Annotated in this window: 41 protein-coding genes (1 of these 41 cut by a window edge); 22 read left to right on the top strand and 19 right to left on the bottom strand. The window is 69.1% G+C overall.

What is annotated here, in order from left to right; translation table 11 throughout:
• The first annotated feature begins 3,009 nt into the window (after positions 1–3,009).
• Together ASC66_RS06115 and ASC66_RS06110 are read left to right on the top strand one after the other, a co-directional pair.
• Positions 3,010–5,160 (top strand): ATP-dependent Clp protease ATP-binding subunit, encoded by a 2,151-nt coding sequence (locus ASC66_RS06115; protein ID WP_082492046.1) that lies wholly within the window; start codon positions 3,010–3,012, stop codon positions 5,158–5,160.
• Between the two features lie 370 nt (positions 5,161–5,530).
• A complete protein-coding gene (locus ASC66_RS06110; RefSeq protein ID WP_055835962.1) occupies positions 5,531–6,580 on the top strand; it encodes a zinc-dependent alcohol dehydrogenase family protein in 1,050 nt (349 codons plus the stop codon).
• 3 nt (positions 6,581–6,583) lie between these two features.
• Here ASC66_RS06110 and ASC66_RS06105 read toward each other — a convergent pair whose 3' ends face one another.
• From ASC66_RS06105 to ASC66_RS06085, 5 genes are read right to left on the bottom strand one after another with little or no spacing between them, the layout of a single operon-like run.
• A complete protein-coding gene (locus ASC66_RS06105; protein ID WP_055835959.1) occupies positions 6,584–7,120 on the bottom strand; it encodes a phage tail protein in 537 nt (178 codons plus the stop codon).
• A gap of 41 nt (positions 7,121–7,161) precedes the next feature.
• Complete coding sequence (locus ASC66_RS06100) at positions 7,162–7,668, bottom strand: phage tail protein (protein ID WP_055835956.1); 507 nt, start codon at positions 7,666–7,668, stop codon at positions 7,162–7,164.
• Between the two features lie 27 nt (positions 7,669–7,695).
• A complete protein-coding gene (locus ASC66_RS06095; RefSeq protein ID WP_055835955.1) occupies positions 7,696–8,214 on the bottom strand; it encodes a phage tail protein in 519 nt (172 codons plus the stop codon).
• Positions 8,207–9,067, bottom strand: a complete 861-nt coding sequence (locus ASC66_RS06090) for a GNAT family N-acetyltransferase (RefSeq protein WP_055835952.1) — start codon at positions 9,065–9,067, stop codon at positions 8,207–8,209. The genes ASC66_RS06095 and ASC66_RS06090 overlap by 8 nt, the downstream gene beginning before the upstream one ends.
• Positions 9,064–9,504, bottom strand: a complete 441-nt coding sequence (locus tag ASC66_RS06085; protein ID WP_157509662.1) for a DUF6916 family protein — start codon at positions 9,502–9,504, stop codon at positions 9,064–9,066. The genes ASC66_RS06090 and ASC66_RS06085 overlap by 4 nt, the downstream gene beginning before the upstream one ends.
• Positions 9,505–9,824: 320 nt before the next feature.
• Here ASC66_RS06085 and ASC66_RS06080 point away from each other — a divergent pair, with 320 nt between their 5' ends.
• Positions 9,825–15,359, top strand: coding sequence for a beta strand repeat-containing protein (locus ASC66_RS06080; RefSeq protein WP_157509661.1), 5,535 nt, complete (start codon positions 9,825–9,827; stop codon positions 15,357–15,359).
• Between the two features lie 271 nt (positions 15,360–15,630).
• Here the strand turns inward: ASC66_RS06080 and ASC66_RS06075 are convergent, their stop codons facing one another.
• From ASC66_RS06075 to ASC66_RS06055, 5 genes are all read right to left on the bottom strand, one after another.
• Positions 15,631–16,221 carry a nitroreductase family protein gene (locus tag ASC66_RS06075; RefSeq protein WP_055835943.1) on the bottom strand — a complete coding sequence of 197 codons (591 nt, stop codon included), beginning with the start codon at positions 16,219–16,221 and terminating at the stop codon, positions 15,631–15,633.
• A 143-nt stretch (positions 16,222–16,364) separates the two neighbouring features.
• A complete protein-coding gene (locus tag ASC66_RS06070) occupies positions 16,365–17,438 on the bottom strand; it encodes a threonine aldolase family protein (RefSeq protein ID WP_055835941.1) in 1,074 nt (357 codons plus the stop codon).
• A 171-nt stretch (positions 17,439–17,609) separates the two neighbouring features.
• Positions 17,610–18,752: an ABC transporter permease gene (locus tag ASC66_RS06065; RefSeq protein WP_055835931.1), complete on the bottom strand. Its 1,143-nt coding sequence runs from the start codon at positions 18,750–18,752 to the stop codon at positions 17,610–17,612.
• Complete coding sequence (locus tag ASC66_RS06060) at positions 18,752–19,660, bottom strand: ABC transporter ATP-binding protein (protein ID WP_055835928.1); 909 nt, start codon at positions 19,658–19,660, stop codon at positions 18,752–18,754. The genes ASC66_RS06065 and ASC66_RS06060 overlap by 1 nt, the downstream gene beginning before the upstream one ends.
• A 276-nt stretch (positions 19,661–19,936) precedes the next feature.
• Positions 19,937–21,691 (bottom strand): long-chain-fatty-acid--CoA ligase, encoded by a 1,755-nt coding sequence (locus ASC66_RS06055; RefSeq protein WP_055835925.1) that lies wholly within the window; start codon positions 21,689–21,691, stop codon positions 19,937–19,939.
• Between the two features lie 140 nt (positions 21,692–21,831).
• Between ASC66_RS06055 and ASC66_RS06050 the strand changes: the two genes are divergently transcribed.
• A complete protein-coding gene (locus tag ASC66_RS06050; protein ID WP_157509660.1) occupies positions 21,832–23,163 on the top strand; it encodes an MFS transporter in 1,332 nt (443 codons plus the stop codon).
• Here the strand turns inward: ASC66_RS06050 and ASC66_RS06045 are convergent.
• Both ASC66_RS06045 and ASC66_RS06040 read right to left on the bottom strand, forming a co-directional pair.
• The gene (locus tag ASC66_RS06045) at positions 23,141–23,893 is read right to left on the bottom strand and encodes a response regulator (RefSeq protein WP_055835922.1); all 753 of its coding nucleotides are present in this window, start codon (positions 23,891–23,893) and stop codon (positions 23,141–23,143) included. The two genes, ASC66_RS06050 and ASC66_RS06045, sit on opposite strands and share 23 nt — an antisense overlap.
• Positions 23,886–25,367, bottom strand: coding sequence for a sensor histidine kinase (locus ASC66_RS06040; RefSeq protein WP_082492045.1), 1,482 nt, complete (start codon positions 25,365–25,367; stop codon positions 23,886–23,888). Before ASC66_RS06040 ends, ASC66_RS06045 begins: the two co-directional genes overlap by 8 nt.
• A gap of 123 nt (positions 25,368–25,490) precedes the next feature.
• On the opposite strand from ASC66_RS06040, the gene ASC66_RS17775 reads away from it, so the two are divergent.
• Entirely contained in the window at positions 25,491–26,174 is a 684-nt protein-coding gene (locus ASC66_RS17775) for a DUF4232 domain-containing protein (RefSeq protein ID WP_162243477.1), read from the top strand.
• A gap of 121 nt (positions 26,175–26,295) precedes the next feature.
• On the opposite strand, the gene ASC66_RS06030 is transcribed toward ASC66_RS17775, so the two are convergent.
• The 4 genes from ASC66_RS06030 to ASC66_RS06015 all read right to left on the bottom strand — a co-directional run bounded on the left by ASC66_RS06030 (position 26,296) and on the right by ASC66_RS06015 (position 33,922).
• A complete protein-coding gene (locus ASC66_RS06030; RefSeq protein ID WP_157509659.1) occupies positions 26,296–27,678 on the bottom strand; it encodes a hypothetical protein in 1,383 nt (460 codons plus the stop codon).
• 220 nt (positions 27,679–27,898) lie between these two features.
• Positions 27,899–28,606 carry an SDR family NAD(P)-dependent oxidoreductase gene (locus ASC66_RS06025; RefSeq protein ID WP_157509658.1) on the bottom strand — a complete coding sequence of 236 codons (708 nt, stop codon included), beginning with the start codon at positions 28,604–28,606 and terminating at the stop codon, positions 27,899–27,901.
• A gap of 143 nt (positions 28,607–28,749) precedes the next feature.
• Positions 28,750–30,198: a DUF6421 family protein gene (locus tag ASC66_RS06020; RefSeq protein WP_055835913.1), complete on the bottom strand. Its 1,449-nt coding sequence runs from the start codon at positions 30,196–30,198 to the stop codon at positions 28,750–28,752.
• A 193-nt stretch (positions 30,199–30,391) separates the two neighbouring features.
• Positions 30,392–33,922, bottom strand: coding sequence for a DEAD/DEAH box helicase (locus tag ASC66_RS06015; RefSeq protein WP_055835910.1), 3,531 nt, complete (start codon positions 33,920–33,922; stop codon positions 30,392–30,394).
• A 152-nt stretch (positions 33,923–34,074) separates the two neighbouring features.
• Here ASC66_RS06015 and ASC66_RS06010 point away from each other — a divergent pair, with 152 nt between their 5' ends.
• From ASC66_RS06010 to ASC66_RS06000, 3 genes are all read left to right on the top strand, one after another.
• On the top strand, positions 34,075–34,698 hold the full coding sequence (locus tag ASC66_RS06010; protein ID WP_055835906.1) for a LysE family transporter: 624 nt from the start codon (positions 34,075–34,077) through the stop codon (positions 34,696–34,698).
• A 256-nt stretch (positions 34,699–34,954) separates the two neighbouring features.
• The gene (locus tag ASC66_RS06005; RefSeq protein ID WP_055835905.1) at positions 34,955–35,503 is read left to right on the top strand and encodes a hypothetical protein; all 549 of its coding nucleotides are present in this window, start codon (positions 34,955–34,957) and stop codon (positions 35,501–35,503) included.
• A gap of 130 nt (positions 35,504–35,633) precedes the next feature.
• Complete coding sequence (locus tag ASC66_RS06000) at positions 35,634–36,455, top strand: DNA alkylation repair protein (protein WP_200944741.1); 822 nt, start codon at positions 35,634–35,636, stop codon at positions 36,453–36,455.
• Positions 36,456–36,565: 110 nt separating this feature from the next.
• On the opposite strand, the gene ASC66_RS05995 is transcribed toward ASC66_RS06000, so the two are convergent.
• Positions 36,566–37,870 (bottom strand): methyltransferase, encoded by a 1,305-nt coding sequence (locus ASC66_RS05995; protein WP_082492043.1) that lies wholly within the window; start codon positions 37,868–37,870, stop codon positions 36,566–36,568.
• A gap of 289 nt (positions 37,871–38,159) precedes the next feature.
• Here ASC66_RS05995 and ASC66_RS05990 point away from each other — a divergent pair, with 289 nt between their 5' ends.
• From ASC66_RS05990 to ASC66_RS05980, 3 genes are all read left to right on the top strand, one after another.
• Positions 38,160–38,438, top strand: coding sequence for a DUF4190 domain-containing protein (locus ASC66_RS05990; protein ID WP_055835902.1), 279 nt, complete (start codon positions 38,160–38,162; stop codon positions 38,436–38,438).
• Positions 38,439–38,581: 143 nt separating this feature from the next.
• Entirely contained in the window at positions 38,582–39,418 is an 837-nt protein-coding gene (locus tag ASC66_RS05985; RefSeq protein ID WP_055835899.1) for an SDR family oxidoreductase, read from the top strand.
• A 19-nt stretch (positions 39,419–39,437) separates the two neighbouring features.
• On the top strand, positions 39,438–40,451 hold the full coding sequence (locus ASC66_RS05980) for a serine hydrolase domain-containing protein (protein ID WP_055835897.1): 1,014 nt from the start codon (positions 39,438–39,440) through the stop codon (positions 40,449–40,451).
• A 14-nt stretch (positions 40,452–40,465) separates the two neighbouring features.
• Here ASC66_RS05980 and ASC66_RS05975 read toward each other — a convergent pair whose 3' ends face one another.
• The gene (locus tag ASC66_RS05975; RefSeq protein WP_055836466.1) at positions 40,466–41,230 is read right to left on the bottom strand and encodes a FadR/GntR family transcriptional regulator; all 765 of its coding nucleotides are present in this window, start codon (positions 41,228–41,230) and stop codon (positions 40,466–40,468) included.
• 134 nt (positions 41,231–41,364) lie between these two features.
• Here ASC66_RS05975 and ASC66_RS05970 point away from each other — a divergent pair, with 134 nt between their 5' ends.
• The 11 genes from ASC66_RS05970 to ASC66_RS05920 all read left to right on the top strand — a co-directional run bounded on the left by ASC66_RS05970 (position 41,365) and on the right by ASC66_RS05920 (position 53,783).
• On the top strand, positions 41,365–42,732 hold the full coding sequence (locus ASC66_RS05970) for an ABC transporter substrate-binding protein (protein WP_055835894.1): 1,368 nt from the start codon (positions 41,365–41,367) through the stop codon (positions 42,730–42,732).
• Between the two features lies 1 nt (position 42,733).
• Positions 42,734–43,678: a carbohydrate ABC transporter permease gene (locus ASC66_RS05965; RefSeq protein ID WP_055835891.1), complete on the top strand. Its 945-nt coding sequence runs from the start codon at positions 42,734–42,736 to the stop codon at positions 43,676–43,678.
• Positions 43,671–44,573 (top strand): carbohydrate ABC transporter permease, encoded by a 903-nt coding sequence (locus tag ASC66_RS05960; RefSeq protein ID WP_055835888.1) that lies wholly within the window; start codon positions 43,671–43,673, stop codon positions 44,571–44,573. The genes ASC66_RS05965 and ASC66_RS05960 overlap by 8 nt, the downstream gene beginning before the upstream one ends.
• A complete protein-coding gene (locus tag ASC66_RS05955; protein ID WP_055835886.1) occupies positions 44,570–45,721 on the top strand; it encodes a mandelate racemase/muconate lactonizing enzyme family protein in 1,152 nt (383 codons plus the stop codon). The genes ASC66_RS05960 and ASC66_RS05955 overlap by 4 nt, the downstream gene beginning before the upstream one ends.
• A gap of 4 nt (positions 45,722–45,725) precedes the next feature.
• Positions 45,726–46,691, top strand: a complete 966-nt coding sequence (locus ASC66_RS05950; protein ID WP_055835883.1) for an MBL fold metallo-hydrolase — start codon at positions 45,726–45,728, stop codon at positions 46,689–46,691.
• Positions 46,688–47,794 carry a Gfo/Idh/MocA family protein gene (locus ASC66_RS05945; RefSeq protein ID WP_055835880.1) on the top strand — a complete coding sequence of 369 codons (1,107 nt, stop codon included), beginning with the start codon at positions 46,688–46,690 and terminating at the stop codon, positions 47,792–47,794. The genes ASC66_RS05950 and ASC66_RS05945 overlap by 4 nt, the downstream gene beginning before the upstream one ends.
• Positions 47,791–49,047, top strand: a complete 1,257-nt coding sequence (locus tag ASC66_RS05940) for a CaiB/BaiF CoA transferase family protein (RefSeq protein ID WP_055835877.1) — start codon at positions 47,791–47,793, stop codon at positions 49,045–49,047. The genes ASC66_RS05945 and ASC66_RS05940 overlap by 4 nt, the downstream gene beginning before the upstream one ends.
• Positions 49,047–50,213, top strand: a complete 1,167-nt coding sequence (locus ASC66_RS05935; RefSeq protein ID WP_055835875.1) for a type 2 periplasmic-binding domain-containing protein — start codon at positions 49,047–49,049, stop codon at positions 50,211–50,213. Before ASC66_RS05940 ends, ASC66_RS05935 begins: the two co-directional genes overlap by 1 nt.
• Entirely contained in the window at positions 50,210–50,992 is a 783-nt protein-coding gene (locus ASC66_RS05930) for an enoyl-CoA hydratase/isomerase family protein (protein WP_055835871.1), read from the top strand. Before ASC66_RS05935 ends, ASC66_RS05930 begins: the two co-directional genes overlap by 4 nt.
• 78 nt (positions 50,993–51,070) lie before the next feature.
• Complete coding sequence (locus ASC66_RS05925) at positions 51,071–52,258, top strand: fumarylacetoacetate hydrolase family protein (RefSeq protein ID WP_055835868.1); 1,188 nt, start codon at positions 51,071–51,073, stop codon at positions 52,256–52,258.
• A gap of 13 nt (positions 52,259–52,271) precedes the next feature.
• Complete coding sequence (locus ASC66_RS05920; RefSeq protein ID WP_055835865.1) at positions 52,272–53,783, top strand: aldehyde dehydrogenase (NADP(+)); 1,512 nt, start codon at positions 52,272–52,274, stop codon at positions 53,781–53,783.
• A gap of 84 nt (positions 53,784–53,867) precedes the next feature.
• Here the strand turns inward: ASC66_RS05920 and ASC66_RS05915 are convergent, their stop codons facing one another.
• Positions 53,868–54,351: the 3' portion of a GNAT family N-acetyltransferase gene (locus ASC66_RS05915; RefSeq protein ID WP_055835862.1), read on the bottom strand. 77 nt of this gene lie beyond the right edge of the window; only the last 484 of its 561 coding nucleotides appear in the window; the start codon falls outside the window, past its right edge; the stop codon is at positions 53,868–53,870.

Raw genomic sequence — 54,351 nt, 5'->3', positions numbered from 1 at the left:
ACGTTCGGTCAGATCGTTCGTGGCCCGTTCCCGTTCATCGAGTCGAATCGCTCGATCGACGTCGACCCCGTGCGCGGCCTCGTGTATGGCGCGGTGCCGTCGCGCGGTGTCGAGGTGCTGGACGCCGTCACGGGTGAGTCGATCGGCGTCATCGGTGGAACGGCCGACGCCTACTACGTGGCGGCAGACCCCGCCAACGGCCGCGTCGCAGCCGTCTACTTCAGCGATGTCGCCGATGCCGTGAACATCGAAGCCTTCGATGTCGAGAAGAACTACGCCTCGATCTGGGAGAAGACGAGCCGCGCGAACCCGCGTCAGCTCGACTTCGACAGCAGCAACGGGCTACTCTACGTCGGCTACACCGGAACGGCCGTCGGTTCCGGCGGCTTCAGCGTGCACGATCCGAAGACGGGAACGGTGCTCGGCGACTTCGCCGATCCGAAGTATGGCAAGGATGGCTACGGCATCTCGGTCGACGAGGAGCACCAGCGGGTGTTCGTCTCCAACCGTGACTTCCGCCTCAACCCGCCCGGCTCCGAGATGACCTCGGCCGCCGTCACGATCAGCGAGCGCGTGCTCGACCCGAGCTTCGACTACGAGCAGATATCCTCGCTCTCCTCGGTGAGCAAGGCGAACGCGAAGCTGCCGGCTGGCAGTGCGTACTCGGAGAAGAAGGATCTGCTGTACCTGGGTGACCAGAACTCGCAGAAGATCTCCTCGGTGAGCAAGGCGAACGCGAAGCTGCCGGCTGGCAGTGCGTACTCGGAGAAGAAGGATCTGCTGTACCTGGGTGACCAGAACTCGCAGAAGATCTTCGAGGTCGATCCGGCGACGGATGCGGTCAAGCGGGAGATCACGCTGCCGGAGAATATCCGGGACCTGGGCATCGATGATGAGGGTGAGCTGCTCTATGTCGGGCAGCAGAACCGGAACTGGGTCGTGGTGTCGATCGCGGATGCGACGTTCGGTCAGATCGTTCGTGGCCCGTTCCCGTTCATCGAGTCGAATCGCTCGATCGACGTCGACCCCGTGCGCGGCCTCGTGTATGGCGCGGTGCCGTCGCGCGGTGTCGAGGTGCTGGACGCCGTCACGGGTGAGTCGATCGGCGTCATCGGTGGAACGGCCGACGCCTACTACGTGGCGGCAGACCCCGCCAACGGCCGCGTCGCAGCCGTCTACTTCAGCGATGTCGCCGATGCCGCGAGGGCGAGCCAGACGAGGAAACGCACCCAGGTGAGCGTCGTCAGGTTGAGCATNGACGTTCGGTCAGATCGTTCGTGGCCCGTTCCCGTTCATCGAGTCGAATCGCTCGATCGACGTCGACCCCGTGCGCGGCCTCGTGTATGGCGCGGTGCCATCGCGCGGTGTCGAGGTGCTGGACGCCGTCACCGGTGAATCCATCGGCGTGGTCGGTGGAACGGCCGACGCGTACTACGTGGCGGCAGACCCCACCAACGGCATCGTCACGACGGCGTACTTCAGCGACGTCCCAGACGCCGTGAACATCGCCGCCTTCGACGTGGACAAGAGCTACGCGGCCCTGTGGTCGATGACGAGCAGGGCCAACCCCCGTCAGCTCGATGTCGACTCGACCCACGGGCTCGTCTACGTCGGCTACACCGGAACGGCGGCCGGCACAGGCGGATTCTCGGTGCACGATGTCAAGACCGGTGCGCTGCTGGCCGATCTGGCCGATCCGAAGTATGGCAAGGACGGCTACGGCATCTCGGTCGACGAGGAGCACCAGCGGGTGTTCGTCTCCAACCGTGACTTCCGCCTCAATCCGCCCGGCTCCGAGATGACCGCCGTGTCTGTCACGGTGAGCCAGCGTGTCGGAGCGGCCGGCCCGGTTGACCCGGTCGACCCGGTTGATCCCGTCGACCCGGTTGATCCCGTCGACCCAGTCGACCCCGTTGACCCCGTTGACCCCGTCGATCCGGCGACTCCGCCCGTCGGGCTGAGCTACACCGCCAAGGCGCTGAGCGCAATCGCCTCCTCAGCGGCGAACGCAGATCTCGATGTGCGCCCCGTCGGCTCGGTCGTCGACGAGAAGACCGGCCACGTCTTCGTCGGCAACGAGATGCGCCCGGCGCGGGTGTTGGAGATCGACCCGGTCACCGACACGCTCATCGCAACGCACCTCGTCCCGGGCGGTGCCGATGAGGGTGTCCGCGACGTCGCCCTCGACGCCGAGAAGGGCGAGCTTTACGTTGCGTACGGCGCATCGTGGGCCGTGCTCAAGCTGAGCGACGACACCGTGCTGCGCGGCCCGTTCACCTTCCCCTCCGGCAACGTGCGGGGCATGGACGTCGACCTGGCCGGCGGCCGGGTGTTCGGAGCAAGCCGAGCCAGCGGCTTCGACGTGATGAACGCCGTGACGGGCGAGCTGATCACGACGGTCGCGACGGATGGCGCCAACTGGCGCTCCCACGGCATCGCCTACGACGCGACGGCGAAGCGCATCTACGTGAGCAACTCCGATGCCACGGGCGCCACGGCATCCGTGCGAGCCTACGACGACGCGAGCTATGAGGTGGTGGCTGAGGCGGCGACCTCGGCTACCCCGGACCTGCGCTCGATCGCGGTCGACCCGCTCGCCGGGCGGCTGTACCTCGGCCACCAGAGCGACGCCTTCGAAGCGAGCGGCGTGCTCGTGCTGAAGGCGGCCGACCTGAGCACGATCCAGGACTACACGGCGACCGCGTACGGCAATAGGGTCTACGGCGTCTCGGTGAATCCGCTCAAGGGAACGGTCTACGTCTCGGCGCGAGATCGCTTCCCGACGGGCCTGATCGAGCTGCAGCGCGCGGCCGAGTAGCGCGGCCGGTGAAGGGCGCCTCGTCATCCGACGGGGCGCCCTGTCGCTGTGCTCAGCCGACTCCCAGCCGCGCGCCTTTCGCCGGCCTCCACAGTTTGGTAAACTTGAGTCACATCGACTCAAGTTTTGTCGACCGTCTGCCGCCGATCGCGGCATCCGACGGTCGAGCGCGGCACGGAAAGGAACACACAATGCAGCCAGGCCAGCAGCCACCCCAGGAAGACGCCAAGAGCGCCCTCGAACAGTACGGCGTGGACCTGACCGCGATCGCGGCGAGCGGCAAGCTCGACCCCGTGATCGGGCGGGACGCCGAGATCCGCCGGCTCAGCCAGGTGCTGACCCGGCGCACCAAGAACAACCCGGTACTCATCGGTGAGCCAGGCGTCGGCAAGACCGCCGTCGTCGAGGGCCTCGCCCAGCGCATCGTCGCCGGCGACGTCGCCGACTCGCTCAAGGGCAAGCGGCTCGTATCGCTCGACCTCAGCGCCCTCGTGGCCGGTGCGATGTACCGCGGCCAGTTCGAAGAGCGGCTGAAGAGCGTCCTCAAGGAGATCAACGAATCCGACGGCGAGATCATCACCTTCGTCGACGAGCTGCACACCCTGATGGGTGCGGGCGGCGGCGAGGGCTCGGTCGCGGCATCCAACATGCTGAAGCCCATGCTCGCCCGCGGCGAGCTGCGCCTGATCGGCGCCACCACCCTCAACGAGTACCGCGAGTACATCGAGAAGGATGCCGCCCTGGAGCGCCGCTTCCAGCAGGTGTTCGTGGGTGAGCCGAGCGTCGAAGACACCGTGGCGATTCTGCGCGGGCTGAAGGGCGCGTATGAGGCGCACCACGGAGTGACGATCAGCGACGGCGCGCTCGTGGCCGCGGCATCCCTCAGTAACCGCTACATCACCGCGCGCCAGCTGCCCGACAAGGCGATCGACCTCGTCGACGAGGCGATGAGCCGGCTCAAGATGGAGATCGACTCCTCTCCGGTGGAGATCGACCAGCTGAAGCGCCAGGTCGCGCGGATGAAGGTGGAGGAGCTCGCCCTCAAGAAGGAGAAGGACGACGCCTCCAAGGAGCGCCTGGAGAAGCTCCGTGAGGAGCTCGCGGAGAAGAGCGAGGAGCTCGGTGGTCTCGAGGCCCGCTGGGCGCGCGAGAAGGCATCGCTCACGGCCGTCGGTGATCTGAAGAAGCAGCTCGACGAGGCCACCCGCGCGCGCGACCGCGCCATGCGGGAGGCCGACTACACCGAGGCGTCCAAGCTCGAATACACGACGATCAAGCAGCTGCAGGAGCAGCTCGAGGCGGCGGAGCAGGCCGAGAACGACCCGATCGAAGACCGTATGGTCAACGAGCAGGTCACCGAGGAGGACATCGCCGCGGTCATTGCCGCGTGGACGGGAATCCCCGTCGGCCGGCTGCTGCAGGGTGAGACCGAGAAGCTGCTGCACCTCGAGAACGAGCTCGGCAAGCGCCTGATCGGTCAGAAGAAGGCCGTCGCCTCGGTCTCGGATGCCGTGCGCCGCACGCGTGCCGGAATCTCGGACCCCGACCGCCCGACCGGATCGTTCCTGTTCCTCGGACCGACCGGCGTCGGTAAGACGGAGCTCGCCAAGGCGCTGGCCGAGTTCCTCTTCGACGACGAGAAGGCGATGATCCGCATCGACATGTCGGAGTACGGCGAGAAGCACACCGTGTCGCGTCTCGTCGGCGCCCCTCCCGGCTACGTCGGCTACGAGCAGGGCGGTCAACTGACCGAAGCCGTGCGGCGTCGCCCGTACTCGGTGATTCTGCTCGACGAGGTCGAGAAGGCGCACCCGGAGGTCTTCGACGTGCTGCTGCAGGTGCTCGACGACGGCCGCCTCACCGACGGTCAGGGCCGCACGGTCGACTTCCGCAACGTCATCCTGATTCTCACCTCGAACCTCGGTTCGCACTTCCTCGTCGACCAGTCGTTGACGTGGAACGAGAAGGAGACCGCGGTGCAGCAGTTGGTGCGCCAGGCTTTCAAGCCCGAGTTCGTCAACCGACTCGACGACATCGTCGTGTTCTCCGCGCTCTCGCAGGAGGAGCTCGGTGAGATCGTCGAGCTCTACATCGAACGGCTGTCGAAGCGCCTCGCCAACCGCCGGCTCTCGCTGGCGGTGACGCCGGACGCCAGGCGCTGGCTGGCCGAACGCGGCTACGACCCGATCTACGGGGCCCGGCCACTGCGCCGTCTGATGCAGCACGAGATCGATGACCGGCTCGCGAATGCGTTGCTCAGCGGCGCCGTGCGTGACGGCGACCTCGTGCGGGTCGACCTCGCGGCCGACGGTGACAGCCTCACGGTCGGCGCGAGCGAGTAACAGCGCACCACGTCGGCTGAGTGATCCCTCTCCACGTCGGCTGAGGGAGGAACGACCGAAGCCCTGATGCCCGACCCGAAACGGCCGCCCCGAATACTGGGGCGGCCGTTTCGTGTACTCGCCCGCCCGCTGGTTCAGCCTGTCGAAACCCTGTTGGTCGAGTGGGCCCGCCAGGGCCGTATCGACACCCTGCCGCGTGCGAAACCCGCACCAGCATCGGTGGCGGTTCTCGAGGTTGCCTTGGAGAGGGCTGCCGCCTTTCGCGACGCTGCGCATCGCGATACTCGACCGGCAGAGTGTGCCGCTGGTTGAGCTTGTCGAAACCCGATTTCGACAAGCTCAATCAACGGGATCCGCGTAGGCTCGCAGCATGCGCGCAACTGTGATCCACGGTGAACGAGACATCCGCCTCGACGAGGTGGCCGACCCGGTGCTGGCCCTGCCCACCGACGCCATCGTGCGGGTCGTCGCCGCCTGCGTCTGCGGCTCCGACCTCTGGCCGTACCGCGGCGTCACTCCCACTCACGAACCGCACCGGATCGGTCACGAGTTCGTCGGCATCGTCGAGCAGCTCGGCGCCGCCGTCACGGCTGTGAAGCCGGGCGACTTCGTGATCGCACCGTTCTACCACTGCGACTTCACCTGCGTGAACTGCCGAAACGGCGTCAGCACCTCCTGTCTGCACGGCGGATGGTGGGGTTCGAACGACGAGTCCGGCCACTTCGTCGACGGTGCGCAGGGTGAGTTCGTGCGTGTGCCCAACGCCAACGGCACGTTGGTCGCAACGCCGTCTGTCCCGGATGCCGCCCTCGTGCCGAGCCTGCTGACCCTGGCCGACGTCATGGGCACCGGGCACCACGCCGCCGTCTCTGCCGGCGTCACCCCTGGCAGCACCGTCGCCGTCGTCGGTGATGGCGCCGTCGGCCTCTGCGCCGTGATCGCCGCGAACCGCCTCGGCGCCGCCCGCGTGATCGCGATGTCGCGGCATCCGGAGCGGCAGGCTCTTGCCCGCGAGTTCGGAGCGACCGACATCGTCGAGGAGCGCGGCGACGAGGGTGTCGCACGCATTCAGGAACTGACCGGCGGCATCGGCGCCGACTACGTGCTCGAGTGCGTCGGCACCAAGGAGTCGATGGACCAGGCGATCCGCTCGACCCGCCCCGGCGGCATGGTCGGCTACGTCGGTGCGCCCAACGGCGGCCCGGAGCTGCCGGTGCGCCCGCTCTTCAACCGCAACGTCGGTGTCAACGGCGGCGTCGCCCCCGTGCGCAACTACATCGAGGAGCTGCTGCCTGAGGTGCTTGCCGGCGTGATCGAGCCCGGCCGCGTCTTCGACGTCGAGTTGCCGCTCAGCGCGGTCGCCGAGGCATACGCCGCCATGGACGAGCGCCGGGCGACGAAGGTGCTGCTGCGGCCGTAGGGCTCAGGGGCGCGGCGGATAATTGCCGTACAGGCAGATGGCGAAGTGCAGTCCCAGGAATGGCGGCATGTTGTCATGGGGCTGACCGCCGCCAGCAGGCTGCAACGCCTGGGGGTGGAGCGGGACGAGATCGGCCGCAGCGCCCTGCCCGTAACGCTTCACCGGGGCGCGGCCCTGACGCGGAACGGCGAACACGTTGCCTGCCGGTGAGTTCGCCTGTCCCGGGATGTTGAGCGCCTGAAGCGCGTGCACGTGGGCGGGCATCTCGTCGAGGGTCAGGGTGACCGTCTTGCTTCCGCCGGATTGTCCCACCGTGTACGGGCTGAGACCGGGGCCCTGCCCCTGGCCGACGGCAAAGCGATCTGTGAGATTCGGAAGCCCGAAGGTCGACGTGCCGTTGCCGCCGTACTGCACGCCAAGAATCGAGTAGAGCGCAGTATTCTGCTGGATCGGGAGCAGGGAGCCGTCGCACCAGGCCCAGTCGATGGGGGCAAAGTTGAAGGGGAGGAGGCGGATCTCTCCGGTGTATGGGTCGGCCATGTCGTTTTTCCGTCGTTTGGAGGGTCAGGGAGCGGCGCAGGTCACGGGCGGCTGGGGTAGATGCCGGCCGTCGCGATGCAGAAATTGAGTGTGAGGAAGGGCGGTCGATTCTCGTGCGGCTGGCCTGTTCCGACCGATGTGACCGCCTGTGCGGCCATCGGGGCCGCCCCACCGGAACCCGTTGCGGCGAAGGCGGGCTTCCCGGGACTGGCCAGTAGGCCGTCGGCCGGTGTGAGTTGGGAGGCCTGCTGAATGGCGGACGCGCGATGGCTGTGCGCGGGCATCTCGCCGATCCACAGCGAGTGGGCGGCCTCACCCCCGGAATCACCCTGACGCAAATCGCTCGAACGCTGCGCACCGAGAGGCGACCGGCCCCGTAGGTCCGGCAGTGCGAAGGTGTTACGGCCGTCGCCGCCGAACTGCGTGCCGAGCAAACTGAACAGCGCCGAATTCGTTGAAATGGCCAGGAGGGTTCCGTCGCAACGCAGCCAGCCTTTCGGGGCCCAGTCGAAGCTGAACAGGCGGATCTCGCCGAGGAAGGGTTCCATGGTGTCCTCTCAGGGAATTGACGGCGGCTATGGCCGTGACGGGAAGATGCCCTGGAGGCAGATCATGTAACCGACGGCGAGGGAAGGGGGGATGTTGTTGTGGGGCTGGTTGCCGCCAGCGGCGTCGCCGGGGCTGGCCTCCAGCGGTTGCGGCGTTCCTGCCGACGCAGGTGCATAGGGAGTATCGGCCCAGCTCGCCGGGACCATGTTCTGAACGCCGGCGGTCGTCGCCGAGGCGGCCGCGGCGTGGAGGGGGTGCGTGTGCGGCGGCAGATTGCCCGCGCCGAGGGTCACCGTTTCTGCACCGCCGGTCTGACCGGTCGTGTACGAGCTCCCGGCGCCGGTGCCCTGGTGCACCGGGATTCTGCTGCGCAGATCGGGCAGCGCAAAGGTGGTCACCCCATCGCCGCCGTAGGTGGTGCCGATCAGCGCAAAGAGGACCTGGTCGTTGGCGATGCTGAGCTGCCGTCCGTCACAGGGCTCCCAGCCGGGTGGAGCGTAACTGCCGCCGAAATAGCGGATCTCACCGACGAATCCTTCAGACATGGTCGACCTCCAGCAGGTTGATGGTCGCGGTGTACGCGGTTTCGCTCTCGTAGAGCTGGGTTGGCACGAGGAAGAGTGCCATTTCGCTCATCCCGGGGCCGGCGAGGGTGAAGATCCCCTGCCCTCGAGCCGTGCCACGGCCGTGGAAGGTGAGGACGTAGCTCGCCGCGCCTGTAGCGGGTCGGCGCAGTTCACTGCACGCGCCGAGCGTGAGCGAGATGGCGTGCCCGCTCTCGTCGACGGCGGCGAAGGTGCTACCGACCAGTCGCAGGAACTCCGCGTGCTCCGGCAGCTGCGGGATGTGCTGCGCGTGCGTGGCGGCCTGTGTGGCGCGCGCACGTGGTGTGGCCCGCCAGAGCGCCCGGTGCGCACCCGTCTCGCCCTCAGCGGGCGTGATGTCAACGAAGCCGAAGCCAGCGTAGAAGGCGCGGGCCGGGCCATTGCCGCTCGCAACGGTGAGGGTGATGGGCGCCCCGGTGGCGTCGGCTCGGTCCAGCACTGCAAGCATCACAGCGGAGCCGTGACCGCGCCGCTGCGATGCGCTGAGCACAGCAATGTCGACCACGTGGATGCCCGCGGCCGTCACCTCCAGGACGAGCCGGCCGATCGCGGTGCCGGCAGAATCCCTGATGATCAGCCTCTCGGCCGAGGGGAAACTCTGCTCGAGGTGGTGCTGCCAGAGGCCGAATTGCTGGTCGAGGAAGGTCGCTCGGAATTCGTCCGGGAGGGCTCCAAGCTCAAGCGTGCGGGCCTCCGCGAAGAGCGAGTGCAGTAGTTCCTCATCGCCGGGCTGCTCGAGATGCAGCGACGTGCGGGGCGGCATCGTCTGCGTCGTTCCTGTGGATCCGATCATTGGGGGCGGTTGACGAGCGCCTGCAATTCGCGCAGCTCCGGATCGCCGATCGGGCTCAGGTAGAGCGATGCGGCGGGAGCCACCGGGTGGGTGATCGTATAGATCGCCGCCGTGCGCTCGGCTCCTGCCGGCGCTGTGAAGACGAGACTGAAGCGATTCTCGTCGTTGGCTGCCGCGTGGGTCAGGTCGAGGACGTCGGCCAGAATCAGCGGAGTGCTGCCTGCGTCGGTTGTGGCCAGGAAGGTCTCGCCGATGTGACCGATGAAGTGCGAGCGCACCGGTGGGCCGGCGGCGGGCGACGGCGTGAAAGCCGGCACTGTCGTTCCGAGGGGGACGGGTGCGCCGAGGGCTGGCGGCGCGCTCAGCGTGGCGATGGCGATCGAGCCGACGGTACCGGCCCCCAACGCCATCACTGCTCGGCGAGAAATCTCACGCATGGAGCCCCCAGGTTGGAATATGGACGTCGTCCATTCTTGTTCCTGGCGACCGCGTCGCGCAGCCCGAGAATCCCCCCAGTTCGGGGCCTTCTTTCGAGGGCAGCATTCCGATTAGATTTACGCTGCTGGACAGCGTCCATTATTCTGAGCTCCGCGGGGCGCCCGGCCGATTGCCACGGCAGCTGCACCGTCTGGCCCCGACTTCAGAAAGCCCTGACGCCTCTATGACTCCGATCCCCGCTGTCCGCCTTCGTGCTCGATCGGCAACCGCGCGCGCGTTGGCCGTGGCGACCGTTCTCGCTCTCACACTCGGCGGGACGGTGGCGGGAGTTGCAGCGCCGGCCGCAGCGGCATCGGAGACCTGGGCGGTCACCAGCACCGCAGACACCGCACAGCCGGCATCCTGCGTCGACGGCAGCGGCATCACGTCGCCGAGCGGGCCGACCCTGCGTGACGCGCTCTGCGCAGCCAACAACCGGACAGAGCCCACGACAATCAACGTGGCGACTGGCGACTATCGGCTGAACCCCGCGCTGGGCTCTCTTGAGCTCGGCACGCAAAGTGGCGCAGACATCACCGTCAGGGGTCAGACGGATCGATCGGCGCGGATCATCGGCGACGGCGCAACGTCCGTGCTGGTGCTCGACCCGGACCTGGTCGGCGGTGTGACGGTGGCGCTCGAGGGTCTGACCATCACCGGTGGCGTGGGCGATCTGTACGGCGGCGGTGGAATCGTGGCCGGTTCGGCCGGCGCACCTGCGGACACCTTGACCATCGACAACAGTCTGATCACCGGCAACCGGGTCAACAGCGGCCCGACCAACTCGCCTGGCGGCGGCGTGCAGTTCGTGGGCGGCGCGCTCACCATCACAGACTCCGAGATCAGCGACAACGATGCCGGCACGAGCGGTGGTGGCGGGGTCGCCTACCAGTCAATGAGCGTGACGGGTGAGAGCTTCACCGTGCGGCGCACCCACTTTGCGGGCAACATGACCCGTTCCACCGGAGCCACCGAGCCCAACCCGAATACGGTGATCGGCGGCGGCGCCGTCTACTTCTCGGGCGCCGGGGCCACCGCGTCGGTCACCGACAGCAGCTTCACCGGCAACTCCGTGACCGGGAACCCGGGAGCGGCCGCACGCGGCGGTGCCGTCTACCAGGAGGCCGGCACCCTGTCCGTGCTGCGCAACAGCTTCGACGGCAACGTCGTCGCTGGCCCGGCGCCGGGGAACGGATCGTACGCCGGCGCCGCAATTCACACGCTGGGCGGTGTGACGAACGCCCATTTCAACAGCTTCACGGGCAACACGAGCAGCGCGGGAGGCTTCGCAGTGGCGCGCGGGGTCGACGGCGTTGTGGCGGTCGATGCGACCGTCGACGCTACGAACAACTGGTGGGGCTGCAACCCCAGCGCCGGCCAGGCGGGCTGCGATCCGGTCTCACCGGGCGTTGCGGCCTCGCCCGCGCTCGAGCTCGTGACGAGCCCGAGCGCCCTGGACCTGGCAAGCGGCGCGACGAGCGGCGTGCTCACCACCACGATCACCAGCGTTCCCGGCAGCGCCGCACTGCCGGCGGGATCGCTCACACAGTTCACGGGCGCGGCGGTGGCGTGGTCCCTGGCCGGCGCGACAACAGCAACGGTGAGCGGCAACGCCGCGTTCAACGCCCAGGGCATCGCCACGGCGAACTTCGACTCCCACGGCCAGACCGGTGAGCTGACGGCGACGGCACGGTTCGGCACCCTGAACTTGGAGACCCCTGTGGTGCTGCGGGCCGACCCCAGGTTCACGAGCCCGAACACTGCGTCGTTCGAGATCAACACCGAGAACACCGTCACGGTGCGTACGACGGGTTACCCCGTGCCCACCCTCCCGGCGACCCTCGTGGGGCTGCCGACAGGAATGAGCTACACCCCGGCGAGCGACGGTTCGGCGACGATCTCGGGCGTCCCGACCGTGGCCGGCACCTACCCGGTGTCGATCAGCGCGAGCAACGGCAGCACCTCCGTGAGCCAGACACTCACAATAACCGTGGCGCCGGCGCAGCGATTCACGAGCCCGGATGCGGTCACCTTTGTGGCCGGCACAGAGGCGAGCTTCGACGTGACGGCCGTCGGCAGCCCGCTCGGCGCGCTCAACGTCTCTGGCGATCTGCCCGACGGGCTGGCCATCGTGGGCGGAGCGGCCGGTCAGGCCACCGCGACGCTCTCGGGGACCCCAGGCGCAGGCGCCGGCGGCAGCTACCCGCTCGTCTTCAGCAGGAGTTCCGGTGCCGACATCATCACTCAGAACTTCACCCTGACGGTGAACGAGGCTCCAACGGTCACCGGCCCCGCGGGCCTCGACCTCGCGGTCGGCACGCCCGCGAGCCTTCACTTCACAGCGGGCGACGGTTTCCCGGCCGATGCGCGCGTAGACCAACTCGCCGGGGGCCTGCCGCCCGGTATTACCGACAGTTTGATCGGCGGCGGCCTGGAACTGAGCGGAACACCGCTCGCGGGAGCGGGTGGCGTCTACTCGCTCACTGTGAGCGCCACCAACAGCGCCGGCCTCAGCACGACGCGGACCATCGCGCTGACCGTGCAGGAAGATGCGTTCGTCGCAGCTGAACCCAACGACATCACGGTGCCCGTGGGCACGGCGGCGAGCTTCACCGTTGGCCTGGGCGGCTACCCTGCACCGGTCGGCCATTGGCAGGTCTCGCGCGATGGATTTGTCTGGGCCGACCTCGGCGAGACCGGCCGAACGCTCACGATTGCGCAGACGAGCGCGACAGACAATGGCCTGCACTACCGCTACTTCGTCAACCCCACGCTGGTCAGCGAGAGCGCGCAGCTGACGGCGTGGACCGGGCCGGTGATCGGCAGTGCCGGCGCCGCGAGCTGGGCAGTGGACGGCGCGGAGCACTCGTTCGAGGTGTTCGCGAGCGGCATCCCGGATGCCACGATCACCGTCTCCCCGACGGCACCGGCCACCGTGCCCGGCTGGCTCACCGTCGGCACCAGCGCAGCCGGCCGATTGACGATCTCGGGAACTCCACCCGTCGGCGCCGGAGGCGTCTACGTCTTCGACGTCTCGGCGAGCAACGTCTTCGACACCACGCCGGTGAGCGCGCTGAGCATCACCGTTGAGGAGGCTCCGACCATCACGGGCCCGAGCGGCCTCACACTTCCTGAGGGCGCTGCTGTTGGATCCGGCATTACCGTGACGGCAAGCGGGGGCCACCCCGCGGCGGCTGCCTTGGCGCTCGATCCCGTAAGCTCGGTGCCCCCAGGCATCACCGTAACGCGAGTCTCCGCCGACACCTTCACGTTCAGCGGCACCCCGACGACCGGCGGCGACTATTCGGTGAGCTTCACCGCGCGCAACTCGGCGACTGGGCCGACCTCCTCCATCCAGATCCCGATCCGGGTGACGGCGCCGATTGTCATCACCGCGCCTGCGACGGCCGAACTCACCTACCGCGGGAACGACTCGATCCCGATCAGCGTCGCACCGGGATTCCCGACGGTGACGAACCTCACCTTCGCCGGATTGCCCGGAGCCACCCTGACCACCTCTGACGGCATCTCCTACGACTTCTGGATCGGCGACAACGTCGCCCCCGGCGTCTACAACGTGATCCTGAGCGCATCGAACACCGAGGTCACGTCGACGGAGCTCATGGTCGTCACGGTGCGGAATGCGCCGCAGATCACCGCCCAGCCGTCGTCGGTCACGACCGTGGTCGGCGCCACCGCCACCTTCTCGGCGACCGTGGTCCCCGCCGACCCGTCGACGGGCACGGTGACCGCGCAGTGGCAGCGCTCGGGTGACGGCTCCAGCTGGACGGACGTGCCCGGCGGAACACTGAGCGCCGGCGTCGCAACGCTGAGCTTCACGGCGACTCAACTGATGAGCGGCGCGCAGTACCGGGTCGTCGTCACCGACGGCGTGGGCGCGACGAGCGCGGCGGCGACGCTGACGGTCGGCACGCCGCCGCAGCTGACGAGCGCGGCATCCGCCCCGTTCGAGGTCGGAGTCGCCGGTAGCTTCACGGTGACGGCCGCCGGCACGCCGGCGCCCGCCATCACAGCGGGCGCCCTGCCGGCCGGCCTCGGCTTCGTCGACAACGGCAACGGCACCGCGACCATCTCCGGCACACCGGAACCAGGTACCGGCGGCACCCACGGCGTGGCGATCGGAGCGGGCAACGGCTTCGGCGCTGATGCCGCACAGTCGCTGGACCTGGTGATGTCGGAGAAGCCTGCGGTCACCTCGGCCAGCAGCGCCACGGCTCCGGTCGGTGCACCGTTCTCGTTCACCGTCACGAGCAGCCCCGGCTACCCGGGCGCCGTCACTCTGAGCCTGGGCGGCGCACTTCCCAGCGGCGTCACGTTCGTCGACAACGCTGACGGAACCGCGACGATCGCCGGAACCCCCGCCGCAGCCACCGGAGGCGACCACGCGCTGACCCTGACGGCGACGAACCTCGCCGGATCGAGCGCCCAGAACTTCACCCTGACGGTGACGGAGGGGCCCGCGATCACATCGGCGGATGCCGCGACGATCACCGTGGGATCGGCGGCGGCCTTCACGGTGACGAGCAGCCCCGGTCACCCGGGCGCCGTCGCCCTGACGCAGAGCGGTACGCTGCCTGCCGGTGTCACATTCGCCGACAACGGTGATGGCACCGCGACGTTCGGTGGCACGGCAGCGGTCGGCAGCGGCGGGACATACCCGCTGACGCTGACGGCGACGAACGGCGCAGGGTCGAGCACGCAGTCGTTCACGCTGACGGTGACAGAGGACCCGGCGATCACCTCGCCCAACACGGCGACCATCACGGTGGGCGACGCGGCGGCCGTCGCCGTGACCAGCAGCCCCGGATACTCGGGGGCGGTGGAGCTGAGCGTGGCAGGAACGCTGCCGAAGGGCCTGACCTTCACCGACAACGGTGACGGAACAGCTGTGCTCGATGGCACGCCGAAGGCCGGCAGCGGCGGCGACTACGCGCTCAGACTGAAGGCGAAGAACACCACGGGTGCGGCCACCCAGGCGTTCACGCTGACCGTGACGGAGCACCCGGCGATCAGCAGCGCGGATTCCGCGATCGTCAAGCGGGGCGTGGTGAGCAGCTTCGCGGTCACCACCGAGGGCGGATTCCCGCACGACATCGCGCTCAGCATCAGCGGTGCCCTGCCCGACGGCCTCAGCTTCAGCGATGCGGGCGACGGCACGGCCACCATCGACGGAACGACGACGGCGCCAGTGGGGGAGTACCCCGTGACGCTGACCGCGACGAATGCCGCGGGTCTGACGACGACGCAGACGCTGACCGTCACGCTGCAGGCGCTGCCCGTCGTGATGCCGCCCGCGACAGTTCCCGAGGGGAGCGGAGCGCTTGAGGGCGTTCCCGCGACTGTGGCGCCCGGCAGCACGCTCGACGTCAGCGCGTCCGGCTTCGCCGCAGACTCGCCCGTCGTCTTCTCGATCTACTCGACCCCGACGGTGCTCGCAACCGTGACGGCGGATGCCGCGGGGGTCGCCCGTGCAACGATCACGATCCCGGCAGAGTTCTCGGGCGCGCACTCGATCGTGGCGTCGGGAACGGCGCCGACGGGAAGCGTGCTGTTCAAGCGCAGCGACGTCACCGTCACAGCGGATGACGGTGGCAACGGCTCAGACCCGGGCGGGAACCCGGGCGGCGAGCCGGCCCCCGGCACCGGAACCTCGGGAACAGACCTGTCGGCAAGCGGCTTCGACGGCGGGGCGCTGCTCACCGGAGCACTCGTCCTCCTGCTGCTCGGCGGCGGAGCTGTGCTGGTCACCGCCGTGTTGCGCAGACGCCGAGCAGGCACGCGCGACCGCGACTGATGCGGGGCGCGGCCGCCATCCGGCGGTCGCGCTTCCCGCCCCTCCGCTTGCCGCTGGCTGAGCGCACTCCGCTGGTTGAGCTTGTCGAAACCGGGCTCCGCTGGTTGAGCCTGTCGAAGCCTTTCCGCTGGAGTGATGTCGACAAGCTCAATCAGCGGAACGCGGGCTCGATCGGGCGGCGTTCGGGGCCCGGACACAGTGCAGCGGCCCGGTGAATTCACCGGGCCGCTGCACTTAACGCGGGCCCACGCGGGGCATCCGCAACGATCGACTAGTCGTTCAGCAGAACGATGTCGTCGAGGGAGAGACGCTGGCGCGGGGCGATCTCGCGCTCGCGCAGCCCCTCGGGGAGTGCTGCGGCATCGCCGAGCTTGCCGATCGTCATCACCGAGGTCGGGACGAAGCGCTCCTCGAGCTCGAATGCCGCGCTGATCGCGTCGCGGTCGAAGCCGCCCATCTGGTGCACGTGCAGGCCCTCGGCGTGCGCCTGCACGCTGAGGTGGGCGACGGCCTGGCCGAGGTCGTACTGGGCCCACGGGGTCGGCTTTCCTTCGGCATCCGCCACGATCGCGACGTTCACGACGAGTGCGGCTGCGCTGCCGGCCCAGGCCTGGTTGAAGCCCAGGAGCGCGGCGGCAATCGTGTCGAAGGTCGCCGTGCCGCGGCGGGCGATGATGAAGCGCCATGGCTGCGAGTTGTTGGCGCTCGGAGCCCAGCGTGCGGCCTCGAACACGCCGGCGAGGGCGCCGGGCTCGAGCACGGCATCCGGGTCGAAGGCACGGGGGCTCCAGCGCTCGGCGAGAACGTCGAGCATGGGAGCGCTGGTCTGGGCGGTGCGGGGGGCGGCGTCAAGCAGCGTCATGAGATTCCTTGCAGTGAGGTGGTTGAGAGTGCGCCACAACACTGGGGCATCGGTGGGTGAAACGCGTGTGTGTCCACGACTATTCCGCCCACACCCATGTGCGAGCGGATGCCGGCGGCACCGGCATCCGCTCTGCGAATCCGTTACCGGGCCGCGAGCTCGCGCTTCACCGCGGCAATGAAGGTGTCGATGTCGGCCTCGGTGGTGTCGAAGCCGCACATCCAGCGCACCTCGTTCTTGGCGGCGTCCCAGTCGTAGAAGCGGAAGCTCTCGCGCAGGGTGTCGGCGACCCCGTCGGGCAGCACAGCGAAGACGGCGTTGGACTCGGTCGGCTGCGAGAAGCCGAGGCCGCTGATCGAGCCGTCGGCGATGCCGGCCTCGAGCGCGCCGCGCAGGCGTGCGGCCATGGCGTTGGCGTGGGAGGCGTTGCGCAGGTAGAGGTCGTTCTCGAGCAGCGCGATGAGCTGGGCCGAGACGAAGCGCATCTTCGAGGAGAGCTGCATGTTCATTTTGCGCAGGTACTTGAGACCGGTCGACGCCTCGGGGTTCAGCACCACGATCGACTCGCCGAACAGCAGGCCGTTCTTCGTGCCGCCGAAGCTCAGCACATCGACGCCGGCATCCGTGGTGAACGCCCGCAGCGGCTGGCCGAGCGCGGCGGCGGCGTTGGAGATGCGGGCACCGTCCATGTGCAGCTTCATGCCGAGCTTGTGGGTGTGCTCGGCGATCGCCGTGACCTCGGCCACCGTGTACGCGGTGCCGAGCTCGGTCGTCTGGGTGATCGAGACGACACCGGGCTGGGCGCGGTGCTCGTCGCCCCAGCCCCAGGCTTCCTTGTCGATGAGCTCAGGGGTGAGCTTGCCGTCCGGTGTCTCGACCGTGAGCAGCTTGATGCCGCCGATGCGCTCCGGTGCGCCGTTCTCGTCGCTGTGGATGTGCGCGGTGCTGGTGCAGATGACTGCGCCCCAGCGCGGCAGCATCGACTGCAGGCCGGTCACATTCGCGCCGGTGCCGTTGAAGACGGGGAAGGCCTGGACGCCGTCGCCGAAGTGGGAGGCGAAGACCTGCTGCAGCTTCTCGGTGTAGATGTCGTCGCCGTAGGCGATCTGGTGGCCGCCGTTGGCCGCGGCGATGGCCGCCATGATCTCGGGGTGCACGCCCGAGTAGTTGTCGGAGGCGAAGCCGCGGGAGTCAAGGTCATGCAGAGTGTCAGTCACCGCTCTAGTCTGACACCCCGGCATCCGCCGTTTTCATGCGCCGCACGCACAGTTCGTGCCTGATCGGCCCGCTCCGCGCCACACTTCCCCGCGCGGGATGGCTGCAGCGGGACATGCAGAGGGGCGGATGCCGCGTGCTGCGGCATCCGCCCCTTCCCCCGGGCCGAGGCGTTACCCCTTGAGTGCCTCGGCCAGCTTGACCCTGGCGCCGAGGCGCAGCAGGGAGTTGCTGTAGATACGCGATCCCAGGGCCAGCACGACCACCGTCGTCGCCAGCAGGATCGCGAGCGAGAGCAGCGGCTCCCACCACTCGGCGGTGCCGAGGAAGACCCGCATCGGCATGCCCACCGGCGCCGAGAACGGCACGTAGCTCATGATGCCGAGCACGAGCGGGTTGTCGTTGAAGAGGATGACGAGGAAGTACGGGATCATGACGAGCATCGTCACCGGGGAGGTGACCGTGCCGACGTCTTCGGCGCGGGAGACCATCGACGCCGTTGCCGCGAACAGGGCCGAGAGCATGACGAAGCCGACGGCGAAGAACACGATGAACCAGATCACCGACGCGCCGAGGGTGCCGAGCAGCACCTTCTGGCTCGTGACCACCATGCCGAGGATCGCGAGCACGGCGATGGCCACGATCTGCAGGAACGCCATCGCACTGTTGCCGACCACCTTGCCCGCGAGCAGGGCGCGCACGGGGATCGTCGACATCAGAATCTCGACGATGCGGGTCTGCTTCTCCTCGACGACGCTCGATGCGATCGTCGAACCGAAGGTGATCGCCGACATGAAGAAGATGAGCCCGAAGCCGAGCGCGACGAGGTAGATCAGGAAGGAGTCCTGGCTGGCCTGCTCGAGCAGCACGACCTCCGGCCGGATGCTGAGCGCACCGACGACTTCGCCTGGGGCCTGGTCGAGGCCGATCACGGTGACGGGGTTCGCGGCCTCCGTGTCCTCGCTGGGCACGACGATCGCACTGACCTCGCCGTCGCGGAGCATCTGCTCCGCGTCCTCGCGCGAGTCGGCGGTGACGCCCTCGAGGCCCTCGGCCTCCGCAATGGCGGCGCTCGCCGCATCGGCGGAGGTGCCGATCAGGGCCACCTTGGTGAGCTCGGGGTTCTGGCTGACGAGGCCGCCGATCACCACGGAGGCGAGCACAGCAAGCATGAGGATGCCCGTCGAGATCAGGAACGCCTTGCTGCGCAGGCGCATGGTGATCTCGCGGCCGGCGACGAGGCCGACGCTGCGGGCGAAGGTGGGCGTGCTGCGGTCGGCGGTGCCGCGCGGCGGTGTGCTCTGGTGCGTGCTCATCAGCGGATCACCTCTCGGAAGACCTGGGCAAGGGAGGGTTCGTGCGGGCCGAAGCTCACCAGCTCGCCGCTGGCCACGGCGCGGGCCAGCACGGTGGCGCGGGCGTCGTCGTCGGCCTCGAACAGGGCGTAGCCGCCGTCGAAGTCGACCACCGTGACGCCGGGAACCTCGCGCACCCAGCCGGCATCGCCCGTTCCCGATCCGGTTGCGCTCGTGCCGCCGAGCAGCAGCTCGTGGCGGGAGGAGCCGTGCTCGCGCCGCAGCCCGTCAACCGAACCGTTCGCGCGGATCTGGCCGTCGGCGATGATCACGAGGTCGTCGCAGAGTCGCTCGACGATGTCGAGCTGGTGCGAGCTGAAGAGCACGGGGGCCCCGGACGCCGCGTGCGACTGCAACACGCCGAGCACCACGTCGACCGCCATCGGGTCGAGGCCGCTGAACGGCTCGTCGAGCACGAGCACCTCCGGTTCGTGCACCAGTGCCGCCGCGATCTGGGCGCGCTGCTGGTTGCCGAGCGAGAGGCTCTCGACGGTGTCGTTCGCGCGCTCACCGAGGCCGAGCTGCTCCAGAAGCGCCGTGGAGTTGCGGTTGGCGGCGGCCGCGGTGAAGCCGTGCAGCCTGGCCAGGTAGACGAGCTGCTCCTGCACCTTCATCTTCGGGTAGAGACCGCGCTCCTCCGGCATGTAGCCAAAGCGGCGGCGGTCGGCGGCGGTCAGGAGCGTGCCGTCGAGGCTGACGCTGCCGGCATCCGGGTCAAGCACGCCGAGAATGATGCGCATCGTCGTGGTCTTGCCAGCTCCGTTGCCGCCGACGAAGCCCGTCATACGGCCGTGGCCGACGGTGAAATTGACGTCGCGCAGCACGGCGCGGTCGCCATAGCTCTTATTGACGTTCTGGATCTCTAACACTGAGTGCACCTTTCGCTGCTGTGCTCTCAGGCTACGAGGGGTGAGAGGCGTGCGGCATCCGCCGTGCGGGGGGTTTCTGCTCTCCGCCGTGCGGCGGAGGGGGCGACTCAGGCACCCGCTCCGGCTCGAGGCCCCCGCAGTCACTCACGCTGGCTCGAGGCGCAGCCGAGGAACGAGGCCGCGACCGAAGCCGAGTGCCCCGCGTGATCGGGTCGCCCGGCGCACTACGCCGCAGTGCCCGCGGATCCGCTCGGGGCTTCAGTCGCTGGCGCTCCTTCAGCCGGCGGGAGCGGCGATCTGCTGCTGCACCTGGCGGCGGAGCACCTTGCCGATCAGCGAGCGAGGCAGCTCGTCAACCTGCACGAAGCGGCGCGGAACCTTGTACGGCGTGAGGCAGGTCTTCGCGAAGGTGCGGAGCGCGTCCGGGTCGAGTTCGACGCCGGGGGCCAGCACCACCGCGGCGGTGACGACCTCTGAACCGTCGGCATCCGGGGCGCCGACGACGGCGATGTCGAGCACATCGGGGTGGGCGAGCAGCGCCGCCTCGACCTCGGTGGGCGAGACGTTGAACCCGCCGGTGACGATGAGTTCCTTGGCCCGGTCGACGATGGAGATGAAGCCGTCGGCCGACACCGTGACGATGTCACCGGTGCGCAGCCAGGGGCCGCTGCCCGCGGCATCCGCGGTGTCGAGCGGATCGACGGACTCCGCCACCACGTCCGGGCCGAGCAGGGCCTCCGCGCTGTCGCTCGGCCGGTTCCAGTAGCCGGAGAAGACCTGCGGCCCGCGCACGAGCAGCTCGCCCGCCTCGTCGAAACCGCGCTGAACGCCCGGCCGCTCCGGGTCGACGACGCGGATCTCGATGTTCGGCAGCGGCAGGCCGACGGTGCCGGCGCGACGGTTGGCCGCGACGGGGTTCACGGCGATGATCGGCGAGGATTCCGTCATGCCGTAGCCCTCGACGAGCAGGCTCTCCGTGCCGGCCTCCCAGCGTTCGACGAGCGCGGGCGGCAGGGCCATGGCGCCGGAGATGGCGAACCGGATGCTGGCCAGGCTCACGCCGGCGGCATCGGCAGCCGTGAGCATCCGGTCGTAGATCGGCGGCACGGCGGGGAGGAAGGTCGGGGGGTTGTGGCGCGCGGCCTTCAGCACGAGCTCCGGGTCGAAGGCCGGGAACAGCACCAGACGCGCCCCCATGCTCATCGCCGAGGTGATGCAGAGGGTGAGGCCGAAGGCGTGGAACATCGGCAGCACGCCGTAGAACACCTCGGCGCCCGGCTTCGGCCCCGGCAGCCAGGCCTGACCCTGCAGCGAGTTCACGAGCAGGTTGCGGTGGCTGAGCACCGCGCCCTTCGGGGTGCCCGTCGTGCCGCTCGTGTACTGCAGCAGCGCGACGTCGTCGGGCTGCGGACGCGGGTGGTCGGCGGCGATCGGCTTGTTCTTGAGCACGCTCGCCCAGACGACGGCGCCGGGGGCGGGGTGGCCGAGAGTCAGCTTCGCGCGGCCGGTGCGGGCGGCGGCAACCGGCATCCGGAGCTTGGCGCGCATGCCGATCGGCATGGCACGGGTCACGTCGACGGCGATGACGGTGTCGACGCCCATGGCGGAGGGGAAGTCGGCGACGGTCGCGGCGAGCTTGTCCCAGACGATGGCTACGCTGGCGCCGTGATCCTCGAACTGGTGCAGCAGCTCGCGGGGCGTGTAGAGCGGGTTGTGCTCGACCACGATGGCGCCGAGGCGCAGCACGGCGTAGAAGGCGATGATGTGCTGCGGGCAGTTCGGCAGCACGATCGCCACACGGTCGCCGGCCGCGACGCCGAGACGGCGCAGACCCTCGGCTGCACGGTCGATGGCTGCGCCGAGTTCGCGGTAGCTCGTGGTCGCGCCGAAGAACTCGAGCGCGACGTGGTTGGCGTAGCTCGTGGCCGAGGCCTCGATCACGTCGACGAGGGAGTCGTCGGGAACATCGATGAGGTGCGGAACTCCGGGGGAGTACGAGGCGAGCCAGGGCTTGTCGGCGAAAACGCTCATCGGGCGGCTCCGCGGCTGAGCGAGTGCATCATGCCACCAGTCTTACATTGCCCGGCAGCGCGCCGGTGCTGGCGCGCGCCGAGAATCGGGAGGATCATGTCTTTCGTGTCCTCATCAACCCGCCTGGCGGGCGCGGCACCGTGAACACCGCCGCCCGTCGCATCCAGCGCATCTACCTCGGTCTCACGCTGGGCAACACCCTTGCGGCATCGTTCATCTGGGGCGTCAACACGCTTTTCCTGCTGGATGCCGGGCTCAGCTCGCTTGAGGCCTTCGCCGCCAACGCCTTCTTCACGGCCGGCATGGTGCTGTTCGAGGTGCCGACCGGGGTCGTCGCCGACAGCTGGGGCCGCCGCACCTCTTTTCTGCTCGGCACGATCACTCTCGCCGTCTCCACCTACCTCTACTACCTGATGTGGCAGCTGCACGCCCCGTTCTGGGCGTGGGCGGTCATCTCGGTGCTGCTCGGACTCGGCTTCACCTTCTTCTCCGGCGCCGTCGAGGCGTGGCTCGTCGACGCGCTGCGCTTCTCCGGCTACGAGGGCGGCCTCGAGGCCGTGTTCGGCCGCGGACAGATCGTTGCGGGCGTCGCCATGCTCGTCGGCTCGGTGGCCGGCGGTGTGATCGCCCAGGCCACGAACCTCGGCGTTCCCTTCCTCTTGCGCGTCGGCGTGCTGCTGGTGATGTTCGTCGTGGCGTTCGCGCTGATGCGCGACATCGGCTTCACGCCCGAGCGCTCCGTGCACCCCCTGCGGGCGACCAGGGAGTTGCTCTCCGCCTCGATCGACGGCGGCCTCAAGAAGCCGCCCGTTCGCTACATCATGCTCGCGGCGCCGTTCACGGCCGGCGTCGGCATCTACGTCTTCTACGCGCTGCAGCCCTATCTGCTCGACCTCTTCGGCGATCCGAAGGCGTACTCGATCGCCGGTCTCGCCGCGGCGCTGGTTGCCGCATCGCAGGTGCTCGGCGGATGGCTCGCCCCGCGTGTCAGGGCGCTGTTCCGCAAGCGCACGACCGTGTTGATTCTCAGTGTCGTCGTCAGCGTGCTGATCCTGGTGTCGCTCGGCTTCAACCGTGTGTTCTGGGTCGCGCTCGTGCTGCTGGCCGTCTGGGGTGTCGTCGCCGCGGCCGCCGGGCCGGTGCGCCAGGCCTACCTCAACGACATGATCCCGTCGAAGCAGCGGGCAACCGTTCTGAGCTTCGACTCGCTGATGGCATCCAGCGGTGGCGTGGTCGTGCAGCCCGTGCTGGGACGCTCCGCCGACCTCTACGGTTACCCGGCCTCGCTCGCGTTCGCCGGTCTGATCGAGGCCATCGCGATCCCGTTCCTCTTCGCCAGCCGCCGCCAGCACGCCCCGGCCGATCTGGCGAGCGATTCGGAGGTGGCGGCCGCGGCGTCCGATGCCGCAGCCGGGGGCCCGGCGGATGCCGGAGCGAGCGAACCCGGTCCTAGGCCCGAGGGGCAGCCGTGACCCCGTGCTCGTACGCGAAGATCACGGCCTGAATCCGATCGCGGAGCCCGAGCTTCATCAGGATCTTCGACACGTGGGTCTTGACCGTGGACTCGCCGACGTAGAGCCGGGTGGCGATCTCGGCGTTGGAGAGCCCCGCGGCCAGGAACTGCAGCACCTCGCCCTCCCGTTCGGTGAGCGTCGCCAGCGCGGCATTGTCGGCGGGCTGGGGGATTTCGACAAGCTCAATCAGCGGGTGTTCGTTGGTTGAGCCTGCACTCCCGTTGGTTGAGCCTGTCGAAACCGAACTCGTCGCCGCAGCGATCACGTGCCGCGTGACATCCGGCGAGAGCAGGGCATCGCCGCGCGCCAGCACCTGCACGGCATTGACGAGCTCCTCCGGTGAGGCGTTCTTCAGCAGGAAGCCGCTCGCCCCGCTCTGCAGGGCGCTGAACAGGTAGTCCTCGCGGTTGAAGGTGGTCAGCACGAGCACGCTGGAGGCGAGCGTCGGGTCGGCCACGATGAGCCGGGTGGCCTCCAGGCCGTCCATGCCGGGCATCTGCACATCCATGCAGATGACATCGGGCGCAAGCGCGCGGGCCTGGGCGACGGCCTGTTCGCCGTTCTCGGCCTCGCCGACGACCTCGATTCCGGGCTCCGATTCCAGGATGATGCGGAAGCCGGCGCGCATGAGCTGCTGATCGTCGACGATCAACACGCGGATGTCGGCAGTGGTCGGTGAATCAGACATTCTCAGTGCTCTCGTTTGTGGTGATTTCGACAGGCTCAATCAGCGGGGCCCCGGTGGTTGAGCTTGTCGAAACCGCGGAAACCCCGTTGGTTGAGCTTGTCGAAACCGCGGAAACCCCGTTGGTTGAGCTTGTGGAAACCACGGCGGGAAGCGGGAAACGGGCCCGCACGAGGTAGCCGCCGCGAGGGCGTGGGCCGAGTTCAATCGTGCCGCCGACGGCCGCGACCCGCTCACGCATCCCCAGTTGACCGAGCCCGGAACCGGCGGCGGTGCGCTGTTGGCCGCTGGCTCCGATGCCCGTGTCGCTCACCTCGAGTTCGACCGCGTCGGGCAGATAGCGCACGCGCACGTCGGCCGTCGCCGCGCCACCGCCGTGCTTGCGCGTGTTCGTGAGCGCCTCCTGCGCCACCCGATAGACGCTGAGGCTGACGCCGCCAGGGAGAGTGCGGGCATCGCCGATGATGCTGAGCGTCGCCGGAAGGCCGGCGGCCGCGGCATCCGCCACCAGATCAGCGAGCTGTTCGACGCCGCGCGTGCTGTTGCTGAGATGAGCGGGAACCGTGCCCGTGTCCGCCTGGTCGGAACGCAGGGCGCCGAGCAGCAGGTGCAGCTCCTCGACGGCGCTGCGTGCGTTCTGCTCGATCAGGCTGAGTGCGGCGCTGGCCTGGGCCGGGTCGCGTTCGAGCACGCGCCGGGCCGCCCCGGCCTGCACTCCCATCACGGAGACGTGGTGGGCGACGACGTCGTGCAGCTCGCGCGCGATCCGCACTCGCTCGAGCGCGACGGCCTGCTGCTGCGTGCGCTCGCGCGCTTCGGCGAGTTCGACGGTGCGCTGCTCGAGCAGAGCGCGCGCGCGGGCGGAGCGGTACGCGGCATCGCCGAAGAACCAGGCGCCCCCGAAGTAGAGCAGATTGGTCATGATGTTGATCAGGCCGTAGGCGAGATAGGGAGAGAGTGCGCCGTCCCGGGGCAGTTCGGGCAGATAGTCCTGCACGGCGGAGTAGAAGATGAGCTGCCAGAAGACCCAGGCCAGCATGCCGGAGACGATGATGGCGCGCACGACGGTGGCGACACGGCGGCTGCGGCCCCAGGCGCCGACTGAGTAGATTGCGACGAAGAGACTGATCTGGCTGAACAGCATCTCGCCGGTTTCGAACACGAAGGCGACCGTGAACGCGAGCGAGGCCACGATCGCGACGGCCTCCGGCCACCGTCGGCGGAACGCGAGGGGCAGCGTCATACCGATCACCCAGAGCGTCGACTGCCAGCCGGGGGTGTCCTCGTAGGTTCCGGTGACCCGGAACAGCACCAGGCTGATCGTCGTCGCGACGGCCAGCGCCAGTGCCAGCAGCAGGTCATTGCGGTAGCCGGTGCGTCCGGGACGCGGCCGCACCCACTCCTCGCCGGGGAGCGGGGCAGCCGAGTTCGGCCCGGCAGCCTCGCTCGGCGCGATTGTGATGGACGTCTCGCTCATGTCTCAACGCTAGCGGCGCGGATGCCGCGGCGAATCCGCCGTGTGGGGGATTGCGGCCGGGTGGGTCGTGACCGTGGGAAATGGGGGCTGGTGACCGACTCTGCCGCCACCGATACTGGGGTGATGAGCACGCACAGCGGCAGTTCTCGGCGCACATTCCTGGCCGTTCTGCGTGCTGGGACGGCGGTCGCGGTGGGCGCGTTGCTGCTCTCGGGGTGCGCGGCTGGCGCACCAGCGGCTGATACCGCAGCGCCACCGCGCGCGAGCGACGCAGCAAGCGAGAGGCCGGTCGCTGAGTCGAGCGCGTTCCCCGTTCCGACCCCGGTCGTGCCAGCACTTCCCGCCTCGGGCGAGGCGCCGGTGGAGGTGACGCCGGAGACCCCCGAGCCGCCGCGTTGCCTGGACGAGCAACTGGAGCTGGCTGTCGAGGCCCTGCCCGATGAATCCGGCGCGGGGCAGAGCGGATTCAACCTGCGCTTCCGCAATGTCTCGAGCGACGCATGCACCCTCTGGGGCTGGCCGGGCGTCAGCGCCGTCGATGCCGGCGGTGCGTTGATCGGATACCCGGCGCAGGCCGTCGGCGGCGATGGCGCGCTCGTGACGATGCAGCCGAACGGGGTCGCGATCTCGCACGTGGCCGTCAGCGCGGCCGGCGCCTACGACTGTCCCGCTGTGACGGCATCCGGGCTCCGGGCGTTCGTCACGTCGGATGGCGCGGGACACGGCGTGACGGTCGAACACGAGATCGTCGTCTGCGGCGACGCCACCTCGACCATGCGGCAGAGCGCGTTCGCGGCGGCATCCTGACGGACGGCTGGCGTGTCTGCCGTGCCGGCCAACGGATCCTGCCCTCGGCCCAAAGCAGGAGGGGCACTGCCGTGTGGCAGTGCCCCTCCTGTGCGGTGAGCGGTGTGCGTGCGCGCTCTGCTTAGAGCTGAGCGCTCCGGCGGCGGCGTGCGACGAGCAACGCGGCACCGAGCAGCAGCATGAGCGAGGCGGCGCCGAGCGGCAGCGTCGTCTCGACACCGCTCTCGGCCAGCCCGGCCGTGACGTTCAGGGCGTACGCCTGCACGGCCTTGGAGCTCTGTCCAACGACGACCATCGTGTGGTCACCGGCGCTCAGCTGCGTGAGCAGACCGGTGCTGAGTTCGATATGAACTGCGCCGTCGACGACCGCGAAGGTGCCGACCAGCACGGGGCTCGAGTACGCGTAGACGTCGACGAAGCTGTCTGCGCCGTCCCACACGATGCTGGCGGTGTGGTTCGTACCCGCGTTGAGCGAGCCGGCAGGCAGGCCGGCGGCATCCTGGGCCTGGACGCCGGCGGGGGCACTGGCCGCGAGGAACGCGTCGAGACCCGAAGAGTCGGCGACGGGGGCCGCGGCGGCGGGCTGCTCGGTTGCGGTGACCGCGGCAGTGAGCTCGCTGTTGAGCGTCGTGGGCGAGAAGCCCTCGGCGGTGCCGGTCACGAGAACGCCGAGGAAGCGGCTGACCAGGTCACCGGTGACGGTGTAGCTGGTGCCCGATGCGCCCTCGATGCCGCCGCCCATCATGCCGCCGTTCCAGAACCACTCGTAGCTGAGCTCGGTGCCTGCCGGCCATCCTGCGGTGGTCACGCTGAGGGTCTGGCCAACGACCGGGGAACCCGTGACGGTGACGCTGACGCCGTCGAGCGGGAGCGACGGCGGGCCGCCGAAGGTGAACGCCGTGCCGAAGATGTCGAGGGTGCTGAGGTAGCTGGCGCTGATCTCGGAGTAGATGCCGTAGGCGGAGACGTCGGTCATGCCGGCGGTCTCGAGCGCGGGGAGAATGGTCTCCAGTGTCGCCGGCTCACCGAAGGCGAGGCCGGGAACGTCTCCCCAGACGATCCACGACGAGTCCAGGCCCGGGGTGTTCGTGCCGGAGACAGCGCCGACGTAGCGGAGGGTGGTGCTCTCGCCGAGCTCGCTGTTCTGCACGGTCAGCTCGAGCGCCGACGGCGTGGTGTCCTCGCTCGTCGTCCACGAGATGAGGCTCTCGGCGACGGCGTCGGAGACGCTGCTGAGTGGCTCAGGCGTTTCGAGGGTATTCGTGATGGAGCCGCCGTACGCGATGCTCAGCGCCCCGCCGACATCCTGCAGGTTGTCTGGCGCATACGTCTGCCAACCGGTGGCGCCGACCTCGGAGCCGATGTCGGCCTTCGCGACGTGCGTGCTGACGACGACGGCCTGGGCCGGTGCCGCGACGGCGAGTGTGGCGCCGGAGAGCAGCACGACGCCGAGTCCGAGTGCCGCGCCGCGGCGGAGCCGCGCGCTGAGGGTGGTGTGATTCACGTGTGCAATTCCCATTCGTCGAAGGCAGATCAGCCGTACCGCGAAAGTGGGCGAGTTGCACCGTCAGCTCGTCGGACGAACGCCGGTTCGTCCGGCGGGATCGCCCGAGCTTATCGAGAGGGCGGGGCTTCGGAGGCTACGGACAGCCGAATGTGACTCGGAGTGGGGGTTCCTCAGTTTGGGCGGTCGGGCCGTACCGGGTCCGCGCGCGAAGGCCGGCTCAGGCGTCGCCGAGGCGAATGTGGCTGCCGTTGAGCGTTCCGGCCGACTGCTGCCAGAGGGCGACGACTCCCGACGCGAGTTCCTGCTCCAGCCCGGCCAGCGCCTTCACCACGAAGATCACGGCTGCGGCATCCGGTTCTGCCGGGGCCGCGGCTTTCGCGAAGCCCTGAGCCACGGCCCGAGTCCACGCGTCGGCAGCGGCCTTCGCGGCGGCGTAGTTGGCGCCGCCGGCCAGCGGCCGATCCACGGAGACGCTCGACACGATCGCCAGGCGGCCGGCATCCGATGCCAGCAGCTGATCGTTGAAGGCGCGAGTGGTGTTGCGCAGTGTGCCAAAGGCGGACTCCAGCACCTGCCAGTCCTCATCGCTCTGGCCGGCCAGCCCACCGCCGCCGCGCCAACCGCCGACCAGGTGGATGAGTCCGTCGATGCCGGCATGCCCGTGCTTCGCGGCGGTCACCCGGATTTCCTCGGCGAGGGCCGAGACGGCCGTGAAATCGCTCAGATCGCAGACCCGCGTGATGACGCCGGGAATGGCGTCCGCCAGTGCGGCGAGGCGCTCGGGATTGGATCCGACGGCGATCACCCTGGCACCGGCCGCGCTGAGCGCGGCGGCGCAGGCGTGTCCGGATGCGCTCGTCGCGCCGGCGATCAGAACGGTGCGCGCGGCGACGCCGAGCGCGAGTGCGGAGTCGGTCATGCTCATGCTCTCAGGCTAGACAGTTCGCGATGGGGTGGCACCCCTCGCGTGAAAGGAGAAAGCGCGATTGCAAGGATGCTTCTCGTGAAACAGTCCTTGCAATCGCACTTTGTCCTTGTTTCCCGGGTGCGGGGCCCGGGCCCCGGCTGCTAGGCGTCGGGAGTTGTGGCGGTGATGCCGATGGTCGACTCGATCACGGGCTTCATCTTCTTGTCGAGTGCCTCAAAGAACATCGACAGTGGGAACTCGTCGTCGAGCACGAGATCCGTGTAGCCCTTCGGGGCGCCGGCGAGCACGTCATCCGGGAGACCGCGCGCCCAGACGGATGCCGGGTTGGGCGTCAGCGTCTCGGCGATCATGTCGTAGGCGGCGAGCCAGTGCGCCTTCTTCGGGCGATCGATCGACTTCCAGTAGAGCTCGTCGATCTGTGCGCCGAGGGCGATCACGACGTCCGGCACGGCATCCCAGTCGAAGGCGAGCTGGGTGTCTGTCCAGTGCAGCACGTGGTGCTGGTGCATCCACGCGAACAGCAGCTGGCCGCCGAGGCCGTCGTAGTTGCGCACCCGGCTGCCGGTGATCGCGAAGCGGAAGATGCGGTCGAAAATCACCGCGTACTGCACGAGCTTGGCGTGAGTGCGGGCATCGGGGCTCGCGTTCTCGTCGCGCTCGATCGCCACCGACTCGCGGAACGCGGTCAGGTCGCAGCGCAGCTCCTCGAGTGAGTAGAGGAAGAACGGCATGCGCTGCTTGATCATGAACGGGTCGAACGGCAGATCCCCGCGCATGTGGGTGCGGTCGTGGATCAGATCCCACATCACGAAGGTCTCTTCGGCCAGCTTCTGGTCGTCGAGGAGCGATGCGGCATCGGCGGGCAGTTCGAGCTTGGTGATCTCGGATGCGGCACGCACAACGCGGCGGTAACGGGCCGCCTCACGGTCCTGGAAGATCGCGCCCCACGTGAACGTCGGGATCTCGCGCATCGCGACCGTCTCGGGGAACAGCACGGCGGAGTTCGTGTCGTAGCCGGGGGTGAAGTCGACGAAGCGCAGCGGCACGAAGAGCTTGTTGCCGTAGTCGCCGGCCTCCAGCTCGCCGATGAACTCGGGCCAGATGACCTCGACCAGCACGGCCTCGACGTAGCGGTTCGAGCTGCCGTTCTGCGTGTACATGGGGAACACGACGAGGTGGCGCAGGCCGTCGACGCGGTGCTGCTGCGGCTGGAACGCCATCAGCGAGTCGTAGAAGTCGGGCACGGCGAAGCCGCCAGCGCTCCAACGCTCGAAGTCGGTGACGAGAGCGTTCAGGTACGCGGCGTCGTGCGGGAAGAGCGGGGCGAGTTCGCGCACGGCTGCGACGATGGCGGCAACGTTCTCCGCGGATGCCGCATGCTCGACCTCATCCGGAACCGAGCCGTCCTGCGCCTGCACCGCCTGCAGTGCGACCGCGGCCTGCTTGAGGCGCGCCCACGCCGGGCTGTTCTCGACGTCGGCGGCGAGCGTGATCGACGCCGCGGTGACGGAGCTCACGGCGTCTGGGTTCGTCACATCTTCGACGACCTCGGGCTCACCGACCAGTGCTTGTGCAATGTAATTCGACATGGGAACCTCCCGTCCTCGTGAAGAGCGCCGCGTGCCAAGAAGGCCGGCAGGCGGCAGCGTGTGCGCCGATATGGCGTGCTCCTCAGCGTAATGAGAAGGCTGCTGCGTTTTCATGCGGGCATGCGCAACGAAGCTGCGTCGTCGCCGCGGTTCGCGCGCGAGACGAGCGCGCGAGACGGGTGTGCAGTGGGCGTTACTCCAGCAGCTCGCGGATGTCGGCGGCGCTCAGCTTCGCGCCGGGCGCGGCGCCCTCGGTCATCACGCTGTCAAAGAGCTTCGCCTTCGTGGCCTTCATCGCCATCACCTTCTCCTCGATCGTGTCCTTGGAGACGAGGCGGTAGACCATCACGTTCTTGGTCTGGCCGATGCGATGGGTGCGGTCGACGGCCTGCGCCTCGGTCGCCGGGTTCCACCACGGGTCAAGCAGGATCACGTAGTCGGCCTCGGTGAGGTTGAGACCGAAGCCACCCGCCTTCAGGCTGATCAGGAAGACGGGGTTCGTGCCGTCCTTGAACTCGGCGATCGTCTTCCCGCGGTTGCGCGTCGAGCCGTCGAGGTACGAGTACGCGATGCCCGCGGCGTCCAGGCGCGCCCTGGCCTTCGCCAGGTAGCCGGTGAACTGGCTGAAGATCAGCGTGCGGTGGCCCTCGGCCACGGTGTCGTCGAGCATCTCGAGCAGCGCGTCGAGCTTGGTCGACGGCACATCGGAGTACTTCTCGTCGTAGAGGCTGGCGTCGAGGCTGAGCTGGCGGAGCATGGTCAGCGACCGGAAGATCTCGAACCGGTTCGTGTTCATGTCTTCGATCAGGCCGAGCACCTTCTGCCGCTCGCGCTGCAGGTGGGTCTCGTAGACCTTGCGGTGCTTCGGGTGCAGTTCCAGCTCGAGCACCTGCTCCTGCTTCTCGGGCAGATCGGTGGCGACCTCGTCCTTGGTGCGGCGCAGCATGAACGGGCGGATGCGGCGGCGCAGCTGCGCCAGGCGCTCCTCGTCGCCGTCTCGCTCAATCGCTCGCTGGTAGTACTCGCCGAATGTGCTCGGGCTCGGGAACAGCCCGGGCGCCGTGATCGAGAACAGCGACCAGAGCTCCATCAGGTTGTTCTCGAGCGGAGTTCCGGTGATCGCGAGCTTGAACGGGACGCGCAGCCGCCTGGCGCACTGGTGCGCGCGGGACTGGTGGTTCTTCACGAACTGCGCCTCGTCCAGCAGCAGCCCGGACCACCGCTGCCGGTCGTACTCCTCGAAGTCGAGCCGGAACAGCGTGTAGGAGCTGATCACGACATCCGCGTCGGCGATCGCCGCGGCGAGTGCCCCGGAGCGCTTGGACGAGGTCTCGGTGATGGCGACGACCTTGAGGCTCGGCGCGAAGCGGGCGCACTCGGCCGCCCAGTTGGGCACGACGCTGGTCGGCGCGATCACGAGGAAGGGCGGGGCGGATGCCGCGGCGCCGGCATCAGCATCGCCGGCCTCGTCGCCGCGCCGAGCCTCGGCGATCAGCGCGATCACCTGCAGCGTCTTGCCGAGCCCCATGTCGTCGGCCAGCACGCCGCCGAGCCCGGCGTCGTGCAGGAAGCTCAGCCACTCGAAGCCCTGCTGCTGGTACGGGCGGAGCTGGGCGTGCACGGTCTCCGGCAGCGCCCTGGCCGTGATGGCCGCGCCGGACGCGAGCCCGGCGACGGTCTCCCGCCAGGCCTCTGCCTGCTCGCCGACGACTCCGAGCTCGACGAGCTCCTGCCAGAGCTCGGTCTGGAAACGGCTGATGCCGAGCCCGTGGGCATGCGGTTCCTGCAGGCTGCGGGCCTCGGCGATCAGCGTGCGCAGCTGCTGCAGCTCCGGTCGGTCGAGGCTGAACCAGATGCCGTTCTGCAGGATCATGACATCCTGTCCCGCGGCGAGGGACCGGAAGAGGTCGTCGAACGGGATCGTCTCGCCGTCGACGGTGACCTCGACCGCGAGGTCGAACCAGTCGCGGTCATCCGGCCGCTCGTGGGTGGCCAGGGTGATCAGCGGCGGCTCGGCCGCCTCGCGATACTCCGGCAGGGCCTCGCTGAAGAGCACGGAGAGATCGGCGCCCGCCTCGAGCGCCGGCACGGCGGTCGCAAGGAAGTCGAGCATCGCCGAGCCGGCCAGCGTCGAGCTCTCGGCCAGTCGGGTCGATCCGGCCGCCCCACCGAGCGGAGGCGTGCCATGCACCGTGTCGGCCGCGCCCGACCAGCCGGGAGGGGCGGCCTCGACGAGGGCGGGGAAGCGGTCGAGCACCGGGCGCAGGGCGCCGAGGATCTCCTGCTCGCGCACGGCGTTGCGGTAGCCGCCTGCACCGGGCTGGCCCGCGCCGGGGTGGAGCGTGCGCACGAAGGCGACGTTGTGCTCTGGCGCTGCGGAGGCCGCTGCGGATGCCGCTGCGGATGCCGCCGCGGGCGCGTCGGCATCCGCGTCGCGGGTCAGGTAGCGCCAGTGCCAGCCGAGCTGGATGCGCGCCTCGGGAAGGCTGGTGACGCTCAGCACGAGGTGCGGTTCCGGCACGGCGGCGAGCTCGAAGGAGCCGTCGCTGCTGCTCAGGCTGAGCTGAGCGCGCAGGTGCGGGTAATACTCGGCGAGGAACTGCTTCTCATCGCTCTGCGGCACGACGAGCGCGGTTCCGGCTGCGGCCAGCTCGCGCAGGGCCGGGCCGATCGGCGCGGAGAGCCGGGCCAGCGTGAGCGTGGCCTCGGTCGACGGCGCGGATGCCGCAGAGCTGTGCTTGCTCGATGCCTCATCGACCCAACTGGCGATGCCGTGCGCGGGGTTGCCCAGCAGAATCAGTGCGCGCGCATCGAGCGGGCGCTCGCCGAGCGAGAAGGAGGGGGTCATGGTGAGCCCGGCATCGTCGCGGGTGATGTCGAGCGAGAGCTCCGCCTGCTCGCCCGAGAGAGCGACAGGGCCCTGCTTCTTGCCCGAGCCGATCAGAGCGATGCCGGCGGCGCCCGCCTGCTGCAGCTGGCTCCACAGCGCGGCCGACGGGAAGGCCTCCAGGTGCAGCCACTCGCCGGCGGAGTATTGCTGCGCGGTGCCGCGCGAGCATTCGTCGTGGATGCGAATGAGGATGGCGCGCTGGGCCAGATTGACCCCTGTGGAGTAGCCGAGGTTCTGCCAACTGAGGTTGCCCTTGATCCAGCGGCCGCTCGTGCCGAGCGTCATCGGGCGCACGCCGAGCCGCGGCGGCGCGAGCGGGTCGGCCGGGGCGCGCCAGTTGCGCTCCGGCGCACGGAGCTCGAACTGGAGCGCGAGCGGGGACCCGGTCTCGAGCTGCCTGCCGTTCGCGGTGAGGGGTGCCAGGGCCTTCTGCCAGCTCCGCGCCGAGCTCGCGGCGGGGCCGGCTGGGCCGGCGCCGTCGGCGGGGGGAACGGGTGCCTCGGCATCCGCGCCCGGCGCCTGAGCGCCCTCCTCGCCCCGCTTGCCCGCGCGGCTGGCGATGAGCAGCGCCGCGACGTGCTTGCAGTTGCTGCCGATCGGGCAGGTGCACGAGCCGACCGGGTTCACGAGTTCTCCGGATGCCGCGCGGTGGAACGAGACGCTGGCGACGTAGCTGTTGCGGGCGCTGCCCGCGATCGTGGCGAACACGCGCGTGCCGGAGGCCGCCCAAGTGATGCGGCCGACGTGCCCGTGCTCGGCGAAGTTCTCGCCGCGGGAGAACGCCTGCGCCCCGACGAGGCGCGCGATCTGCAGATCGGTGAGGGAGTGGGCCATGAGGTGTCCGTGCGGTCGAAGAAGTGAGACCTTCTAGTGTCGCAGCTCCGGCGGGGGCCGCGGGCCGCGGCATCCTCAGGGCCGGTCACCTGAGCCCACCGTGCCCGCTGCCCGGGCGTCACCGGAGGAGCCCTGGCGCTTAAGCTTGGCCGGTGCAGTTCTCTCTGTGGTTGGCCCTGCTCGGCGCGGGCACCTTGATCAGCTTCACGCCCGGCGCGGGCGCGATCAACACGATGAGCAACTCTCTGAACTCGGGCTTCCGTCGCTCGATCTGGGGGATCCTCGGGCAGCAGGCCGCGCTCGTCGTGCACATCGTCATCGTCGCGCTCGGCGTCGGTGTTCTCGTGGCCAGCTCACCGGTCGCGTTCAACGTCATCCGCTACGCCGGCGCCGCGTACCTCGTCTACCTCGGCATCCGGCAATTCCTGGCCAAGCCGGCCGTCGATGAGGAGAGCGTCGCCGCGCTCCGCAACGAACCGGCGTGGTCGATGTTCCGCCGCGGCCTCTGGGTGAACCTGCTCAACCCGAAGGCGATCGTGTTCTTCCTCGCCTTCCTGCCGCAGTTCATTCGACTCGACCAGCCGCTGCTGCCGCAATACCTGATCGTGGCCGCCACAGTGATCGTCATCGACATCCTGGTGATGTGGTTCTTCTTCGCCGGAACCGCGCGCTCCTTCCAGCGTTTCACCCGCGACGCGAAGGGGCAGCGGGTGCTGAACCGGGTGTTCGGTGTGCTGTTCGTGCTCGTCGGCGTGCTGCTCGCCGTCATCCACTGACCGACGGGATCCAGGGCGTCGCGACGTCAGCGAAGCGTGAGAACAGGCCGCGGATCCGCAGAGTTTCCGTGAGGACACCTCGGTGGCCCCGCGTGGCGGCGTAGACCGGAGTCATGTTCTCGAACCGACACCCGCACACTGGCTGGTTTTCGCTCTCGTTTACCCTCTCTGCGCTGCGCCCCTTCGCGGCCGTGAGCCGCTTCGCCGATGTCGGCCGCGCTGGCTTGCTCGTGCGCGCCGCCGAACGGTCGAGCAAATGACACTCACCGCACTGCTGCCGACGCTCCGCCGCAGCATCCCCGACCCCATCGCGCTCGACCGTTGGCCGGAGCTCACCCGTGCGACGACAAGCGATGTGATCGTGGCGGGTGTTTCGCTCCTGCGGGTCGTTGACCTGTTCGGCACTCCGTGCACCCACTCGGCGGCGGCCGTCATCCCCGGCAGCGACGGGTGGCCGTCACCGACGCTGCGGGCGACTGCCGCGGTGATGCGCGTCGAGGCGATCAGCAGCACGCCGACGGGCGTGCTGCGTCTCGCGGTGGACGCACGCGTCGACCGCGCCGATGCGGTGCTCACCGAGACCCGACTCATCGGGCGCGCGTCGACCGCCAAGGTTGCGGCGGCGATGCTCGTGGACGGTGCCCGCGCCTGGCCGCTTGGGCACGGACTGCCCGGTGACGTTGCCGTCGGCGACCTGCTGGCGTTCCCCTGTCGCGGCAGCGTGCCGGCGACGGTGCTGGCGCACGGAGATGGCGGCGAGGCGCCAGGGGAACGCACCGAATCGTGGCTGCACTCACTGGCGTAGCCGTGCACTCCCGCTCGTAATTCCGGCAGCTCGGCGAGGACGGGCTGCCATGCGCCGCCGCCGGGGCGGGCCAGCCGCGCGCAGACGAGCTGCCGGAATTCCTGACGAGGCGCGGCGTAGAGTGCTCGCTATGACAGCCGAATCCGCCAGCGCGGGCCCGACGACCGGCGGGCGGATGCCGCATGGCGGCGCACACTCGACCGATGCGTCATCCGCCGCCGCACTCTCGGCGGCCGCAGTGCAGGCGGCGCTCGCCGCGGTCGCCGACCCGGCACGCGGCCGCTCCAGCCAGGGATTCTTCAAGACCGCGCCGGGCCAGTACGGGGCCGGCGACGTGTTCATCGGTGTGACGGTGCCGCAGCAGCGCACGATCGCACGCTCCTTCGCCGGGCTGCCGCTCGCCGAGCTCGATGTGCTGCTCGACAGCGAGGTGCACGAGCATCGCCTGACCGGCGTCATCATCGCAACGAAGCAGTTCGAGGCGGCGAGCACCCCACGCGGGTTCGACCAGGCGCGGCGGGCGGCGATCGCCGGCTGGTACCTCGCCGCGGTGCGGCGTGGGCGCGTCAACAACTGGGACATCGTCGACAGCTCTGCCCCCGGCATCCTGGGTGCTTGGCTGTTCGACCGACCGCGCGATGTGCTGTTCGAGCTGGCCGCGAGCCCGGTGCTCTGGGAGCGCCGCGTCGCGATGATCACGACCCAGGGCTTCATCAACCGGGGTGACGCCTCGACCGCGCTCGAGTTGGCGGCCGTGCTGCGCGACGACGAGCACGACCTCATGCAGAAGGCGGTCGGCTGGATGCTGCGCGAGCTCGGCAAGCGGGTCGACCGGGCGCTGCTCATCGCATTCCTCGACGAGCACGCGGCCAGGATGCCGCGCACCGAGCTCAGCTACGCCACCGAGCACCTCGACCCCGGGCTGCGGGCGCACTACCGCGCGCTCCGCTGAGGCCCGCCACCCCGCCGGCTTGGCCACGAGATGGCGCACATGGCCCCATGCGCGGCGCTCAAGGGGCCATGTGCGCCAACTCGCCACGCAGTCGGAGCGAGTGGAGCGGGCTAGGCGCTCGCGGCGAGCCGCCAGAGCGACGTGATCTCGCGGGCGCGGGCCGCGTGCAGCGGGTCGCTCGCGTCGGCGCTGCGCGCGTGAGTCGGGCGGGTGTCGTGCCGCTCGATCACGCGCAGGCCGGAGTCCTCGATGAGGTCGAGCAGCTCGCCGCGCGAGCGCAGCCCGAGGCGTTCGGCGAGGTCCGAGATGATCAGCCAGCCCTCGCCGCCCGGGTTGAGGTGCGCGCGCAGGCCGCCGAGGAAGCCGCGCAGCATCCGGCTGTCCGGGTCGTACACCGCGTAGTCGCTCGGGATTCGCGCCTCGGCAGGAACCCACGGCGGGTTGCAGACGATGAGATCGGCCTGGCCGGGTGCGAAGAGGTCTGCCTCGACCACCTCGACCTGCTTCGAGAAGCCGAGCCGCGCGATGTTCTCGCGGGCACAGGCGATGGCGCGCGCGTCGAGATCGGTCGCCGTGACGCTCTGGATGCCGCGGTGCGCCAGAATCGCGGCGATGACGCCGGTTCCCGTTCCCACGTCGACGGCACGGCCGATCTCGGCCGCATCGGCCGGAAGGGGCGCCGTCGCGACGAGCTCGAGGTATTCGCCGCGCACCGGCGAGAACACGCCGTAGTGCGGGTGGATGTGGCCGGGGCGCACGGGCTCGCCGGAGACGTGCAGATCGAGCTCCGGCACGTCGACGCCCCGGCGGCGCCACTCGTGCGCACCGATCACGCCGAGCAGTTCGCGCAGGGCGACCAGCGAGCCGCCGGGCACCGCTGCGGAGGCCGTGCCAGAAGCCGCTGCACCATATGCCTCGGTGCAGGCGTCCACCACCTGGGGCGCCCGGCGGAGCGGCACGACGTAACCGGCATCCAGCGGAACGAGCAACAGACTGAGCAGCCGGGCCCGGTGAAAGCTCTGCTCGCGGTGCTGCCGGAACGCCAGGGCGAGGTCGCGGGGCGCGCGCCGGTTTCGCTTGTCGATGCGGGTTCCGAGCGCGCTGAGCAGTTGGCGTGCCGCCTGGAAGTCTCCGCGCCAGAGCAGCGCGGTGCCGTTGCCCACCAGCCGGAATGCCTCGTCGGCCGCGAGCTTCTCGTCGGCGATGACGACGTTATCCGGAGCGGGCCAGCCGCCCTCCGAACGCCAGCGCGCCTGGCGCTCGGCGCCGCCCTCGCTCCAGCGCACCGTCGCGGGGAGTGGAGCGGGCACGGATGCGGGTACGGATGCGGGCACCGATGAGGGCGCCGCAGCCGGAGGCGAGAGGGGAGCTGCCGCCTGCCGCTTGTCGGCGGGCGGGGGCTGGGTGCTGGGCATGGTGGCCGATCTGTGACACGACACGCTGCAGAGTCGGCTCCGCCGCTCGTGCGCGGCGGGAACCGTGGAGCGCGAAACGCCCCGGGCTGAAACTCGAGTATCCCAGCTCGGGCTGGGAGCCGCGGCATCCGCTGGGCCACAGAATCGCCGGCCGATGCGGGGCGCGGCGCCCCCGAATGGGGGAGTGACGGGGATGCCCGCGCTTGCCAGTCTGGGGAGGCCTCGCCGGACGGCGGGACAATCGCGCCCCACGTGCGCAGCTGCGCGCCTCACGCCAAAGGACACGGTCATGACCACGCCCACCGCAACCCCCGCACCCAACGCCGTCGACCCGCAGAGCACCAACGTGCTCTCGATTGTCGCCTTCGTGCTCTCCCTCATCGGCTTCAACGTGATCGCCATCGTGCTCGGCTTCATCGGCCTCAGCCAGGCGAAGAAGAACGGGCAGCGCGGGCGCGGCTTCGCGATCGCCGCGGTCATCATCGGCTTCGTCTCCATCGTCCTGTTCGTGCTGATCCTCATCCCGTTCTTCGTGCTGGCCGCATCGGGCGAGGTCGCAGTCAGCTGACGCCGCTCTGCACCGCTCGCCCAAACGCAGAGCCCCCGCCCACGCCGGCGGGGGCTTTCCGCGTATGCGGGCACCTCGCCGGGCGGCCTGGCGTCCGCGCACGGCTGGATCGAAGCCTCACACTGTGATGCGAGAATGAGGCCATGTCCCGAACTGTTCGTGGTGCCCGCGTACTCATCACCGGAGCCGCCAGCGGCATGGGGCGCCTCTACGCCGAGCGCGCGGTGGCCGAGGGGGCGGCATCCGTTGTGCTCTGGGACAGGGATGCCGCGGCGCTCGCCCGCGCGGTCAAAGAGCTCGGCGACGCCTCACAGGGGCGCACCAGAATCCACTCCTACGTGATCGACCTGGCCGACCTCGGGGCCATCGCCCAGACCGCGCAGCGCGTGCGCACCGAGGTGGGCAACCCCGACATCCTCATCAACAACGCCGGCATCGTGCGCGGCAACCAGTTCTTCTGGCAGAGCGATAACGGCGAAGACACACGCCCGACGATCCAGGTCAACACGCTGGCACCGATGTACGTGACCCGCGAATTCCTGCCCGGCATGATGGCCGACGGCTACCGCGCCGCGCGCATCGTCAACATCGCCTCGGCCGCCGGAACGCTCTCGAACCCGCGGATGAGTGTGTACGCCGCGTCGAAGGCTGCGCTGATCGGCTGGAGCGACTCGCTGCGGCTCGAACTCGAGCGCGAGGATCACGGCAACGTGCGGGTCACCACGGTGTGCCCCAGCTACATCTCCACCGGCATGTTCGAGGGGGCCCGCGGGCCGCTCCTCACCCCGATCCTGACGCCGGAGTACGTCGTCGACCGGGTTTGGCGCGCGATGCTCGCCGGCAAGCCGCAGCTGCTGCTGCCGTGGTCGGTCGGGCTGTCCAGGGCGCTTCGCGGCGTGCTGCCCGTGCGGGCATGGGATGCCGTCGCCGAGGTCTTCGGCGTCTACCGCTCGATGGCGGGCTTCAGCGGCAGGCAGTAGCTCGCCGTAGACTCGTCCGGTGGATACGACAGCACTGAACGAGTTTCTCGCCGACATCGAATTCTCGGGCGTCGTGCTCGTGCGCCGCGGCGATCAGACGCTCTTCGAGGCGGCCGGCGGGCTCGCAACGCAGCGCTGGGGCGTGCCGAACAGCCTCGACACGCGCTTCGACACCTCCGCCATCACCAAGCTCTTCACGAGCGTCGCCGTGCTGCAGCAGGTTGTGGCCGGCAAGCTCGACCTCGAAGCCTCCATCCACGACTACGTCGACCTCGACGGCACCACGATCGGCCGCGACGTCACCCTGCTGCACCTGCTCACCCACACCAGCGGGCTCGCGGATGACGCCGACGAGGCCGCCGGCGAGGACTACGCCGAGCTCTACATCGACACCCCGAACTACTCCATCGTCGAAACGCGCGATCTGCTGCCCTTCTTCGCCGACAAGGCGCCGCTCGAGGCGCCGGGCGTCGAGAGCCACTACATCAACGCCGGCTACGTTCTGGCCGGTCTCGCCCTCGAGTCGGTGACCGGGCTCAGCTACCGTGCATACATCGAGCGCGACGTCTTCGCCGCGGCCGGCATGACGAGCAGCGGCTTCTTCGACAAGCGCGACGCCACCCCGAACGTCGCGGAGGGCTGGGACCAGGCCGAGGACGGCAGCTGGGAAGCCAACATCTACAAGGCCCCGCCGATCGGTGGACCGGACACCGGCGCGCACTCGACCGCCGAGGATCTGCTGCGCTTCCTCCAGGCGCTCCGCACCGGCGTGCTGCTGAACCCGGAGTACACGAGCGAGTTCTTCACCCCGCAGATCGAGCACGACGAAGAGACCTCATACGGTCTCGGCCTCGAATTCGACATGAACGACGACGGCAGCGTTCGCTCCTACTTCAAGGACGGCATCAGTGCCGGCGCCAGCGGCATCCTGCGCCACTACCTCGAAGAGGGCATCGACGTCGTCGTTCTGAGCAACGCGGAAGAGGGCGCGTGGGACGTCATCCGCGAGCTCGACGAGCGCCTCGGCGGCTGAGGCTGCCCCGGCCGCTAGCTGAGACGCCGGTGGGGAGCCGGCGGGCGTCGCCGCTCCCATGCATCGAGGATGTGTGAACGCATCGCGGCCTCTGCGGCATCCGCATCGCCGGACTCGATCGCCGCGAAAACCCGCTCATGCTCGTGGAGCGTGATGTCGAGCTCGCTGTGCCTGACGAAGCGCGCACTGACGCGGGCCTGGTGGAAGAGCGTCTTGACGATGTTGTCGGCCAGGCGGTTGTCGGTCATCTCGCCGACGACGGCGTGAAACACGACATCGGCGTCGTTGAACGCCGGCTCGTCACCGATCGTGTCGCGCATCAGCTCGAGGGCATCGCGGAGCTGCTCGATCAGCTCGCGGTCGCCTGAACGTGCCGCATCACGGGCGATGAGACCCTCCAGCGTCGCGCGCACGTGGCTGAGGTCGTCCAGGACGCCCAGCGTCTCGTCGTTGGCGACGAGCGCAGACAACACGGTCTCATCGATCATGTTCCACGAGGCCGTGGGCAGCACGAGCGTTCCGCGCCCCTGGGCGACGACGACCAGCCCCTTCTCCTCGAGGCGTTTGACCGACTCGCGGATGACGGTGCGACTCACACCGAACTGCTCACAGAGCGCGGCCTCAGGTGGGAGGGTGGACCCAGCGGGAATCGCGCCGCGCACGATCGCATCAACGAGCTCTGAGACGACGGTGACTCCGAATCGGGGCGACAGGGCTCGTCGGGCGGCGGGCGCGACGGCCGCATCTCGCTCTCCGAGTGTTGATCTGTCAACGCGCATGAGCACAACCTTATCCACTTCACTGTCGGCGATCAGCAAGCTATTTGCATCAAAGGTAACATGTATGATGTAATAACTCTCGGCCCCGCTGGGGTGCTTTTGTCGTCAGAGACGCCGACTTGAAAAGGTGCGAAATGTCACAGCAATCGTCCTCCCGCCGCCGAACTGCGTGGCTCTTCTCCGTAGCGACCGCGGCATCCGCGGCCCTGCTCCTCAGCGGCTGTGCGCCGAGCGCGTCTGGCGGTGGCGACACCCAGTACGGCTTCACGGCGGCGGAGCAGGTCGCAGACAGCGAGATCACCGTCTGGGTCGACGCGTCCCGCGAGCCGGCTGTCACGGCGTTCGAGGAGAAGTACCCCGACATCAAGATCAAGTACGAGACGTACGACGGCAACGCCGGCGGCAGCGGCTCGTTCCAGAGCAAGATCACACTGATGGACCAGGCGGGGGAGGGCTGGCCCGATGTGGTCTTCTCGACCCAGCAGAACGATGCGATCTGGGCCTCGAAGCAGACCGCGAACGGTGAGCAGGGCTTCGCGGCGCCGTTGAACAAGGGGCTGCTCGAGCAGAGCTTCCTCGATGGCTTCGCCGAGGGTTCGCTCGACTACGCCACCATCGACGGCACCACCTACGCGCTGCGCAACGACCTCGCGCAGACCGTCTTCTACTACGACCAGTCCCTGCTCGACCAGTTCGGCTACGCCGTGCCGACCACGTGGGAAGAGTACGGCGCCCTCGGCGACAAGCTCGCCGCCGAGCACCCCGGCTACATCCTCGGCAGCATGGGTGACAGCTTCATGACCTACGTCTACTACGGCGGCAGCGAGTCGCCCGTGTTCCAGTCGCCGGAGCCGAGCGTCTTCCACTCCGACACCGCCGACGCCAATGCGACGGGGATCTCGGCGATCATCGACAAGATGCTCGCGAACGGCACGCTCGTGCAGGACAGCTTCTTCAGCGCTGAGTTCGCGGCGAAGTACAAGGACAAGCTGGTCGGCGTCCCCGGACCCGTCTGGTACACCGGCGCCATCTTCCAGGGCGGCCTCGCAACCCCGGCCGGTCAGATCGGTGTCGCACCCGCGCTCAAGTGGGAGGGCGGAGAGGTCGAAGCCGGCAACGTCGGCGGCGGCCAGTGGTACGCATCGAGCCACTCGAAGAACCTTGACGCGGTGAAGACGTTCCTCGAGTTCGTCACCAGCGCGGACGAGTTCCAGGTGGCCGCGTCATCCGGATACCCGGCGTACACGAGCGCGGCGACGAAGTGGCTCGACAAGCAGGCAGAGGCGAAGTACTTCGTCAACGAAGACTTCACGACGGTCATGACCGACGCCGCCACCCAGATCTGGGACGGCTGGAACGTCACCAGCTGGAGCCCGGAGAGTGCCTGGGCGAAGATCGTCATCCCCGGCATCGCGGCGGGCGAAACGGTCGAATCGCTCCTCCCCGCATGGCAGAAGGAACTCCAGAACGAGGCAACAGTGAACGGGTACACGGTCAAGTAACATGACGCTCACCGCTCCTCCGGCTCCGGCCGACGCCGCACCAACAGTGCGACGTCGGCCGGCGGCCCGGCGCTCCTCCCGGGTCAACGGGGAGCAGGCACGGTTCGGATACTTCTTCGTCAGCGGCTACACCCTGTTGCTGCTGGCCTTCGGATTGATCCCGACGTTGTACGCCATCTACCTCGCCTTCACGCGCAACGGCGCCTTCGTCGGATTCGACAACTTCGTCCGCGTCTTCGGCGACTACCGCTTCCTGCCTGCCGTCGCCCATGTGGCGCTCTACGTGATCTACTGGCTCGTCAGCCTCATCGTCTTCGTGGTGATCCTGGCGCTGGTCGTGCACCACGTTCGCGTGCGCTGGCTCGGCAACACCGCCAGGTTCCTCTTCTACATCCCCGGCGCGATCGCCGGTGCATCCAGTGTGCTGCTCTGGCTGTTCGTGCTCGACCCGACGGTGAGCCCCGTGTCCGGCCTGCTCAAGGCCATGGGCTTCGAGTCGCTCATCAACGTCGTCGCCGTCGGCAACCTTCCGGTCGTCTTCACCGTCATCGCCTTCTGGGCCGGTGCCGGCAGCTGGATCGTCATCATGTATGGCGCATTGAACAACATCAGCGCCGACATCATGGAGGCCGCCCGCATCGACGGGGCCGGCGCGGTGCAGACCGCGTGGCACATCCAGCTGCCGATGCTCAAGAAGTGGATCAGCTACATGGGCATCATGTCGCTGGCGGCGGGCACCCAGCTCTTCGTCGAGCCGAAGATCCTCGCCCAGGCCACCAAGAACGTCGTGCCGGAGGACTACTCGCTGAACCAGCTGGCGTACCTCTACGCCTTCCGGCAGGGCGACTTCTCCGGCTCGGCCGCGATCTCGATCATCCTGCTCGTCGTCGCCCTCGGCCTGTCGACCATCTTCATCTTCCGCGGAAGGCTCTTCGACCATGACTGACGCAACTCTGCGCCGCCGCCGCGCCGTGACTCCAGGGCAGTGGATCGGGCGAGCGCTCGTGGCGATCGTCCTGCTCAGCTTCATCGCATTCTTCATCGTGCCGATCATCTGGCTGATCCTCGCTCCGACCAAGAGCAACAACCAGCTGCTCCTCGAGGGCCCGTTCAGCTTCGGCTCGATCGATCAGCTCGTCGCCAACTGGAACGAGCTGTTCGCCTTCGGAAGCGGGGTGTTCGCCACGTGGATCGGCAACTCGGTCTTCTACTCGGTGACCGCGCTGATCATCACCCTGATCGTGAGCGTCCCCGCCGGCTACGCGCTCGCCCTGATCGAGTTCAAGGGGCGCCGGCTGCTGCTCGTCACCACGCTGATCGTGATGCTCATCCCGAACACCGCGCTGGTGTTGCCGATCTTCCTCGAGCTGAGCGCCGTACGCCTCATCGGCAGCCCGCTGGCCGTCATCCTGCCGTTCTCGTTCTTCCCCTTCGGCGTCTACCTGACCTACATCTACTTCTCCACGGCGATCTCACGCGACCTGCTGAATGCCGCGCGCATCGACGGGGCCGGCGAGTTGCGGGTGTTCGGCAAGATCGCGATGCCCTTGGCCACGCCCGTCATCGCCCTGGTCGGCTTCTTCAGCTTCGTGGCCAGCTGGAACAACTACTTCCTGCCGTTCCTCGTGGTCGGCGGGCAGAAGATCCCGGTGCAGGTCGGTCTGTCCAACCTGCTCGCCAACGTGCCGGCGTTCAACCCGACGACCGCGTCGAGCATCGTCATCCAGCTGCCGACGCTCGCGCTGGCGACGCTGCTCTCTGTCGCACCGATCCTCATCATTTTTCTCTTCGCCCAACGATTCCTGGTCGAGGGCATGACCGCCGGAGGTACGAAGGAATGAGAATCACCGGATACCGCACGCTGTCGAGCCGACACGAATGGCACCGCGCCGTCGGCGACATCAACGGGCACATCACGGATGCGGTCACCGACGTGCCGATCCTGCTCATCGACACCGACGAGGGCATCACCGGCGTCGGCATGGGATCTCACGCCGACATCGACCGTCTCTTCCCCGCCATCGATGGTGAAGATCCGCGGTCCGTCGCTGCCCTGTTCGACCGGATGCTCGCGCAGGTCTTCAAGTCCGGTCACTCCGGGGCGACATACGGCGGCATCGCGACGATCGACGCCGCGCTCTGGGACATCAAGGCGAAGGCAGCGGGTGAGCCGCTGTGGCGCCTGCTCGGTGGCCGCGACCGCTTCGTGCCCGCGTACGCCTCCGGGCTCGACATCGCACTCGACGACGGGCAACTCGAGTCCTTCTACTCAGAGTTCGCTGACCGCGGCTATGTTGCGGGCAAGCTCAAGGGCGGCTTCGACCCTGACGCCGACCTCCGGCGCCTGCGCATCATCGACGGTGTCTTCCGCCGCAACACCTCCAAGCCCGGGTTGATGCTCGACGCCAACGAGTCGTGGCAGGTCAAGCAGGCCGTTCGCTACATCGGTGAACTCGAAGAGCAGATCGACCTCCTCTGGGTGGAGGAACCGCTGCGCCGCTGGGATGCCCTCGGGCACGCCCGATTGAGCAACGCCGTGCGCACAGCCGTGGCAACGGGTGAGAACCTGACCGGGGTCGAGCAGTTCCGCCCGCTCTTCGCCGCTGGCGCCCCCGACGTTGCGCAGGCCGGCGCCGTGTGGGGCGTGACGCACATGCTGCGCCTCGCCGCAGTCGCCTCCTCGCACGATCTGCCGGTGAGCCTCGTCGGCTACAACGCCAACCCGGCGGTCGCCCATGCCATGACGGCGATCCCGAACCACCTCACGACGGAGGTGCAGGGCCTGCAATTCGCGACGGGGATCACGGTCGATCACGAATACGTCGACGGCGGCATCGTGTTGAGCGAGGCCCCGGGGGCCGGCATCGAGATCGACGCCCAGGCCATCGCCGCGGCCGCGAGCCTGGCCGACTGGTCAGATCCGGCCGGCCCGCACGTGCGACCGCCGCGCGCCGGGCTCCGACTGGTGCTCGACGGGGTGGAGCGCTGAGACCATGCAGATCCGTCCAGGACTCCATCGCATCGAGGCGCCCCTCGGCGAACGATTCGTCGCACTGCACCTGCTCGTCGGCCCCGCCGGCGCGCTGCTCATCGACACCGGCATCCGCGAATCCGTCACCGAGACGCTGCTGCCATACCTCGACGAGCACGGAATCGATCGCTCGAGCCTGCGCTGGGCGCTCAACACGCACTGCGACTTCGACCACACCGGTGGCAACGGCGCGCTGAAGGCGGCGATCCCCGGTGTCGAGCTCCTCGCGCACGCCCTCGACCGCTCGCTCACGGAAGACGTGCAGCGCCTGATCGACGAGCGCTATGGCGAGTTCCGCGGCAGCGACGGATTCGACGACCCGGCCGAGACGACCGAGTACCTCCGCTCGGTCTCCGACCTCGTGCCCGTCGACCGCGTCGTGCACGGCGGGGAACAGATCGATCTCGGTGACCGCACGGTCACCGTGCTGCACGTGCCCGGGCACAGCCCCGGTCACGTCGCGGTCCACGATCCGGTGAATCGCGCCGTCGTGATCGGCGACTCGACGCTGGGCACAACGGTGCCGACCGCCGACGGTCGGCCGGCCTTCCCGCCGACCTATCGCGACGTCGACCCCTACCTCGAGTCGATCGCGCAACTGCGTGCGCTCGATGCCGATCTCGTGCTCACCGCGCACTACCCGGTGTACGAGGGCGAGCGCGCAGGCGCATTCCTCGACGAGAGCGAGGCGTACACCGAACTCGTCGACGCCGTCATCACCAGTCGGCTGGCCGCGGCGGGGGCTTCGCTGACCACGCTCGAGCTGGTGCGCGCCGCCGGGGAGGAGCTGGGCCCGTGGGGCGCGGCCGCCCTCGACTACGCGATCTTCCCCGTCACCGGCAACCTGGAGCGGATGGAGCGCCGCGGTCTCGTCGGCTCGGAACTCGACGGAACGCGCCGGCGCTGGTCGCTGCTGAGCGCGCGATGAGCCGGGTGAGACTCGGCGCCGTCGGTGCCGGCTGGTGGGCAACCAGCAACCACTTCCCCATCTTCGCCGGCCGCGATGACGTCGAGCTCGTCGGCGTGTGCGGCATCGGGGCCGAGCTCCCCGCCGTGCGCGAGCAGTTCGGCTTCGGCATGGCAACGGACGACTACGAGACGTTGCTCGATTCCGGCCCCGACGCGATCGTCATCTCGACGCCGCACGACCTGCACTACGCACAGGCTGCTGCCGCGATCGACCGCGGAATCCACGTGCTCGTCGAGAAGCCGGTCACCCTGAATGCGACGCAGGGCTGGGACCTCGCGGAGCGTGTGCGCGCCAGCGGCGTGCACTTTCTGGCGCCGTACGGCTGGAACTACAAGCCGTTCACCGTCGAGGCCCAGCGCCTCGTCGCCGCCGGGCACCTCGGCGAGATCCAACACGTGCTCTGCCATATGGCCTCGCCGACCCGCGGGCTGTTCGCGGGCGACACGAACCACATCCGGAGCCTCTGGGATTCGAAGACAAGCGGTCCGGCGCCATCGACCTGGCAGTCGCCGGCCCATGGTGGCGGCTACGCGCACGGTCAGGTGACGCATTCCAGCGCGCTCTTGTTCTGGCTGACGGAGCTGCGCGCGGCATCCGTGATGGCCAAGGTCTCGACAGCCGGAGCGGCCGTGGACCTGTTCAACGCCGCGGTGATCAGCTTCGACGGCGGTGCCATCGGCTCGCTGTCCGGCGCTGCAACGCTCCCGGACGGCGACCCGTACCAGGTGGACATCCGCATCTTCGGCAGCGAGGGCGTTCTGCTGCTCGACACCGAACGTGAGCGGATGTCGCTGCACCGCTACGACGGTACGAGGTGGGATCTCGACATCCCGTCCGGGGCAGGCGCCTACGAGTGCATCGTGCCGCCCAACCGTTTCATCGACCTCATCACCGGAGCGAGCACGGAGAACAACTCTGACGCCGAGGTCGCGGCCAAATCGGTCGAGCTGATCGACGCGATGCTGCGAAGCGCCGCGGCCGGCGGCGCCGAGATCGCCGTACACGGCGACCCAGAAACTGAGCACGACACCGAGCACGACATCGAGGAGACGACGACATGACCGCGCCGACCGCAATCCTGGCGGGCTACCGCATCATCGACTGCTCGATCGCGATGGCCGGGCCCTTCGCGGCGCAGCGCCTCGGCGACCTGGGCGCCGATGTGATCAAGGTCGAGCCGACGACGGGCGAGTGGCAGCGGCACGCGGCGGCGGGCGGGGCGGCCGGCAACGAGATCAACGTCTCGTTCCTCTCGCTGAACCGCAACAAGCGCTCGGTCGCGCTCGACCTCAAGAGCGCCGACGGGAAAGAGGCGCTCGCCGCACTGGTGAGCGGAGCGGACGTGTTCCTGCAGAACTACCGGCCGGGCGTCGCCGCCCGCCTCGGCGTCGACTATGAGTCGCTGCGCGCGATCAACCCGTCGATCGTCTACGTCTCGATCTCCGGCTACGGGGAAGACGGCCCGTACCGGGACCGCCCGGGCCAGGACCTTTTGCTGCAGGCGATGTCCGGAGCGATGCTCTCCGCTGGACGCCACGGAGACGAGCCATCGCCGGCGGGGCAATACCTCGCCGACGCGGTCACCGCGTCCACCGCCTTCGAGGGCGTGCTCGCCGCGCTGTTGCACCGGGAGCGCACCGGGGAGGGCCAGCTCGTGACCGTGAACATGCTCGATGCGCTGACGACCCTGCAGATGCAGGAACTCTCGGTGTTCACCGTCGGCAAGAAGACCCAGGAACGCTCGGCCGAGCCGCACGCCCACGTCTACATTCGAGCACCCTACGGGGTGTTCGCGACGAGCGACGGCTTCGTTGCGCTCGCGTTCGCCGATCTGCACGTGCTCGGGCAGTTGATCGATGAGCCTGCGTTCGACGGCTGGAACAGCGAGGTGGAGGGCTGGACGCGCCGCGACGAGATTCACGCGCGCACCGCGGCGAAACTGCGTGAGAAGCCGGCACAGCACTGGATCGACACGCTGGGTGCCGCCGGCATCTGGATCGGCCCTGTGCTCGGCTACCAGGAGCTCGTCGACGACCCGCAGATCGCCCACAACGGCACGTTCATCGAGTACGAACACCCGACGGAGGGCCTTGTGAAGACCCCGGGCTTCCCGTACCGCTTCTCGAAGACGCCGGCGCAGCTCTACCGCGGCGCACCGCGCACCGGAGAGCACACGCGCGAGGTGCTCGCCGAAGCCGGCTTCACGCCGGAACAGATCGCCGCGCTGCTTTCCAGCGGTGCTGCGGTGGCGACCGGTGCCGGGGCGGATGCCGTAGGCACCGACGTGCCCGACCTCGTCCCAGCCTCGGCCTGATGGCTCGCTACCGCGGTCTCACCTGGGACCACCCCCGCGGCAGGAACGCGCTCGAGGCCGCGGCCGCGCAGGCTCGGGACGCAGACGGAGAACAGCTGATCGAGTGGGATGTGCATCCGCTCGAAGGCTTCGAATCGAGCCCCATCGACGAACTCGCCGCCCGCTATGACGTGATCGTGCTCGACCACCCGCATCTGGGCGACGCATTGGCGGCCGATGCGCTGCGGCCGCTGGACACCGTGTTCGACGCCGAACTGCTGAGCTCCCTCGCGGACGGCTGCGTCGGTCCGAGCTATCGCTCGTACCTCGCGCACGGCCGGCCGTACGCGCTGCCGCTCGATGCCGCAACGCAGGTCGCCGTCCACCTGCCGGAGCTGGAACGCGTTCCCCACACCTGGCAGGACGTCGCCGCGCTGTCCCGCGAGCAGCCCGTCGCGCTCAGCCTCGCCGGGCCGCACGCCTTCCTGAGCTTCTGCTCGCTCGCGGTCGCACTCGGGGATGAGCCGCGCACAATACCGGGCAACGGTCTGCTCGCACGCGAAACGGGCCGCCGCGCGCTCGACATCCTGGCCGATATCGCATCGCGGGTGCCGGCCGGAACCGCCGAGCTGAACCCGATCGGGCTGTTGGACCGGATGCGCAGCGAGCGCGACATCGCCTACATCCCGCTCGTCTACGGCTACGTCACGGCGGCAACGGGCCAGGGTGGACTGCGCTTCACCGACGCGCCGTCGGCGGAGCCCGGCGGCCGGATCGGCTCGACCATCGGCGGCACGGGCATCGCCATCACCCGCCGCAGCGAGCCGGACGCCGCGCTCGTCGCACACCTGGCCTCACTCCTTGCGCCGACGACGCAGGCAGGGTTCATCCCGGACAACGCCGGACAGCCCAGCCTCGCGAGCGCATGGGACGATGACGCCGTCAATGCCGGCGCCAACGACTTCTACCGCGGCACCCGACGCACAATCGATGCCTCCTGGGTGCGGCCGCGGGTCGCCGGGTACGTCCCGTTCCAGGCCGAGGCATCGGCCATCCTTGGCCGGGCCATGCTCACTGGGCGCGGCTTCGACGAGGCGCTCGCCAGGGTCGATGCACTCCTCGACGCGCTCGCGGATGCCGCGGCACCAGCCACCCCGCACGCCACTCGCGAAAGGCCAGCATCATGATCACCCCGTCCAGCAGCGACATCCGACTGGAAGTCGATGGCCACGTCGCGACGGTCACCCTCGCCCGCCCGGCCAAGCTCAACTCCGTGACCCAGGAGATGTCCGATGCGCTGGTCCAGGTCATCGAATGGGCGAACGGCTCCGACTCGATCCGTGCCATCGTTCTCACCGGCGACGGGGAGCGCGCCTTCTGCGCCGGCTCCGACATCCGTAGCCTCGACACATATGCGACGCCGTGGGACTTCCGCAACCGCACCGACTACTGCGACGCGATCCGAGCCGGGCGCAAGCCGGTGATCGCGGCGGTCAACGGCTACGCCTTCGGAGGCGGTCTCGAGACGGCGCTGAGCTGCGACATCCGACTCAGCTCGACCACCGCGAGCTTCGCCGCCCCCGAGATCAAGCTGGGTTGGATCGGGGGAGGGGGCATGGCGACGTTCCTCTCGCACTCCATCGGGGCCTCGAACGCCGCGCTCATGCTGATGACGGGCGACCCGATCGACGCCGACACCGCGCTGCGCTGGGGCCTCGTCAGCGAGGTGGTTGAGCCCGGTCGGTTGCTGCGGCGTGCCCAGGAACTCGCCGCCGTCATCGCCTCCCGCCCGCCCATCGCGGCCGAGACGGCGAAGGCCAACCTCCGTGCGGCGGTGAACATGACGCAGGAGGAGGCGCTGCGCTACGAGCGCGACCTGCAGACCATCACCTTCGCCACCTCCGACGCCGACGAGGGGCGCGCCGCCTTCGCCGAGAAGCGGCTGGGCGTCTTCCACCGCCGCTAGGCCGCCCGGCACCACGCCAGCCACCAGCCTGCGACCGACCTCAGCGCGCCGGCCACCACGACATCGAGAAGGAACACCATGACGACAACCGACTGGCCCCGTGAGGCCGCCGCCCTCCTCCCCGCCGACGGCTATGCCGGAACCCTCGCGGGCCGGGCCTGGGTCCCGGCGGCCGGCGGCCCGAGCGTCGTTGCGATCCGCGAGGACGGCGTCGTCGACGTGACCTCGACGTTCCCGACGATGCGGGCGCTGACCGAGACCGCAGACCCGGCGGCCGCGCTCGCCGCGGCATCCGGAGACGTACTCGGAAGCCTCGACGAACTGGTGGCGAACACGCCGCCGGAGTCACGGGACCAGAGCCGGCCCTGGCTGCTCTCGCCCATCGACCTGCAGGTCGTAAAGGCGGCAGGCGTGACGTTCCCGATCTCGATGCTCGAACGCGTCATCGAGGAACGCGCGCGCGGCGACCAGGACGCCGCGGTGCAGATCCGCGCTGAGATCCTCGACACGATCGGTGGCTCGCTCACCGAGCTGCGTCCCGGCTCCACCGAGGCGGCGGCGCTCAAGGCCTTTCTGATCGAACGCGGCTGGTGGAGCCAGTACCTTGAGGTGGGCATCGGCCCGGATGCCGAGGTCTTCACCAAGGCGCCGGTGCTCTCGACCGTGGGGTCCTGCGTCGACGTCGGGGTGCTCGCACAGTCGGAGTGGAACAATCCGGAGCCCGAGATCGTGCTCGTGGTCAGCTCGGACGGGCGCATCGTCGGGGCGAGTCTCGGAAACGACGTGAATCTCCGCGACATCGAGGGACGCAGTGCGCTTCTGCTCGGGAAGGCGAAGGACAACAACGCATCGGCCGCCCTTGGCCCCTTCATCAGATTCTTCGACGAAGGCTATGACCTCGACGCCCTGCGGGCCTCCGTCGTGCGCCTCTCCATCGACGGCGAAGACGGCTACCGGCTCGACGGCAGCAGCGAGTTGTCCCAGATCAGCCGCGACCCGGTCGACCTCGTCGGCCAGGTCGTCGGGGCCCACCACCAGTATCCCGACGGCTTCGTGCTCTACCTCGGCACCATGTTCGCCCCGGTCGAGGATCGCGACGTGGTCGGCCGCGGCTTCACCCACTACGACGGCGACATCGTGCGGATCGCCGAGCCACGGCTCGGAACGCTCGTCAACCGCGTGCGCTCTGCCGAGAGCGCCGCACCGTGGGTCTTCGGAATCGACGACCTCTACCGTTCACTGATCGCGCGCGGCCTGCTGCGCTGACCCTGGAGACATCATGCTGAGCAGCACAGACCCGCGCACCGGCGCGAAGACCCCGACCGAGATCGAGGCGACGAGCACGACGGAGGCGGATGCGATCGTGCAGGCCGCGCAGGCTGCCTTCGGCCGGCTGGCCGGTCGTGGCCGGCTCTGGCGGGCAGGCCTCCTCGATGCGCTCGCCGACGCGCTCGAGGCGAACAGGGCCGAGCTCGTCGCGATCGCCGACCGGGAGACCGGACTCGGCACGGGCCGCCTCGGCGGCGAGATCGGACGGAGCGCCTTTCAGTTCCGTCTGTTCGCCGAAGCCCTCCGCGACGGCGGCTACCTCGAGGCGACGATCGACCACGCCGGCCAGACGGATCTCGGTCCGGCCCCCGACCTTCGCCGCCTCCTCGTGCCGATCGGGCCTGTCGCGGTCTTCGGATCCAGCAACTTCCCGTTCGCCTTCTCCGTGGCCGGCGGCGACACGGCGTCGGCGCTCGCCGGCGGCAACACCGTCGTGCTGAAGGCGCACTCCTCTCATCTGGAGACGTCTGCGCTGTCGTTCTCCGTGCTCTCGGCTGCGGCGTCCGCGTACGGCGCACCGGCCGGCGTGCTCGGCATCGTCTTCGGCACCGAGGCCGGGCGCACCCTCGTCGCGCATCCGCTGATCACGGCGGTCGGCTTCACCGGCTCACTCGGCGGTGGTCAGGCGCTGCTCGCCATCATCGAGTCCAGGCCGATGCCGATCCCGTTCTACGGCGAGCTCTCGAGCCTCAACCCGTTCATCGTCACGCCGGGTGCCGCAGGGCGCCGCGGCGACGAGGTCGCCGATGGCTTGTTCGGCTCGTTCACGCTCGGCGGCGGCCAGTTCTGCACGAAACCGGGCATCGCGTTCGTGCCGCAGGGCGCAGCGGGCGACGCACTGGTCGCCCGCCTCGTCGACACGGCGAGGGATGCCGCAAGCCACGTGCTGCTCAACGAGCGCATCGCGAGCAGTTTCGAGGAGATCCGCCTGCGGCTCGCCGGCGTGCAGAGCGCGACCGTTCTCGCCACGGGTGAAGCGGGCGCCGTGGGCTTCACGGCCGCCCCGACGGTGATCTCGGTCGATGCGGCAGACGTGACGACCGACATCACCGAGGAGGCGTTCGGGCCGCTCGTCGTCATCGCCAGATACTCGGGAGACGAGCAGGTCATCGCCGCCCTCGACGCGGTGCCCGGCTCGCTCACGGCGACCATTCACAGCGAGCAGGACGAGACGGATGCCGTCGCGGCACTCGTCTCGGATCTCACCCCCCGCGTCGGACGAATCGTCTTCGACGGCTTCCCGACCGGTGTCCGGGTGTCGTGGGCACAGCACCACGGCGGACCGTGGCCGGCGACCAATTCGCAGCACACCTCGGTGGGGGTGAGCGCCATCCGCCGCTTCTTGCGTCCGCTGGCGTTCCAGGACGCGCCCGCCGCGCTCCTCCCGGCTGAACTCCGCGACGAGCTGCCGGATGGCGCAACGATTCCGCGGCGCATCGACGGCAGGCTGGTGCTCGCCTAATCAGACCATGTCGTGCTCGGCGCGGGCTGCGCGGGCTGCGCGGCGCCGGCTGTTGGGCCGTCTACTCGGCGCCGAGCACGACAGCTACCGGCCGAGCAGGCGCGCACCGGCCGGGCGCGCACTCCGCAGTGGCTTCGCCATCTCGAACTCGAGCTGCGCGGTGTTCAGCGGGTACGGGATCACCTTCCCGGTCTCCTCGAAGCCGTGCCGCTTGTAGAAGCGGCGGGCCGCGATGCTGTCCTGGTGCACCTCAAGCGTGAGCACGTCGCCGTGCGTGGCCGCCCATTCCTCCACGGCGCCGAGCAGTGCATCGCTTACCCCGGATGCCGCTCCGCGCCAGTCGGGGGCCACGTAGACGCCGACGAGATGCGCGCCGGCCGCGCCCTCGGGCAGATAGGCGGCCATCGTGCCCACCCAGCGCCCGGCCTGCTCGCCGTCGGTCAGCACGGCGACGACTCCGAACGAACCGGGGTTGCTGTTGCGCGCCGCACGCATGCGCCACTCGGCCTCGTCGTTGGCCTCGGCCGTTTCGAGGGTCTCAAGGTAGGCGTGCGGGGTGTCGGCGATC

The organism is Leifsonia sp. Root4, from assembly GCF_001425085.1.
GTDB lineage: Bacteria > Actinomycetota > Actinomycetes > Actinomycetales > Microbacteriaceae > Microterricola.
This window is presented reverse-complemented; position numbering and strand designations above follow the sequence as displayed.

What these genes read in the sequence shown, in the direction of transcription:
- ASC66_RS06055 (WP_055835925.1), bottom strand. Translation starts at nt 21,691, where the DNA reads ATGAGCGTTTTCGCCGACAAGCCCTGGCTCGCCTCGTACTCCCCCGGA.
- ASC66_RS06015 (WP_055835910.1), bottom strand. Translation starts at nt 33,922, where the DNA reads ATGGCCCACTCCCTCACCGATCTGCAGATCGCGCGCCTCGTCGGGGCG.
- ASC66_RS05970 (WP_055835894.1), top strand. Translation starts at nt 41,365, where the DNA reads ATGTCACAGCAATCGTCCTCCCGCCGCCGAACTGCGTGGCTCTTCTCC.
- ASC66_RS06045 (WP_055835922.1), bottom strand. Translation starts at nt 23,893, where the DNA reads ATGTCTGATTCACCGACCACTGCCGACATCCGCGTGTTGATCGTCGAC.
- ASC66_RS06065 (WP_055835931.1), bottom strand. Translation starts at nt 18,752, where the DNA reads ATGAGCACGCACCAGAGCACACCGCCGCGCGGCACCGCCGACCGCAGC.
- ASC66_RS05990 (WP_055835902.1), top strand. Translation starts at nt 38,160, where the DNA reads ATGACCACGCCCACCGCAACCCCCGCACCCAACGCCGTCGACCCGCAG.
- ASC66_RS06025 (WP_157509658.1), bottom strand. Translation starts at nt 28,606, where the DNA reads ATGAGCATGACCGACTCCGCACTCGCGCTCGGCGTCGCCGCGCGCACC.
- ASC66_RS06105 (WP_055835959.1), bottom strand. Translation starts at nt 7,120, where the DNA reads ATGGCCGACCCATACACCGGAGAGATCCGCCTCCTCCCCTTCAACTTT.
- ASC66_RS06085 (WP_157509662.1), bottom strand. Translation starts at nt 9,504, where the DNA reads ATGCGTGAGATTTCTCGCCGAGCAGTGATGGCGTTGGGGGCCGGTACC.
- ASC66_RS05945 (WP_055835880.1), top strand. Translation starts at nt 46,688, where the DNA reads ATGAGCCGGGTGAGACTCGGCGCCGTCGGTGCCGGCTGGTGGGCAACC.
- ASC66_RS06040 (WP_082492045.1), bottom strand. Translation starts at nt 25,367, where the DNA reads ATGAGCGAGACGTCCATCACAATCGCGCCGAGCGAGGCTGCCGGGCCG.
- ASC66_RS06115 (WP_082492046.1), top strand. Translation starts at nt 3,010, where the DNA reads ATGCAGCCAGGCCAGCAGCCACCCCAGGAAGACGCCAAGAGCGCCCTC.
- ASC66_RS06075 (WP_055835943.1), bottom strand. Translation starts at nt 16,221, where the DNA reads ATGACGCTGCTTGACGCCGCCCCCCGCACCGCCCAGACCAGCGCTCCC.
- ASC66_RS05930 (WP_055835871.1), top strand. Translation starts at nt 50,210, where the DNA reads ATGATCACCCCGTCCAGCAGCGACATCCGACTGGAAGTCGATGGCCAC.
- ASC66_RS06100 (WP_055835956.1), bottom strand. Translation starts at nt 7,668, where the DNA reads ATGGAACCCTTCCTCGGCGAGATCCGCCTGTTCAGCTTCGACTGGGCC.
- ASC66_RS06000 (WP_200944741.1), top strand. Translation starts at nt 35,634, where the DNA reads ATGACAGCCGAATCCGCCAGCGCGGGCCCGACGACCGGCGGGCGGATG.
- ASC66_RS17775 (WP_162243477.1), top strand. Translation starts at nt 25,491, where the DNA reads ATGAGCACGCACAGCGGCAGTTCTCGGCGCACATTCCTGGCCGTTCTG.
- ASC66_RS05925 (WP_055835868.1), top strand. Translation starts at nt 51,071, where the DNA reads ATGACGACAACCGACTGGCCCCGTGAGGCCGCCGCCCTCCTCCCCGCC.
- ASC66_RS05950 (WP_055835883.1), top strand. Translation starts at nt 45,726, where the DNA reads ATGCAGATCCGTCCAGGACTCCATCGCATCGAGGCGCCCCTCGGCGAA.
- ASC66_RS06005 (WP_055835905.1), top strand. Translation starts at nt 34,955, where the DNA reads ATGACACTCACCGCACTGCTGCCGACGCTCCGCCGCAGCATCCCCGAC.
- ASC66_RS05935 (WP_055835875.1), top strand. Translation starts at nt 49,047, where the DNA reads ATGGCTCGCTACCGCGGTCTCACCTGGGACCACCCCCGCGGCAGGAAC.
- ASC66_RS05985 (WP_055835899.1), top strand. Translation starts at nt 38,582, where the DNA reads ATGTCCCGAACTGTTCGTGGTGCCCGCGTACTCATCACCGGAGCCGCC.
- ASC66_RS05960 (WP_055835888.1), top strand. Translation starts at nt 43,671, where the DNA reads ATGACTGACGCAACTCTGCGCCGCCGCCGCGCCGTGACTCCAGGGCAG.
- ASC66_RS05955 (WP_055835886.1), top strand. Translation starts at nt 44,570, where the DNA reads ATGAGAATCACCGGATACCGCACGCTGTCGAGCCGACACGAATGGCAC.
- ASC66_RS06110 (WP_055835962.1), top strand. Translation starts at nt 5,531, where the DNA reads ATGCGCGCAACTGTGATCCACGGTGAACGAGACATCCGCCTCGACGAG.
- ASC66_RS06095 (WP_055835955.1), bottom strand. Translation starts at nt 8,214, where the DNA reads ATGTCTGAAGGATTCGTCGGTGAGATCCGCTATTTCGGCGGCAGTTAC.
- ASC66_RS05975 (WP_055836466.1), bottom strand. Translation starts at nt 41,230, where the DNA reads ATGCGCGTTGACAGATCAACACTCGGAGAGCGAGATGCGGCCGTCGCG.
- ASC66_RS06090 (WP_055835952.1), bottom strand. Translation starts at nt 9,067, where the DNA reads ATGATCGGATCCACAGGAACGACGCAGACGATGCCGCCCCGCACGTCG.
- ASC66_RS05940 (WP_055835877.1), top strand. Translation starts at nt 47,791, where the DNA reads ATGACCGCGCCGACCGCAATCCTGGCGGGCTACCGCATCATCGACTGC.
- ASC66_RS05920 (WP_055835865.1), top strand. Translation starts at nt 52,272, where the DNA reads ATGCTGAGCAGCACAGACCCGCGCACCGGCGCGAAGACCCCGACCGAG.
- ASC66_RS05965 (WP_055835891.1), top strand. Translation starts at nt 42,734, where the DNA reads ATGACGCTCACCGCTCCTCCGGCTCCGGCCGACGCCGCACCAACAGTG.
- ASC66_RS06020 (WP_055835913.1), bottom strand. Translation starts at nt 30,198, where the DNA reads ATGTCGAATTACATTGCACAAGCACTGGTCGGTGAGCCCGAGGTCGTC.
- ASC66_RS05995 (WP_082492043.1), bottom strand. Translation starts at nt 37,870, where the DNA reads ATGCCCAGCACCCAGCCCCCGCCCGCCGACAAGCGGCAGGCGGCAGCT.